This is a genomic window from Geobacter sp. (assembly GCF_030834625.1).
In the GTDB taxonomy this organism is placed as follows: Bacteria; Desulfobacterota; Desulfuromonadia; order Geobacterales; family Geobacteraceae; genus Geobacter.
The window spans coordinates 1-57,151 of record NZ_JAUQXO010000027.1 but is presented as its reverse complement, the minus strand read 5'-3'; the positions used below and the strand labels follow the sequence as shown (position 1 = coordinate 57,151).

At 61.2% G+C, this 57,151-nt stretch carries 51 protein-coding genes (1 of these 51 cut by a window edge); 20 read left to right on the top strand and 31 right to left on the bottom strand.

Annotated features, from left to right (window positions below; all coding sequences use genetic code 11):
• Positions 1-1,597 carry the 5' portion of a TonB-dependent receptor gene (locus tag RCH91_RS07145; protein ID WP_306533934.1) on the bottom strand. The gene continues 317 nt to the left of window position 1, outside the view, so the window shows 1,597 of its 1,914 coding nt (coding positions 1-1,597); the start codon lies at positions 1,595-1,597; its stop codon lies beyond the left edge, outside the window.
• Between the two features lie 642 nt (positions 1,598-2,239).
• Here RCH91_RS07145 and gptM point away from each other — a divergent pair.
• Complete coding sequence (gptM, locus tag RCH91_RS07140; protein WP_306533933.1) at positions 2,240-3,616, top strand: geopeptide radical SAM maturase; 1,377 nt, start codon at positions 2,240-2,242, stop codon at positions 3,614-3,616.
• A gap of 12 nt (positions 3,617-3,628) precedes the next feature.
• Here gptM and RCH91_RS07135 read toward each other — a convergent pair whose 3' ends face one another.
• Positions 3,629-4,723 (bottom strand): phosphotransacetylase family protein, encoded by a 1,095-nt coding sequence (locus tag RCH91_RS07135; RefSeq protein WP_306533932.1) that lies wholly within the window; start codon positions 4,721-4,723, stop codon positions 3,629-3,631.
• 142 nt (positions 4,724-4,865) lie between these two features.
• Here RCH91_RS07135 and RCH91_RS07130 point away from each other — a divergent pair, with 142 nt between their 5' ends.
• From RCH91_RS07130 to RCH91_RS07120, 3 genes are read left to right on the top strand one after another with little or no spacing between them, the layout of a single operon-like run.
• On the top strand, positions 4,866-5,420 hold the full coding sequence (locus tag RCH91_RS07130; RefSeq protein ID WP_306533931.1) for a chromate transporter: 555 nt from the start codon (positions 4,866-4,868) through the stop codon (positions 5,418-5,420).
• Complete coding sequence (locus tag RCH91_RS07125) at positions 5,420-5,944, top strand: chromate transporter (protein ID WP_306533930.1); 525 nt, start codon at positions 5,420-5,422, stop codon at positions 5,942-5,944. The genes RCH91_RS07130 and RCH91_RS07125 overlap by 1 nt, the downstream gene beginning before the upstream one ends.
• 49 nt (positions 5,945-5,993) lie before the next feature.
• Positions 5,994-7,319 (top strand): radical SAM protein, encoded by a 1,326-nt coding sequence (locus tag RCH91_RS07120; RefSeq protein WP_306533929.1) that lies wholly within the window; start codon positions 5,994-5,996, stop codon positions 7,317-7,319.
• 80 nt (positions 7,320-7,399) lie between these two features.
• On the opposite strand, the gene RCH91_RS07115 is transcribed toward RCH91_RS07120, so the two are convergent.
• From RCH91_RS07115 to ligA, 3 genes are all read right to left on the bottom strand, one after another.
• On the bottom strand, positions 7,400-8,131 hold the full coding sequence (locus RCH91_RS07115) for a PEP-CTERM sorting domain-containing protein (RefSeq protein WP_306533928.1): 732 nt from the start codon (positions 8,129-8,131) through the stop codon (positions 7,400-7,402).
• Positions 8,132-8,437: 306 nt separating this feature from the next.
• Positions 8,438-8,713 (bottom strand): acylphosphatase, encoded by a 276-nt coding sequence (locus RCH91_RS07110; protein WP_306533927.1) that lies wholly within the window; start codon positions 8,711-8,713, stop codon positions 8,438-8,440.
• A complete protein-coding gene (gene ligA, locus RCH91_RS07105; protein WP_306533926.1) occupies positions 8,713-10,725 on the bottom strand; it encodes an NAD-dependent DNA ligase LigA in 2,013 nt (670 codons plus the stop codon). Before ligA ends, RCH91_RS07110 begins: the two co-directional genes overlap by 1 nt.
• 236 nt (positions 10,726-10,961) lie before the next feature.
• On the opposite strand from ligA, the gene RCH91_RS07100 reads away from it, so the two are divergent.
• The 3 genes from RCH91_RS07100 (at position 10,962) to RCH91_RS07090 (ending at position 13,786) form a co-directional block, all read left to right on the top strand.
• The gene (locus tag RCH91_RS07100; protein WP_306533925.1) at positions 10,962-12,152 is read left to right on the top strand and encodes an OmpA family protein; all 1,191 of its coding nucleotides are present in this window, start codon (positions 10,962-10,964) and stop codon (positions 12,150-12,152) included.
• A gap of 84 nt (positions 12,153-12,236) precedes the next feature.
• A complete protein-coding gene (locus RCH91_RS07095) occupies positions 12,237-13,091 on the top strand; it encodes a neutral zinc metallopeptidase (protein ID WP_306533924.1) in 855 nt (284 codons plus the stop codon).
• A 164-nt stretch (positions 13,092-13,255) separates the two neighbouring features.
• Positions 13,256-13,786, top strand: a complete 531-nt coding sequence (locus RCH91_RS07090; protein ID WP_306533923.1) for a phospholipase D-like domain-containing protein — start codon at positions 13,256-13,258, stop codon at positions 13,784-13,786.
• A 226-nt stretch (positions 13,787-14,012) separates the two neighbouring features.
• Here the strand turns inward: RCH91_RS07090 and RCH91_RS07085 are convergent, their stop codons facing one another.
• A complete protein-coding gene (locus RCH91_RS07085) occupies positions 14,013-14,213 on the bottom strand; it encodes a dodecin family protein (RefSeq protein WP_306533922.1) in 201 nt (66 codons plus the stop codon).
• Between the two features lie 215 nt (positions 14,214-14,428).
• On the opposite strand from RCH91_RS07085, the gene RCH91_RS07080 reads away from it, so the two are divergent.
• The 3 genes from RCH91_RS07080 (at position 14,429) to RCH91_RS07070 (ending at position 18,876) form a co-directional block, all read left to right on the top strand.
• Positions 14,429-15,361: a hypothetical protein gene (locus RCH91_RS07080; RefSeq protein WP_306533920.1), complete on the top strand. Its 933-nt coding sequence runs from the start codon at positions 14,429-14,431 to the stop codon at positions 15,359-15,361.
• A 102-nt stretch (positions 15,362-15,463) separates the two neighbouring features.
• Positions 15,464-16,705 (top strand): SGNH/GDSL hydrolase family protein, encoded by a 1,242-nt coding sequence (locus tag RCH91_RS07075; RefSeq protein ID WP_306533919.1) that lies wholly within the window; start codon positions 15,464-15,466, stop codon positions 16,703-16,705.
• A 134-nt stretch (positions 16,706-16,839) separates the two neighbouring features.
• Positions 16,840-18,876 (top strand): ATP-dependent helicase, encoded by a 2,037-nt coding sequence (locus RCH91_RS07070; protein WP_306533917.1) that lies wholly within the window; start codon positions 16,840-16,842, stop codon positions 18,874-18,876.
• Positions 18,877-19,036: 160 nt separating this feature from the next.
• Here RCH91_RS07070 and RCH91_RS07065 read toward each other — a convergent pair whose 3' ends face one another.
• On the bottom strand, positions 19,037-19,708 hold the full coding sequence (locus RCH91_RS07065) for a peroxiredoxin (RefSeq protein ID WP_306533916.1): 672 nt from the start codon (positions 19,706-19,708) through the stop codon (positions 19,037-19,039).
• 162 nt (positions 19,709-19,870) lie between these two features.
• On the opposite strand from RCH91_RS07065, the gene RCH91_RS07060 reads away from it, so the two are divergent.
• Positions 19,871-20,386 carry a peptidylprolyl isomerase gene (locus tag RCH91_RS07060; RefSeq protein WP_306533915.1) on the top strand — a complete coding sequence of 172 codons (516 nt, stop codon included), beginning with the start codon at positions 19,871-19,873 and terminating at the stop codon, positions 20,384-20,386.
• Between the two features lie 62 nt (positions 20,387-20,448).
• Here RCH91_RS07060 and RCH91_RS07055 read toward each other — a convergent pair whose 3' ends face one another.
• Genes RCH91_RS07055 through RCH91_RS07045 form a run of 3 tightly spaced genes read right to left on the bottom strand, consistent with a single transcriptional unit; the run spans position 20,449 to position 24,150 of the window.
• Positions 20,449-22,509, bottom strand: a complete 2,061-nt coding sequence (locus RCH91_RS07055; RefSeq protein WP_306533914.1) for a diguanylate cyclase — start codon at positions 22,507-22,509, stop codon at positions 20,449-20,451.
• Positions 22,510-22,529: 20 nt separating this feature from the next.
• Positions 22,530-23,912 (bottom strand): TldD/PmbA family protein, encoded by a 1,383-nt coding sequence (locus RCH91_RS07050; protein WP_306533913.1) that lies wholly within the window; start codon positions 23,910-23,912, stop codon positions 22,530-22,532.
• Complete coding sequence (locus tag RCH91_RS07045) at positions 23,905-24,150, bottom strand: DUF4911 domain-containing protein (RefSeq protein WP_306533912.1); 246 nt, start codon at positions 24,148-24,150, stop codon at positions 23,905-23,907. The genes RCH91_RS07050 and RCH91_RS07045 overlap by 8 nt, the downstream gene beginning before the upstream one ends.
• Positions 24,151-24,399: 249 nt before the next feature.
• On the opposite strand from RCH91_RS07045, the gene RCH91_RS07040 reads away from it, so the two are divergent.
• From RCH91_RS07040 to RCH91_RS07025, 4 genes are all read left to right on the top strand, one after another.
• Positions 24,400-25,278: a formylglycine-generating enzyme family protein gene (locus RCH91_RS07040; RefSeq protein ID WP_306533911.1), complete on the top strand. Its 879-nt coding sequence runs from the start codon at positions 24,400-24,402 to the stop codon at positions 25,276-25,278.
• On the top strand, positions 25,275-27,080 hold the full coding sequence (recQ, locus tag RCH91_RS07035; protein ID WP_306533910.1) for a DNA helicase RecQ: 1,806 nt from the start codon (positions 25,275-25,277) through the stop codon (positions 27,078-27,080). Before RCH91_RS07040 ends, recQ begins: the two co-directional genes overlap by 4 nt.
• A gap of 178 nt (positions 27,081-27,258) precedes the next feature.
• Positions 27,259-28,857, top strand: coding sequence for a DUF445 family protein (locus RCH91_RS07030; RefSeq protein ID WP_306533909.1), 1,599 nt, complete (start codon positions 27,259-27,261; stop codon positions 28,855-28,857).
• 42 nt (positions 28,858-28,899) lie between these two features.
• Positions 28,900-29,457, top strand: coding sequence for a hypoxanthine-guanine phosphoribosyltransferase (locus RCH91_RS07025; RefSeq protein WP_306533908.1), 558 nt, complete (start codon positions 28,900-28,902; stop codon positions 29,455-29,457).
• A 32-nt stretch (positions 29,458-29,489) separates the two neighbouring features.
• Here RCH91_RS07025 and RCH91_RS07020 read toward each other — a convergent pair whose 3' ends face one another.
• Positions 29,490-30,449, bottom strand: coding sequence for an HD-GYP domain-containing protein (locus tag RCH91_RS07020; protein ID WP_306533907.1), 960 nt, complete (start codon positions 30,447-30,449; stop codon positions 29,490-29,492).
• 213 nt (positions 30,450-30,662) lie between these two features.
• Between RCH91_RS07020 and RCH91_RS07015 the strand changes: the two genes are divergently transcribed.
• A complete protein-coding gene (locus tag RCH91_RS07015; RefSeq protein ID WP_306533906.1) occupies positions 30,663-32,042 on the top strand; it encodes a S41 family peptidase in 1,380 nt (459 codons plus the stop codon).
• Between the two features lie 22 nt (positions 32,043-32,064).
• Here RCH91_RS07015 and RCH91_RS07010 read toward each other — a convergent pair whose 3' ends face one another.
• The 19 genes from RCH91_RS07010 to RCH91_RS06920 form a co-directional block, all read right to left on the bottom strand.
• Positions 32,065-33,321, bottom strand: coding sequence for a response regulator (locus tag RCH91_RS07010; protein ID WP_306533905.1), 1,257 nt, complete (start codon positions 33,319-33,321; stop codon positions 32,065-32,067).
• Positions 33,322-33,323: 2 nt separating this feature from the next.
• Entirely contained in the window at positions 33,324-34,367 is a 1,044-nt protein-coding gene (gene cheB, locus RCH91_RS07005) for a chemotaxis-specific protein-glutamate methyltransferase CheB (RefSeq protein ID WP_306533904.1), read from the bottom strand.
• Between the two features lie 21 nt (positions 34,368-34,388).
• Positions 34,389-36,650, bottom strand: coding sequence for a response regulator (locus RCH91_RS07000; protein ID WP_306533903.1), 2,262 nt, complete (start codon positions 36,648-36,650; stop codon positions 34,389-34,391).
• Between the two features lie 76 nt (positions 36,651-36,726).
• Complete coding sequence (locus tag RCH91_RS06995; RefSeq protein ID WP_306533902.1) at positions 36,727-38,340, bottom strand: methyl-accepting chemotaxis protein; 1,614 nt, start codon at positions 38,338-38,340, stop codon at positions 36,727-36,729.
• Between the two features lie 65 nt (positions 38,341-38,405).
• Entirely contained in the window at positions 38,406-39,023 is a 618-nt protein-coding gene (locus RCH91_RS06990) for a chemotaxis protein CheW (RefSeq protein ID WP_306533901.1), read from the bottom strand.
• A gap of 24 nt (positions 39,024-39,047) precedes the next feature.
• Positions 39,048-40,571, bottom strand: a complete 1,524-nt coding sequence (locus tag RCH91_RS06985; RefSeq protein WP_306533900.1) for a protein-glutamate O-methyltransferase CheR — start codon at positions 40,569-40,571, stop codon at positions 39,048-39,050.
• 33 nt (positions 40,572-40,604) lie between these two features.
• Positions 40,605-41,072 (bottom strand): chemotaxis protein CheW, encoded by a 468-nt coding sequence (locus RCH91_RS06980; RefSeq protein ID WP_306533899.1) that lies wholly within the window; start codon positions 41,070-41,072, stop codon positions 40,605-40,607.
• A 222-nt stretch (positions 41,073-41,294) separates the two neighbouring features.
• Entirely contained in the window at positions 41,295-41,450 is a 156-nt protein-coding gene (locus RCH91_RS06975; protein WP_306533898.1) for a hypothetical protein, read from the bottom strand.
• Positions 41,451-41,602: 152 nt separating this feature from the next.
• Positions 41,603-42,112, bottom strand: a complete 510-nt coding sequence (locus tag RCH91_RS06970) for a putative zinc-binding protein (protein ID WP_306533897.1) — start codon at positions 42,110-42,112, stop codon at positions 41,603-41,605.
• On the bottom strand, positions 42,048-42,401 hold the full coding sequence (locus RCH91_RS06965; protein ID WP_306533896.1) for an SHOCT domain-containing protein: 354 nt from the start codon (positions 42,399-42,401) through the stop codon (positions 42,048-42,050). The genes RCH91_RS06970 and RCH91_RS06965 overlap by 65 nt, the downstream gene beginning before the upstream one ends.
• A 195-nt stretch (positions 42,402-42,596) precedes the next feature.
• The gene (locus RCH91_RS06960) at positions 42,597-43,196 is read right to left on the bottom strand and encodes a sigma-70 family RNA polymerase sigma factor (protein WP_306533895.1); all 600 of its coding nucleotides are present in this window, start codon (positions 43,194-43,196) and stop codon (positions 42,597-42,599) included.
• 134 nt (positions 43,197-43,330) lie between these two features.
• Positions 43,331-44,020: a phosphate signaling complex protein PhoU gene (gene phoU / locus RCH91_RS06955; protein ID WP_306533894.1), complete on the bottom strand. Its 690-nt coding sequence runs from the start codon at positions 44,018-44,020 to the stop codon at positions 43,331-43,333.
• Between the two features lie 40 nt (positions 44,021-44,060).
• Positions 44,061-44,840 carry a phosphate ABC transporter ATP-binding protein PstB gene (gene pstB, locus RCH91_RS06950; protein WP_306533893.1) on the bottom strand — a complete coding sequence of 260 codons (780 nt, stop codon included), beginning with the start codon at positions 44,838-44,840 and terminating at the stop codon, positions 44,061-44,063.
• Positions 44,841-44,856: 16 nt separating this feature from the next.
• Positions 44,857-45,777: a phosphate ABC transporter permease PstA gene (pstA, locus tag RCH91_RS06945; RefSeq protein WP_306533892.1), complete on the bottom strand. Its 921-nt coding sequence runs from the start codon at positions 45,775-45,777 to the stop codon at positions 44,857-44,859.
• Positions 45,777-46,703 carry a phosphate ABC transporter permease subunit PstC gene (gene pstC / locus RCH91_RS06940; RefSeq protein ID WP_373694373.1) on the bottom strand — a complete coding sequence of 309 codons (927 nt, stop codon included), beginning with the start codon at positions 46,701-46,703 and terminating at the stop codon, positions 45,777-45,779. The genes pstA and pstC overlap by 1 nt, the downstream gene beginning before the upstream one ends.
• Before the next feature lie 169 nt (positions 46,704-46,872).
• On the bottom strand, positions 46,873-47,901 hold the full coding sequence (locus tag RCH91_RS06935) for a PstS family phosphate ABC transporter substrate-binding protein (RefSeq protein ID WP_373694372.1): 1,029 nt from the start codon (positions 47,899-47,901) through the stop codon (positions 46,873-46,875).
• 130 nt (positions 47,902-48,031) lie between these two features.
• The gene (locus RCH91_RS06930; RefSeq protein WP_306533889.1) at positions 48,032-48,469 is read right to left on the bottom strand and encodes a phosphate-starvation-inducible PsiE family protein; all 438 of its coding nucleotides are present in this window, start codon (positions 48,467-48,469) and stop codon (positions 48,032-48,034) included.
• 154 nt (positions 48,470-48,623) lie between these two features.
• Positions 48,624-50,393 (bottom strand): two-component system histidine kinase PnpS, encoded by a 1,770-nt coding sequence (pnpS, locus tag RCH91_RS06925; RefSeq protein WP_306533888.1) that lies wholly within the window; start codon positions 50,391-50,393, stop codon positions 48,624-48,626.
• A complete protein-coding gene (locus RCH91_RS06920; protein ID WP_306533887.1) occupies positions 50,390-51,070 on the bottom strand; it encodes a response regulator in 681 nt (226 codons plus the stop codon). The genes pnpS and RCH91_RS06920 overlap by 4 nt, the downstream gene beginning before the upstream one ends.
• A gap of 462 nt (positions 51,071-51,532) precedes the next feature.
• Between RCH91_RS06920 and RCH91_RS06915 the strand changes: the two genes are divergently transcribed.
• From RCH91_RS06915 to RCH91_RS06900, 4 genes are all read left to right on the top strand, one after another.
• Positions 51,533-53,191, top strand: coding sequence for an AMP-binding protein (locus RCH91_RS06915; protein ID WP_306533886.1), 1,659 nt, complete (start codon positions 51,533-51,535; stop codon positions 53,189-53,191).
• A 12-nt stretch (positions 53,192-53,203) separates the two neighbouring features.
• Entirely contained in the window at positions 53,204-53,356 is a 153-nt protein-coding gene (locus tag RCH91_RS06910) for a hypothetical protein (RefSeq protein WP_306533885.1), read from the top strand.
• A 34-nt stretch (positions 53,357-53,390) separates the two neighbouring features.
• Positions 53,391-54,584, top strand: a complete 1,194-nt coding sequence (locus RCH91_RS06905) for a Xaa-Pro peptidase family protein (protein WP_306533884.1) — start codon at positions 53,391-53,393, stop codon at positions 54,582-54,584.
• A gap of 391 nt (positions 54,585-54,975) precedes the next feature.
• A complete protein-coding gene (locus RCH91_RS06900) occupies positions 54,976-56,301 on the top strand; it encodes a citrate (Si)-synthase (protein WP_306533883.1) in 1,326 nt (441 codons plus the stop codon).
• A gap of 135 nt (positions 56,302-56,436) precedes the next feature.
• On the opposite strand, the gene amrA is transcribed toward RCH91_RS06900, so the two are convergent.
• On the bottom strand, positions 56,437-56,979 hold the full coding sequence (gene amrA / locus RCH91_RS06895; protein WP_306533882.1) for an AmmeMemoRadiSam system protein A: 543 nt from the start codon (positions 56,977-56,979) through the stop codon (positions 56,437-56,439).
• Positions 56,980-57,151: the final 172 nt, after the last annotated feature.

Here is a 57,151-nt window from a genome sequence, read left to right as displayed (position 1 = left end):
CCCCGTTGATAAAGACGTAGCCGGCGGTGAGCCAGGTGTTATAGATCGGCACGGTGCGGGTTTCGATCTCGAACCCTTCGCGCAGCTGTTTTTCGAGCGTGCCGCTGAAAGTGGGAATATTCGATGTTGCGTTGCGGAACCAGGTTCCCTTGATCCAAAGGCCTGGAATTTCTGTGGTTTCCAGCCCTGCCTGAACCGTCCATCCCTTTTCCTGGGCGAACCATTGAGGGGCGAGACAGGGGAGGCTGTAACCTCTGGCGATGTAGCTCCGCAGTAAAGTTTTGTTGGTGAGATTCAACGTTACCCCGAGGCTGGGGCTGAAATGGTCGCCGGTCCGACTGGTAAGGTCATACCTGAAGGCCGGGGTGATGGTTAAGCGTTCCCAAGCGATGGTGTCATTGAGGAAGAAACCCCAACGGTCATTGGTGGCAAAAATTTTCTGGTCAAAGTCGGGGAAGAGAGGGTAAAGGACGTCGGTGTCGGTCTTGCCATGGTCGAAATCTATCCCGCCGGTAACGGTATGAACCCCTTGGCGCCAGGTGAGTTGAAGCGCACCTCCTGTCGTATTCTCGTCGGTTTCGATTCGTTCCAGAGGGTCGCCCTTGCTGAACGTGGGATCAATACCCAGGAAATCCCTTCTCTTGTTATAGTCGTAACGGGTTGTCTTGAGGAGGGAGTTGAGAGTCAGACGGTCGGTCAGGCTGTAGTCCAGGGCAAGGGCTGCGTAGAAGTGGCTCGTTTTGAAGTTGTCGGAAGAATCAGTAAGATCAAGATCACCTTCACCAATGACTGAGTTCCGATAGTTGAGGGCCAGGCGGACATTGCCCCGCTCAGGGATATCCCAACGGAGTTTTGTGTAGAGGTTGTTGTTTTCGGTGGCGTTATTAGCCCTGAAACCATTGCTACGCTGGTTTGCTCCCGAGAAGTAGTAGCCAAGGTTGCCCACTGTGCCGGTCAATTCTCCACGGCTGTCTCGGGTCCCGTTCTCGCCGCCGCTGAAGGAAGCGCTGCCGCTGGGTGGTGACGCTTTGCGCGGTTCCTTGGTGATTACGCTGACTACTCCACCCAAGGCTGAACCCCAAGACGAGGAGGCGGGGCTTTTGACGATCTCAACCCGCTCGATGTTTTGAACCGGAATCTGCCCAACGAGGGGGTAGTTGTTGAGGAGATCATTGACCGGAACCCCGTCGATCATGACAAGGATATGGTTGGTAAGGGAGCCTTGCAGAGCAAAGACGGCACCTGAGCCGGGCGCGCCGCGGAGGTCCAGCTGGACACCGGGGACCGTGTTGAGAACGTCGGCCAGTGTGTGGGCGTTCATCGCCTCGATCTGCTCGGCGGTGACGACGGTAATGGACTCGGCGCTCCGGGAGAGGGGTTTGGGAGAGCGGGTGGCGGTGGAGACGTTCAGGTCCTGGGGGTCGTAGTAGAGTTCCAGCAGTTCACGATCGCTATCAGTATCGGCGTGAGCTGTGTATGGGGTTGTCAGGGTGGATAGAGCACTTAGGAAAAAGAGCCCCAGCAGCAACGACGAAAAGCGCCGGAATAAACTTCCGACGCGTGTTTCCGCAGTGATGAAGGGGTTCGGGGTTGGCATGTGGTTTGCTTTAATGAGAATGAAGGATTACGATAAGCGATATGGCTTATAGCAGATAAATTGTGTAGTTGTCTATTGTTTTAACCGCTCAGGGACCGAGCCGTATGGATGAAAAGGAGGTGAGGTTGATGAGCCATATAAAGGATGAGGTGACGGTTCTTGACGCCGGGAGCCCGACGCCCCCCGAGGGGCCGAACGCATGTTGCAAGGTAGGCCCTACGTCGCTAGCCGTTCAGCCCGAAGAGTAGCAGGGAGGACTGGGGAGGGGGGCTTTGCCCCCCGGCCCCCACGTACTTTCTTTGGGCGGCCAAAGAAAGTACGCAAAGAAAACCGCCCCCGATGCCTTGGCCGCTGGCGCGGCTTCCCTCGCTCCGTCGGACGCTGCGGCGGGAGCCGGAACTCGCTTCGCTCAGACAGCCGGCCCCCTTCTCCCGCTGCGTCCTTACTCACTCGGCTGCGGCAAAGGGGGGAAAGGCGCACGGCAACCCCCAACTTCCTTTCCCCCTCCCTTGACGGGAGGGGGCAGGGGGTGGGTGAAGCTGCCAGAATAGGTCAACTTCCCCCCCACCCTGACCCTCCCCCGCCAGGGGGGAGGGAACTCATTCCGGACTTATCTCACTGCTTCCCCACCCCGGAGCCCCCATGATCCTCTCCCGCTACGTCACCTCCTACCTCTGCCCGAATTCCCCCGACCATCTCCTCCTCTTCGCCTGCCGCACCGGCGCGGTGGTTCGGGTGCCGCAGAGCACCCTCGAAGCGGCGCGGAGCGGCACCCTTTCCCAGTCGGCGGCGGAGGTGCTGGAAAAGCACGGATTCCTCACCCTCGACCGCGCCACGGAGCGGGAAGAGATGCTCGGCTGGTTCGACCGGATCAATGCCCGACGCCGCCGCGCCGGGATCGTGGCGGTCATGACCCGCCGCTGCAACCTGGCCTGCCCCTACTGCTTCGAAGGTGGGCAGGTGCCGGGGGCGGACATGGGCGAGGAGACCGCCGGCCTCCTGGTGGCGATGATCGAGCGGGAATACCTTGCGAAGGGGTGGCGGGTGGACCTGGATTTCTACGGCGGCGAGCCGCTGCTCCGCCCGGACCTGATCCGGCGTATCGCCGCGCCGCTGAAGGCGGCCGGGGGCGATCTCTTCCACGGCCATCTCGTCAGCAATGGAACCCTCTTGAACCGGAAGGTGATGACGGAGTTGGCGGATCTGGGGATCGAATCGGTGAAGGTGACCCTGGACGGCCCGCCCCGCGTCCACGACCGCTACCGCCCCTACGGCGGCGGTGTCGGCAGCTTCTATGACATCCTGCGGGGGATGGGGGAGGTGGCGGATCTGGTGACGGTGCACGTGGGAGGGAACTTCACCCAAGAGACCTGGCGGGAGTACCCCGCGCTCCTGGATCTGCTTCTTGCCGAAGGGCTCACCCCCGACCGGCTCGGCACGGTGCGGTTCACCCCGGCTGTTGGCGGGAAGGGGGGAAAGGCGCTCTCCCATTTTGCCGAGGGGTGCGCCACCTGCGATGAGCCGTGGCTGGCCGAGGCGGAGCTGACACTGCGGGATGAGCTTGTGAAGCGGGGTTTCCGGGTGCCGAAGCCCGGCCCCTTTTCCTGTATGATCGAACTGGCAAGCGATCTGGCCGTGGACGCCGACGGCACCTGCTACAAATGTCCTGCGTTCATGGGGCACGAAGGGTATGCCGTGGGAGACCTGCGCGACGGCCTGACCGGCATTGCCCCCGCTTACGGGCGCGATGTCTGGAAGGAGGAATGCCTCGAATGCGCCTACCTCCCCTTGTGCTTCGGCGGCTGCCGCTACATGAAACTGGCTGAGGTGGGGGCTGTCGGTGCCGTGTCGTGCCAGCGGGAGTATCTGGACGCCACCCTTGAGGCGATGGTGCGCGGGAAGTTCGTTCTTCGGCAGGCGGCGCAGGTCAACTACCCCTCACCCGCCCTTCGGGCACCCTCTCCCCCGGGGAGAGGGGTTACGGTCTCCCCTCGCCCTGAGGGAGAGGGGCAGGGGTGAGGGGGATTCTCCCTACGAAAGCAACCTGTCCAGTTCGTCGAAGTCCAGCACCTCTTCCGCCTGGGCCTTGACGAGATCGATCTTCTGGGTGTCTTCGGCGCCGATCTTGGAGACGTGGTACCTCATGGCGGAGAAGACGTCGGCGGTGGTCTCGTGGATGCGGATGTAGGGGATCAAGCTGTCGTCGAGGATCTTCTGGGTGATGGCCGAGACCGGCGTGTGGCCGGGGATGACGAGGCCGGCGATCTTTTCCCGGTAGGCCGGTATGTTGTAGAGGGACGAGAGGGTGACGAGGAGTTCGTCCCGGGAGCTGGTGACCAGGAGAAGGGAGGACTCTTCGAGGCCGTCGATGACCTTCTGGGATGAGGCGGCCCCCAGCTGCATGTGGTGGACGATCCGGGTCCCCTGGCTCTGGTCGCCCCTGAGGGGGTGGGCCAGGAGCCGCGCAATGTGGTTGAGGGTGGGGTTGGCGAGAATCGGCGACCAGTTGAAGGCGCCAATGACGCGGATCTGGTGGGGCGTGAAGGCCCGCTGGAGGTAGGAGAGGGAGGTTTCCCGCTTTTCGGGGATGAGCTTGTTGACCAGAAGCATCCGCAGGTCGGCCCCCTCCATCCGGTACAGGGGGAGGTTCAGCTGGACCGAGTCGATGACGTTGCCGATGCCGCCGCCGGATACCATGATGACCGGTGCGTCGACCAGCTTGGCCACCTTGGCGTTGTTCATGCCGATGACCGACCCGACCCCGCCATGGCCCGCCCCTTCGATGATGAGAAAGTCGTTTTTCCGCTCCAGTTCCCGCACCGCCTCGCTGATCCGCTCCGCCGGCCAGAGGGGCGGGATCTCGCCGTCGATGAATTTCTTGGTGGAGCCGCGGCCCAGGACCACCGGCGACATCTGGGAGATGTCCTCCTCCAGCCCGAAGATGCGCGCCATGAGGGCCGCGTCCTTGTCGACGGTTATGCCGTTGAATACCTGGCACTTGGGGCCGATGGCCTTGATGAAGCCGACCCTGCCGTATTTCTTTCGGGCCAGGTGCATCAGCGAGAGGCTGATGGTGGTCTTGCCCGAGTTCATGCCCGTGGCTGCGATGAAGACTTTCCTGCTCATGGTGATTGCCTGTACCTCTGACCGCTGAGATTCCTCTCCAAACAACCAAGTATAATTTTACCAGATTATCAGATGCAAGCATGTATACCGTATGGACCTTTTCCCTTGCCCGCCCCGGATGCCCCTTGCTATAAGAACTTCCATGGAGACAACAAGAAAGCGGGTGTCACTCGGGGAGATTTTCCGCACGTTCCTTCTCATCGGCATTACCGGTTTCGGCGGGGGGATGGCGGTGGTGGCGCTGGTGGAGCGGGTCTGCGTCCGCGAGAAGGAGTGGGTGAACAACGAGGAGTTCATGCACGGCCTCGCCTTCGGCCAGTTCCTGGGCCCCTTCTCCCTCAACGCCTGCACCTTCGTGGGATGCACCCTCCGGGGCAGGATCGGGGGGATCGTGGCGGCGGCGGGCTTTATCCTCCCGTCGTTTCTCATTGTCTCGTTCCTCGCCTTCCTCTATTTCCGCTTCCACCAACTCCCCGAGCTCCAGGCGGCCCTGCGGGGGACCAACCCGGTCATCATTGCCCTGATCCTGGTGGCAGCTCTCGGCATGGGGCGGAAGATCCGGGGGGCGGAGCGGTGGGGTATCGCCCTCCTCGCCTTCGCGCTCGCAGCGTTCTTCAAGATGAATGCCCTCGTGCTCCTGGTCTTGACCGCCCTCTGGTCCCTGGGGCGGGCCCAGTTTCGGCGAGGGCACCGCTGATGGGGCCCCTCGTCACCATTGCCTGGACGTTTCTCAAGATCGGCCTGGTCTTCGTGGGGGGAGGGTACGTTCTCATACCGCTCCTGCACCGGATCATGGTGGACCAGTACCACTGGCTCACCATGAAGGAGTTCCTGGACGGCCTGGCTCTCTCCCAGCTCACCCCCGGCCCCCTGGCGATTCTCGCCACCTTCGTGGGCTACCGGGCAGGGGGTTTTGCCGGCGCCCTGGCGGGAACCGTATGTATCTTCCTGCCGTGCACCGCGCTCATGATCTTCCTCACGCGGCGCTACGAAAGGCTGCGGAATATCCGCCTCATCCGCGAGGTGCTGGACGGGGTCGTGCCGGCCGTGGTGGGGCTCGTGGCCGCCGCCGGCTGGAAGATGGGGAGCACCTCCCTCGTTTCGCTCCGGGATCTTGCCCTTTTCGCAGCCGGCTTCGGTATCCTCCAGTTCACAAAGGTGAGCCCCCTGTTTGTCATTCTCGGCGCCGGTGCCTTGGGGTATTTCCTTCATTTTTCATGAAATTTTTGGCTGGTTGGCAACGGTCAGCCGTCCGTGATAAGGTAACGCCATGAAACGCAAAACCCTTCCTAAACTCCTCTACGCCGACGCGCAGGGGAACATTTTTGACCATCCCACCCTCTGCATGGCCGGCATGAGCGGCCCCGAGGCGGTCCTCCCCGAGTCGGTGGAGCTGATCCCGCTCCCCGAGGGGAGCCGGCTCTTCACCATTCCCGATACCCCGCCGGTGGCCTGGGACGAGCAGCAGCGCAAATTCGTGACCGTGGCCACGGTCCGTGAGGGGCGGCGGACGGTGCCGGTGCAGGCGGTGTCGGCCTTCATGGCGCCGGGGTATGTGCGGACGCTGCTCCCGGCCTGCGATTACGGCAAAAAGAAGGTACACCTGCCGCTCTGGTCCTACACCGCCGTGGGGTGGGACGAGGAGCGGGACTGCTTCGTGGTGGCCGCCTCCCGGGTGGACACCAACGACAACTGGAACCCGAACAACTACGATGACCGCAAGCTGGACCCCCTGGTGCGGCAGCGGCTGGCGGAGATGCCCACGAACCGCCTCCTGGAGCAGCTTGCCCGCTGCGCCGTGGATTACCACTGCTTTGCCGCCAAGAACCTCTTCTTCCGCCGCTGGGAGGCGCCGCTCCCCACCTCACCGGCGTGCAACTCCCGGTGTCTCGGGTGCATCAGCCTTCAGCCCTCGGACTGCTGTCCCTCCAACCACGAGCGGATCGGCTTCGTCCCCACGCCGGAGGAGATCGTGGAACTGGCCCTGCCGCACCTGCTGGAGGCGCCGGAGCCCATTGTCTCCTACGGGCAGGGGTGCGAGGGGGACCCCATCATGCAGGCCGATACCGTGGCCGAGGCGACCCGGCGGCTGAAGAGTGCCACCAGCCGGGGGACGGTGAACTTCAACTCCAACGGTTCCTTCCCCGACCGGGTCGCCCTGCTCTGCGACGCCGGCATGGACTCCATGCGCTTTTCCATGAACTCGGTGCGGGAGGAGTTCTACGACAAATACTACCGGCCGATGGGGTACCGCTTCGCCGACGTGAAGGAGTCGGTGCGGTTGGCGAAGGAGCGGGGTCTCTTCGTGATGATCAACTACCTGGTGTCGCCGGGGCTCTCGGACAACGCCGACGAGGTGGAGGCGCTCGTCCGGTTCATCGCCGACACCGGCGTCGACATGATCCAGATGCGGAACCTCTCCATCGATCCTGACTTTTACAACAAGCGGATGGGGGTGGCGGGTCGGGGGATCGGCATGTATCGGATGCTGGAGAGGGTGAAGCGGGAGTTTCCGCGGATCCAGTACGGCTACTACAACCGGACCCGGGAGAATTTCTATCCCGAGGGGTTGGATAAGAGCTGGCCCATCCGCTGACGCTGTGTTCGGGCGCAACGAAAAAGAGGCTTCCCGGAACAGGAAGCCTCTTTTTTTTGTGTGTTGAATGGTGGTTCGGATCAGTTTTTCTTTCTGCGCCGGGCGGCGATACCCATGCCGGCGAGTCCCAGCCCCAGAAGGGCCATGGTGGAGGGCTCGGGGGTGGGGACCGGAGTCTGGTCTGCAGCTGCAGTGGCGGCCGGCTCGAACTCCGCAGTGAGGGTGCCGGATTTGTATATGAGATCCCCCTCGGTTCCCGTCAGAGAGAAGGCGATATTGGACAGATCCAGCAGGAGAGCTATGTCGAGGGTTTGGGAAAGTTCAAATTCCCCGCTGTAGCCCTTCTCCCCGCTCCTCTCGATCGTCGTGTACTTGACCTTGTTTTTGCCGTCGCCGACGAAATAGAACGAGCTGTCTTTGTCTTGAAGGGACTCGGAGTACGTGGTCTGGCCGGTGATGGCGGCTACGCCGATGGAAAGGGAGACCCCTTCCGCCGGATTGCTGGTCCAGGTGTCGATGTTGCGAACTTGGTTCCCGTTGCCATTGTCCTGGTTTTCCCACTCTCCCGTGATGGTCTGTTGGCTCAGGAGGTCGGCATTGTCCTGAAACAGGAATGTGGCAAGGGCGCTGGTGAGCACAAAATTTCCGCCTGACGGCAGCGTGGAGGCAAGATTGAACGACCCGTTCAGCGTGCTTCCGGCAGCGAGATAGGCGTTGTCGGCCAGGTTGTCGTTCACCGTGATGGTCAGTGCGGAAGCGTTGGATGCCGACAGGCAGGCGGCGAGTGCGAGCAGTGAAAGTGTCTTTTTCATGATTTTTCCCCAAGATGAATAGAAGCAATGCAGTGACGGCAGCGCATCGTTGTGAAACGGACTGTAGGCTTTGTAGCAAGCAACGTGCCGCCATTTGGCAGAATTGTCAATCGGGGGCCTGTGGGAGGGTAAGATCATAAAATCAGATGCAGTCGTAGAAAATTGGTTTTTCAGTTCAATGGGGCGGGTGAGAAGGTTCTGTGAAAAAACCGGACTTTTTTGTAAGAAATTCCGATGATTCTGTAGTTTTTTCCGACAGTCAAATGGCGATTCATCGTAACGGGCTGAATTTCTTGAAAATCATTGTCAGTAGCGCACGTCGAAACTGTCAAATTCTCCCCTGAAGGGCTCCCGTTCGACGATGACCCGGTCGACCCGGGCCCGGGAGGGGCCGTGATAGCACCACTCCACGAGGGCCTGTACGTTCGGCTCGTCCCCCTCGAAGCATCCCTGCACGTCACCGTCGGGGAGGTTTTTCACCCAGCCGGTCACCTTGAGCTGGTTCCCCTTGAGTACCGTGTGATGGCGGAATGCGACCCCCTGCACGAGCCCCTTGACGGTGACGATGGCGCGAATCTTCATTACTCTCCCTCCAGCATCTTCAGAAATTCATCCTCCGTAAGGACCGGAATCCCCAGGTCCCGCGCTTTGGCGAGCTTGCTCCCCGCCTCGGCCCCGGCCACCACGTAGTCGGTCTTCTTCGATACCGACCCTGCTGCGTGCCCCCCCTCGTTCTCCGCCATCTTCTGGGCCTCGCTCCGGCTGAAGCGGGTGAGCGCGCCGGTGAAAACGAAGGTCTTGCCGGTGAACCTCCCCCCCACCTTCTTCTCTTCCACCGTCGGTTTCACACCGGCCGCCACCATCCGCCGGATGGTCTCCCGGTTCCCCTCGTTGTGGAAAAAGGTGGTGATACTCCGGGCCACCTGGGGGCCGATCTCGCGGATGGAGAGGAGTTCCGCCTCCGTGGCCCGGGCAAGGTTGTCGATGCTCCCGAAGGCCGTGGCCAGGAGCTTTGCCGTGTGCTCCCCCACGTGGCGGATGCCCAGGGCGAAGATGAAGCGGGAGAGTTCCCGTTTCTTGCTGGCCTCGATGGCGTTCAGGAGGTTTTCCGCCAGCTTGTCCCCCATCCGGTCGAACCGCATGAAGTCGTCCCTGGTGAGGGTGTAGAGGTCGGCCACGTTCTGCACGAGCCCCAACCGCAGGAGCTGTTCGATATACTTCTCGCCGAGGCCGTCGATGTCCATGGCGTTGCGGGAGGCGAAGTGGATGATGGACTCCCGGATCTGGGCCGGGCAGGAGAGCCCCATGCAGCGGACGGCCACTTCGCCGGGGATCTTCACCACCTCGGAGCCGCATTCGGGGCAGGCGGAAGGGATCGGCAGGAACCGTTCATCCCCCGAGCGCTTTTCGGTGAGGACCCGCACCACCGCCGGGATCACGTCGCCGGCCCGCTCGATGATCACCGTGTCGCCGATCCGGATGTCTTTCCGCTCCATCTCTTCCCAGTTGTGGAGGGTTGCCCGGGAGACGGTGACGCCGGAGACCTCCACCGGCTGCAGGTGGGCCGTGGGGGTGATGACCCCGGTTCGCCCCACCGAGGGGATGATGTCTTCGATGACCGTTACAGCCTGGCGTGGCGGGAACTTAACCGCCACGGCCCACCGGGGGGAGCGGCTCTTCTCCCCCAGTTCCCGCTGGAGGGGGAAGGAGTCCACCTTCACCACTACACCGTCGATTTCGTAGGGGAGGGTGTCGCGCTGTTCGGTCATCTCCCGGTAGAAGGCGAGGATCCCCGCGACCCCCGTCACCCGTCGGGCCAGGGGAGTCACCGGCAGCCCCCATTGTCGGACGGTGTCGAGAAATTCCGTCTGGGTGGCGAAGTCGGTGCCCCGCACCTCGCCGGGGGCGTAGCAGAAGATGGCCAGGGGACGCCTGGCGGCAATTCGGGGGTCCAACTGGCGGATGGAGCCCGCCGCCGCGTTGCGCGGGTTGGCGAAGGGGAGCTCCCCCTCCTCCTCCCGCTGGGCGTTCAGCCGCTGGAACGCAGCCAGGGGGAGAAATACCTCCCCCCGCACCTCCAGAAGCTCCGGCGGGGTCTCCCCTTTCAGCCGGAGCGGAATGCTCTTCACGGTTTTCAGGTTCTGGGTGACGTTCTCCCCCACGAAGCCGTCACCCCGGGTGGATCCCACGGTCAGGATGCCGTTTTCGTAGACCAGTTCCACGGCCAGGCCGTCCATTTTCGGCTCGCAGACGTAGGCGATCTCCTCTGCGGCCGGGAGTCCCAGAAAGCGCTTCACCCGGTCGTCGAACTCGGCGATGTCGCTGTCGGTGAAGGCGTTCTCCAGCGAAAGCATGGGGATCCGGTGGGTCACCTGCTCGAATTTGTCCAGGGGCGCTCCTCCCACCCGCCGGGTGGGGGAATCCGAGGTGACCAGCTCGGGGAATTCCCTCTCGAGCTTAGCCAGTTCGCGATAAAGGGTATCATATTCCGCGTCGGTGATCTCGGGACGGTCGAGGACGTAGTAGAGGTGATCGTGGCGCCTGATCTCGGCGCGAAGCTCGGCAATGCGCCGCTCGGCGACTTGGTTGCTCATGAAAATCTCCGTGGTTCGGTGATAGGTGAGCTTATAGCATAGCAGGGGTGTCCTGGCAATTTGTCGGGGAGGTTTACAACAGGCACACAGGCACTTTTGGCCGCCGGAGGGTCGGGGCACAAGGGTGCGACGTTTTGCTAACTCAGCGAGGGGATTGAATGTTGCGTTAAATATGATTTAATTTGAGCTGTCGGATACGGCACGAATAGCGGATTACCACGTCAAAGGAGGCAGTCATGGCGACGAACCTGTTGGAGCAGCTTGGTAGGATGTTTACCGGTGATATTGTTGGGCAGATCGGTCAGTTCCTCGGGGAGGGAACGCCGGCCGTCCAGAAGGCGGTGCCGGCTGCCCTCTCGGCCCTTGTGGGAGCAGTGGCGTCAAAGGGGGCGTCCATGGGCGGGGCCACGCAGATTCTCGATCTCGTCCGCTCGGGCGGGTTCGGGGAGGAAACCCTCACGGGGATGGCTGCGTCGCTGGCGGGGGGTGCCGAAACCAAGGGGCTCCTGGAGCGGGGCACCAGTCTGGTTGGGTCGATCCTCGGCGACAAGGCCGGTGGTGTGGCGGACTGGCTCTCATCCCTGAGCGGTCTGGGGAAGGGGAATTCCCAGTCGCTGCTCGCTCTCCTGGCCCCCTTCGTCATGGGGATGATCGGCAAGCAGGTCAAGGAGAAGGGGCTGGGAGCAGGGGGGCTCATGGGGGTCCTGGCCGGCCAGGGGACGTTCCTGCAGCAGGCTGCCCCGGCGGGGCTGGCCGGCGTGCTCGGCCTCTCCAGCTTTTCCGGCATTGGCGGAGGCGCTGCTCCGAGCGCGCTCTTCACCGGTCCCCTGTCCAAGATCGTCTGGATTCTGGCGGGCCTCGCCGCCGCCTTCCTCCTCTACTTCCTGCCTCAGCAATGCTCCAAGAAAGTGGTAACAATGCCTTCGGCACCGGTGGAGATGCCAGCCGTCAAGATGGATCCGATCCTTGGGGCCTTCGGTGATTTCAAGCTTCCCAACGGCGTCACCCTGAACATCCCCGAGTTCGGCATCGAGCGAAAGCTCCTCGCCTTTATCCAGGATGCGGGCAGGCCTGTCGACAAGACCACCTGGTTCACCTTCGACCGGCTGCAGTTCGAGACCGGCAGCGCTGTGCTGAAGCCTTCTTCCCAGGAACAGCTCACCAATATCGCTGAGATACTCAAGGCGTTCCCCCAGGTTGCCATAAAGATCGGAGGCTATACCGACAACGTGGGAGATCCCCAGGCGAACCTGAAGCTCTCCCGGGACCGGGCAAACAACACCATGCAGGAACTGGTGAAGCTCGGTATCGATCCCTCCCGCCTCGAGTCCGAGGGGTATGGGGAGGAGCATCCGGTTGCCGATAACGCCACCGTGGAGGGGCGGCAGCAGAACAGAAGGATCGATGTTCGGGTGACCAAGAAATAGTGGAACGGGGCGCGGGTGGCTGATTCAGGGTTGCCTGCGCCCCTCCCCCATTCAACCGTAAATTTGTGACAGGAGTGGTTCACCATGCGCTGGAGTGACGGACGAAGAAGCGACAACGTTGAAGACCGCCGCGGCATGTCGACTGGCCGGAAGATGGTGGGAGGGGGGATCGGCACGATCATCCTTGCCTTGGTGGCCATGTACTTCGGCATCGACCCCTCGGTGATCCTGCAGCAGGGGGGCGCACCTCTCACGGCGCCGACGCAATCGGAGCAGGCCGGCAAGCCCCCTGCCGATGACGAGCTTGGCCAGTTCGTCTCGGTCGTCCTTGCCGACACCGAGGATACCTGGCACGAGATCTTTAAAAAGAACGGCAAGAGCTACCAGGAGCCGAAGCTGGTCCTTTTCTCCGGCGCAGTGGAGTCGGCCTGCGGTTATGCCCAGGCCGCCATGGGCCCCTTTTACTGCCCCATGGACCAGAAGGTCTACATCGACCTCAGCTTCTACCGTGACCTGAAGGAGCGCCACAATGCCCCCGGGGACTTTGCCCAGGCATACGTCATTGCCCACGAAGTCGGCCACCACGTCCAGTCGCTTCTCGGCATCTCCGAAAAGGTTCAAACTATGCAGAGACGGGCCGGAAAGGCCGAGGCGAACCAGCTTTCGGTGCGGCTCGAGCTTCAGGCCGACTGTCTGGCAGGCATCTGGGCCCACCACGCCAACCGGAGCCGGCAGGTCCTCGAAACCGGCGATGTGGAGGAAGCGCTCCAGGCGGCAACCAGCATCGGCGACGACCGCCTCCAGCAGCAGGCCCAGGGGTATGTCGTTCCCGAAAGCTTCACCCACGGCAGCTCCGATCAGCGGGTCAGCTGGTTCAAAACCGGCTTCGATAACGGCAGTTTCGGGGCGTGCAATACCTTCGGGGCGGGGGCGTTGTAGATCACCTTAGTTCCATGTTCGGCGGGATGGGCCTGCGGAGGGCGGTGGCGCTTCGCGGCAAGGTCTTTGGCCGCGCAAGCGTTGGGTGGTGAACGGAAAGCAGTCCGCTGTGGCCGGTCACCATGGTGCTGCAATAGATCTGGTGTAAGGGGAGGGGAATACGGTTGCCATACACGATCACATCCGAAGTCACTTGCTACCTAATCCCGGAAGAGCGGGAGGCTTCCACAAGGGAGTTCCTCAAGCATCTTCACAATCCGGAAGAGACATGGATCATCGCTTCCGAAATCAGCATCGTGTCTGTAATCATCGAGCTGATAGCAGCCCATACAAACGGGGTGCCTCTTCACCTCTATCTCGACCACTCACAGGCTTCGGGAAGGGCCGACAAGTACCAGATCAACCGTCTTTCGAACGCAGGCATAGAGGTGACCATAGGTACTTCACTGGTGGGACACGGTGATCTCTCCCACACGAAAGGTATGGTGGTTGACGGATGCCCCCCCTGGTGCTGGGCGGGTTCCTTGAATTTCACGGGGAGCGGTTGGCATGCGGTGGATATGGCCATGGTCTTCTGTTCCCGGGAATGGCACGGGCGTTTCGTGGAGGAGTTCAGGGCGTTGCGCCAGCATGCGTGGGAGCGAGAACGCAGCCTTCAGGTCATGAAAAGTCCGCCGGCAGGAGTGGTTGTGTGAGGGTGTTGTCCCTTGCCGCGAGCCGTGGCCACTCCCCCGTGAGGAGAGTGGGTTCGGTGAAGTCGTCGGGGAGGGGGGCGACTTCGAGCAGTTCGTGAGGCTCATGGCTTGGATCGGCTTGACCCTCCCCCCTTGTTCGAGCCAGTGGCAGGAAAAAGAAAGGCGGCACGCTGCCGCCTTTCTTGACATCTCTTCATTGTCCGGATGGGGGACGATCCATTTAGTGTCACGATTTGACGACAAAGGTTATCTTGGTTGTGGTCCGGTACATGGTGATCTTGTTGTTTTCCACGATTGCCTGGATGTCCTGGATGTAGATGTTCTTGATTTCGTCCACGCTCTTGGCGGCTTCGGTCAGTGCCGATTCGACCGCCGCCTCGATGGAGCTCCCCTCAGAGTGGATCTCGATGACTTTTGCAACTGACATGGTCTTTCCTCCTTCGTGGAGATTATGATGCAATACTAATTTTTTAACACAAAAAGAAGGGAACGCAAGGGATGGGGGGCGTTTCCACTCGGAGGGAAAGACCCATCCCTCTAAGCAAATGAGAGGGGTCTACACATTGACAATCTGCCTCAAAGTGTCAAGGTGTGGACCTGATACATTAAATCCACACGGATTATTCTTACAGGAGGTGAACTATGAAACGGCTCCTTACATCCGCAGTGCTGATTCTCTCCCTTATCTCCGTCGCTACCCCCGCCTTCCCCTGGGGCTCCGCCACCCACGCCCACATTGACGGCCAACTCGGCAAGCGGGTGCTCTTCGACAAGCAGGAGCGCTACGGCGGCATGGGGATGGATGTCTTCAACTTCCTTTTCACCAACCCCGCCGTCAGCGCCTACCTCTACGGTCAGACCCACACGCAGTTCATGAAGGTGTGGGATGCGGCGCGGCTGCCCGCTGGGAAGGCCCTTGCCTTCGGCTTTGTCAGTCACAACGACGTCTGGGGGGCGGATGTGACCGCCCACCACAACGGCCTTACCTTCGGCCAGGGCCAGGGGTACGTCATCGCCAAGGCCGAAATTCTGAAGGGGATCCTGGAGCAGAATCCGGAGTTTGCCGCACTCAACCTGCCCGATCCGGTGGTGCGGGAGATAGCCCACAATTTCATTGAGTACGGTACTGATATCCTGCTGAAACGCATCGACCCGCACATCGGGGAGAAGATCATCATCTCGGCCCTGGTCCGCAGCCCCGAGTTTCCCCTTCTCCTGGTCAAGGCCTATGGCGAGGGGCTTGCCTCGACCGCCGGCATGTCGCGGCTGGAGGCGTCACGGCTCATCATCGCCACCGAGATGGAATTCCGCAAGACCATGATCGCCTACGGCCAGGCCCTGACCAGGGACGAAGCCACGGCGCTCCAGCTCTTTGCGGAGCAGCTGGCCGCCCTCTCCACCGCGTTCCTGGCCGCGTACGGGATTGTTCTTCCCGACGGGGTCGATCTGGTCCCCCTGGCCAAGGGGGGAATCGAAGGGGCGATGCTCCTCTGCGCACCTGATTTTTCTGGCGAGCTGGCGGCGACGGTGGAGGAGGTGAAGCTGCAGCTCACGGCCCATGGGATACGGTATTGAAGTGAATTGTTCAAAGCTCAATGACGGCTGGTGGGACGCTTTCCTGAATGGAATGGCAGGGGGAACTTATTCAGGCAAATAATCGATCACGGAGGAATGCCCATGAAAACACAGTTCGTTCGGATTGTCGCGCTCATATGCTTTCTGCTGGCTCCCACGGTGGGAGTTGCCAAGCCGTACTCGGCCATGTACGTGATCGGCGACAGCCTCTCCGATCAGGGAAACCTCTTCCAGGCGACGCTCACCCTCATCGGTTCGGGCCGGCCGGCCGCTGACCATTACTTTATGGGGCGCTTTTCCGACGGGGAGATCTACGCGGGGCTGCTGGCGGAAAAGATCGATCTGACCCTTGCCGCTACAGCGGTCGGCGGGAACAACTTCGCCTATGGAGGGACACGGACCAACTACAACATTGTCGAGGATCCGCCGACGCCAGGCGGATTGCCCCCCGGCCTCTATCCGTGGACCCTGAACCTGCAGCGGCAGGCCTTCGCGGTCCAGGGGGTGAGCGACCCCCATGCGCTGTATGTGGTCTTTTCCGGTTCCAATGATATCGCCGACTTGATCGGTCGCTCCCTGGTCTTCGGTTTCGAGTCGACCAAGCCTGCCAGCGACCAGGTAGTCCAGGGGGTGAAGCAGGTCATTGAGGCCTTTGTGGCTGCTGGCGCGCGGGATATCGTCGTCCCCAACCTGCCGGACCTGGGGCTCGTCCCCCGGGTTTTCACCCGTGACCCCCTGCCGGGAATGCCGCCGGGGTCGACGCTGGTGGCCGATACCGCCACCGCCCTGGTGGTCCGCTACAATGCGGCACTGGAAGACATGCTCAAGGGGTTCGCCGGCGTGAACATCATCCGCTTCGATACCTTTTCCTTCTTCCGGGAGGTGGTGAAGAATCCGGCAACCTACGGGCTCACCAACGTGACGGCCCCCTGCTATACGGGGTTCGTTGACCCGGCCGGACCCCACGACACGGTCTGCGCCACGCCTGAGACCTATCTCTTCTGGGACTACGAGCATCCCACCACCGCCATGCACGGCCTCCTGGCCAAGCAGCTGCTTGCCACCCTCACCATTGGCCTGCTGGATGATCTTATCCAAGAGCTGAACGGCATGGGCCTCCAGAGGGGCATTGCCACTGCCCTGCATACGATGGCGATTAAGGCGAAAAGCATGGTTACGGATGGGAACCGGTTCAACGATGGTGCGGCCGCGGGGCTCCTCCACGCCTTTAGTGCCCTGGTTGGGGCGCAGCGGGGAATCATGATCCCGGCCGACGATGCCGATGCCCTCATGGAGCGGGCGAAGCAGATCACCGAGCTGCTGGAGGCCATGAAGGGGGCTTAGGGAAGCATCTCCCGTTGGCATGGTAATCGCTCCCTTGCGTTTTTCCTGAAACCTCTGCTATCACTAGAGACAGCCGGGCCGACAGCCCGGCTGTCGCGCGTCTGGAGCACCGATTCACCGTATAGAGGACTCCCATGCTTGATCTCTCCACCCTCAATCCCCCCCAGCGGGCCGCCGCGGAGCATACCGAAGGGCCGCTCCTGGTCCTTGCGGGCGCCGGCTCCGGCAAGACCCGGGTCATCACCTACCGGATCGGCCACCTCCTTCTCGACAAGAAGGTGAAGGCCGAGAGCATCCTGGCGGTCACCTTCACCAACAAGGCGGCCGGGGAGATGAAGGAGCGGGTGCGGGAGCTGGTGGGGCGCGGCAAGGCCAAGGGGATGGTCATCTCCACCTTTCACTCCCTGGGGGTCCGGATCCTGCGCCGGGACATCGAGCGGCTCGGCTACAAGAAGAACTTTTCCATCTACACCACCTCGGACCAGATCGGCCTCATCCGCCAGGCCATGCGGGAGGTGAACGCCGACGGGAAGAAGTTCGACGCCGAGACGCTCCTCTGGAAGATCTCCAGCTGGAAGAATGGGCTCATCACCCCCGACCGGGCCGTCCCCCGCTACCAGGACCCCGACGAGCTCCTGGCCTGCGACGTCTACCCCCGCTACCAGGCGCTCCTCCTTGCCTGCAATGCCATTGACTTCGACGACATCATCATGCTGACGGTGCGGCTCCTCCAGGACTACCCGGAGGTGCTGGACCACTGGCAGGAGCGGTTCCGCTACATCATGGTGGACGAGTACCAGGACACCAACGCCTCCCAGTACCTCTTCATTTCCCTTTTGGCGAAAAAGTACCGCAACCTCTGCGTGGTGGGGGACGACGACCAGTCCATCTACGGCTGGCGGGGGGCCGACGTGGGGAACATCCTGGACTTCGAGCGGGACTACCCCGGCTGCCGGGTGGTGAAGCTGGAGCAGAACTACCGCTCCACCGGGACGATCCTGGAGGCGGCGAACCAGGTCATCAAAAACAACGCGAAGCGGAAGGAAAAGCGCCTCTGGACCGACGTGGGGGAGGGGCGCCCCATCGACATGGTCATCGCCCAGGACGACGAGGAGGAGGCGACCCTGGTGGTGGAGCGGCTACAGATGGAGCGCTACCGGCACAACCTCTCCTTCGGCGACTTCGCCATCCTCTACCGCACCAACTCCCAGAGCCGGGCCTTCGAGGAGCAGCTTCGCTTCGAGGACATCCCCTACGTGCTGGTGGGGGGGATGCAGTTCTACGAGCGCAAGGAGGTGAAGGACGCCCTCTCGTACCTGAAGGTCATCGACAACCCCCTGGACGAGCAGGCGCTCCTGCGGGTGGTGAACTTCCCCCGCCGGGGGATCGGCGACGGGACCGTGGTGAAGATCAACCAGTGGTCCCTGGAGCACGAATGCCCGCTCCTGGAGGCCATGGGGCGGGTGGGGGAGATCGAGGGGATTGCCGAGGCCATGCGGGAGAAGGTGCTGGCCTTCCACCGGCTCATCACCGGCGCGGCCGGGGAGTTTCGCCGGCCCGGGGACCTGGCGGGGCGGGTGAAGGGGTTCTACGACCGGATCGGCCTTGAGGAGGAGCTCTACCGGACCATCGAGGAGCCGGCCACGGCCCGGCGCAAGGTGGAGAACGTGGAGCAGATCATCAACTCCATGGCGGGGTACGAGGAGCGGATTCCGGGGGCGACCCTCTCGGGGTTCCTGGAAAAGGTGTCGCTCATGGACGAGGACCGCTTCTCCGGCAAGGACAAGAAGGAGCACGGCAAGGACGCCGTCACCCTCATGTCGCTCCATTCCAGCAAGGGGCTGGAGTTTCCCTTCGTCTTTCTGGTGGGGTTCGAGGAGGAGATCCTCCCCCACAAGAAGTCGGTGGAGGAGGGGATGTCCATCGACGAGGAGCGGCGCCTCTGCTACGTGGGTATCACCCGGGCCCGGAAGCACCTGACCATCACCCGCTGCCTCTTCCGGAAGAAGTACGGCAAGCTCCTGGAGCGGCAGCCGAGCCGGTTCCTGGAAGAGATACCGGAGCGACTCGTGCAGACCCATGAGGGAGAGGTGAAGAAGGTCGCCACCGAGGAGGAGCAGGAGGCCATGGCCCAGGATTTCTTCGCCCGGATGCGGGCAAAACTTTCCTGAAGAAGACAATTTGAATAACACGGAGAGACGGAGAACACAGAGAAATCAAAAAATCTATTGATGTCTCGGCAGGTGGTGCCAATCAGATGGTTTTGAATGGCACTTGACTGATTGTAACTCCGTGTCCTCCGTTTCTCCGTGTTATTGAAGCTTATAGGGCTTACTTGATGGTCTTCTCCCCCGGCTTCCACCCAAGGGGGCAGAGTTCGCCGGTCTGGAGCGCCTCCAGCACCCGGATGGTTTCCTCAACGCTCCGACCCACCGAGAGGCTGTTCACCACCTGGTACTGGAGGATGCCATTGGGGTCGATGATGAAGAGGCCCCGCAGAGCTACCCCTTCCTTGTCGTCGAGGATGCCGTAGCGGGCAGTCGCCTCTTTCTTGCTGTCGGCCAGCAGCGGGAACTTCAGGTCACCCAGGTCCCCTCGTTTGATCCAGGCCAGATGGGAGTGCTTGCTGTCGACGGAACCGCCGAGGATCTGGGCGTTGAGCTCCGTGAACTGGTCGATGGCCTTGTTGAAGCCGGTGATCTCCGTGGGGCAGATATGGGTGAAGTCGGCGGGGTAGAAGAAGAGGACCACCCACTTACCCCGGTAGTCGCTGAGGCTCACTTTCTTGAATTCCTTGTCCACCACCGCATCGAGGGTGAAGGGGGGGGCCGGTTCGCCCACCTTGGCCACCTCGGGAGCAGTGCGGACCATTCCCTTGTGGTGCTGGACCATGAGCTCCGTGGCCTTCGTCATTTCTTCGGCCTTTTCGGGGGTGGCGCAGGCCGTGCCGGCCAGGAGCCCGGTGGCGAGGGTCGCTGCGAGTAGTGTCATTATGCGGTTCATGGAATCCTCCTTGATTTGGTTGGTGAAGCGGGGCAAAACCGTCTCAATAATATCCCAATCGCCGGAAGTTGCAAGTGGGCAGGGTGATTCACAAAAACGGTTCTCCTGCCACGACTTTTGTGGTACAAGAAAGCGATTTTTCCATCGAGAAAGGAGTACGCCATGGGCGAAGAAACCAATCCCCGCGTCGTCATCGAGACTTCCAAAGGGAGCATTACCATCGAGCTGTTCAAGGACAAGGCCCCCATTACCGTCCGCAATTTCCTCTCTTACGTGAACGAGGGGTTCTATGACGGGCTCATTTTCCATCGGGTCATCAAGAATTTCATGGTGCAGGGTGGCGGCCTAGACGAGAATATGCAGCCGAAGAAGAACAAGTTCGCCATCAAGAACGAGGCCGCCAACGGTCTCAAGAATACCCGGGGAACCCTGGCCATGGCCCGGACCGCCGTGGTGGACAGCGCCACTTCCCAATTCTTCATCAACCTGGTGGACAACGCTTTCCTCGACCACAAGGGGAAGACCCCGGACATGTTCGGCTATGCCGTCTTCGGCCAGGTCGTGGAGGGGATGGATGTGGTGGACGCCATTGCCCAGGTGAAGACCGGCAACAGGTCGGGACATTCCGACGTTCCGGTGGAGAACGTCTTCATTACCGCGACAAAAGTGGTTGAGTAGATTTTCAAGCCCTCGCTGGGCAGAAATGAAAAAGGCCGTCCGAGTCATCGGGCGGCCTTTTTTTATGGCGAATTCGTCGCGGTCTTGAGGCGGGTGCCGTGGTCCTCCTCGCCGGGCGGAGCGCCGGCGAGAACCACCCGGTTGCGCCCCTCGGACTTTGCCCGGTAGAGGGCCACGTCGGCGGCCTTGAGGAGCACTGCTTCGGTAGTGCCGTCCTCAGGGTAGGAGGCGACGCCGATGCTGGCAGTGAGGCGCCCTTGGGGGAGGTTCTCCTCGTGGGGGAACTCTTCCGCTTCGATCTCCCGCCGGATCCGCTCGGCCACGAAGATCGACTCCTTCTTGGAGGTGCCGGGAAGGATGATGCAGAACTCCTCGCCCCCATACCGGGTTACCACGTCCATTTGCCGGGCGCTTTCCGTGAGGATCCGGGCGGTCTTCTTCAGCGCCCGGTCGCCGGCCAGGTGGCCGCAGAGGTCGTTGTAGATCTTGAAGTTGTCCAGGTCGATGAGTATCACGGTGAGGGCAAGGTTCTGCCGGATGCTCCGGGCCAGTTCCTCCTCCATGCGACGCTTGAGGAAGCGGCGGTTGTAGAGGCCGGTCAGGTGGTCGGTGATGGAAAGCTGCTCCAGGAAATCGGCCCGCTCGATGGACAGTGCCCGCTCGATCATGATGGAGGCATGGTCGGCAAAGATGGTGAGAAGATTCAGGTCCGCCTCGGTGAAGATCCCCTGGTTCCGTTTGTCTGACAGGTTCAGGACGCCGGCGATGCTTTCCCGGAGCTTGATCGGAATGCTCACGAACGATTTTGTCTTGAAGCGGGGGCGGTTGGGGATGCCGATCCGCTTGTCCTTCTCGATGTCGTTCACGAGGAGCGGATGGCCGCTGGCCGCCACCTTGCCGGCAATGCCGCTCCCCACCTGAACCACCATGCTCTGGGCCAGCTGCATGTTCATGCCGAGGGCCGACTCGATTTTGAGGGTCTCGCCGTTTTCGTCGATGAACATGAGGGAACCGCAGGAGGCATCCACCAGGTCGGCCGCCATCGTAAGAATCCGCTCGTTGAGCTCCTCTTTGGTCACCGACCGGGAGAGGGAGGTGAACATGGCCATAAGCTTGGTGGCCTGGGCGTTGTCGGCAGAGTGTTTCTCTTCCTCCCGCAGACGCAGGAGCTTCGATGAGACCCTCTCGGTAATGATCTGTACCAGGAGTTTGTCACGGCGAGGAAAGTTAGTGTCGAAGAGGACCATGATGCCGAAAAGTTCTCCGCCGGCCGCAAAGCGGATACAGGTCGCCTGGTTGGCGTCGATCCCGGGGAAGAGAAGCCGGCACTCATCGTCGAGGGTGATGAGGTTTGCGGTCTGGTTGCGGGGAAGGAGCGACAGCGCCTTTAACGCAGACATGGTTCCCAGGTTGGGCTCCAGGCCCCAGAGTCCCTTCACGGCAAAGCTGTTGTTCCCTTCCGGAACCAGGACGGCGATCCGGCCGATGTCAAAGAGGATGCCGAGGGTTTCGCTCAATAGCCCCATCACGTCGTCGGTGCTGCGGGCCGTGTCGATGCCGTTGGCGACCCCGGCGATGGAGGCGAGCCGCCGCATGGTTTTTTCGAAGATGAGGCTGTGGAGGTTTTTGCCGAGAAGTGTCGGGAGGAGTTCCTGGACCTTGCGGGCCACTTCGGCCACCTCGTCCTCGCTGACGGCGGGGAGGTTCTCCAGCGCTTCCAGCAGGGCGAAGGCGTCCACATTGTCTGTCTGGGCGAGGGCCTCCATGTGGGCCAGGTCGAGGTCTTTCTCCCGGACCCCGCCGCCGATGAGGCAGGTGAAGGGGATGTCCCCGCCCCGAAGCGGCACGGCGAAATTGAGGAGCCCCGCATGGCAGCGGAAGACCACCGCCCTGTTGCCGCCAATGGCCCGTTGGACCGCCTCTTCCACGGCCCCTTGGCAGGCCCTGCTGCAGAGGGGGTTCTGCTCGATGGCACCGCAGATGGTGAAGAGAGACCGGTAGCGCGGCATTCCGCCATCGTGGTCGGTGCAGAAGGTCAGCTGGTACGGCGCGAGGAACGGGTACGACTTGAGGACCTCAAGCAGTTCCACCGGCTGGATTGTTGTCAGGTCAGCATGGGGCACAATATTTTCCCGGGTAAGGGTCAGGCAGCTCCGCCTACGGTTATTTCCGCGATGAGCAGCGTCGGCTGGGCGTCGGAAACCGGCACCCCCTGGCCGTCCTTGCCGCAGGTGCCGATGCCGAATCCCAGGTCGCTTCCCACCTTCGCGATTTTTTTCAGCACGTCGGGGCCGTTGCCGGTGAGGGTCGCACCCCGGACCGGTTCGCCCACCACGCCATTTTCGACGAGATATCCCTCGGACACCTCGAAGACGAAATCCCCGTTAACGGTGTTCACCTGTCCGCCCCCCATCTTCCTGACGAAGAGCCCCCGCTCGACCCCCTGGACAATCTCCTTCGGTGGGGTTTCCCCCGGCGCGATGAGGGTGTTGGTCATCCGGACGATGGGCTTTGCGTGGTACCCCTCCCTCCGGCCGTTGCCCGTGGAGGCACAGCCGTCCTTCAGGGCGGAGAGCCGGTCGTAGAGGTATCCCTTGAGGATGCCGTTCTCCACCAGCACGGTCCGCTGGGCCGGCGTCCCCTCGTCGTCGAAGGAGAAGGAGCCCCGGGCATTGGGGATCGTGGCGTCGTCGATGACCGTCACCAGCGGCGAGGCCACCTGCTCTCCCACCTTGCCGGTGTAGACCGACATGCCGCTCTGGGCCAGGTCGGCCTCAAGGCCGTGGCCGATGGCCTCGTGAACCATGGTACCCCCCGCTTCGGAGGAGAGGACCACCGGCATCAGCCCGGCAGGGGCCTTGCGGGCGCCGAGCATCATCACGGCGCGCCGGGCCGCCGCCAGGGAGACCTCCTCGGGGCTCCGCTCCCGGAAGATCTCGTGACCCATGAAGCGGCCGATGGGCTCGTAGCCGGTCTGGATCACGTCTCCTTCCGCGGCGACCACCTGGGTCAGGAAGAGGGTGCCGGTTCGGATGGCCTCCGTGAAGTCACCAAGCGAATTGGCGATTTGGGTTTTGACGGCGCCGTCGCGATAGACGACGGTAACCTGCCGAATTCTTTTGTCGAAACCGCGCGCAGCTACGTTGCCGCGGTTCACCAGGGCAACCTTGTCCTGAAGGGGTACGTCATCTGGCGGAATCACGATGGGAAAGCCGGAACCCACGAGCTTCGCCCGCATGTCGATGGCGCGGTCGAAGGACTTCCCCTTTACCGCCCTACTTACCGTCTCGGCCAGCGCCAGGAGGGCCGCTTCGGTCACCTCGTTGGTGAAGGCGTAGGCGGTTCGCAGGTCCGAGATGACCCTGATTCCTGCCCCCCGGTCGGTGCCGGCAAGGACTTTCTCGATCTTTCCGTCCTCGCAGACGATGGAGGTACTCGAACCCTCCTCGTAGTAAATGTCAGCGAATTCACCGCCTCCCGCAAGGGCGCGGCGAAGGATGGCACTGAGGTTCATTCCGTCAAGCATGGTTGGAAATCTCCGTACCCGACACCTCTTGCATAGCAATTTCGGTGCCGAGCGATTCAAGAAGTGAATTCATTTCTTCCGTGAAATAACTGCTATACGTGATGACGACGGTACTGGTTTCCCGGTCCGCAGTGCTGAGGGTGGCGAGCCCTTCATGGGCTTCCACGATGAACTTCAGGTAGGCGAGATCACGGCGCGCAACCTGGAAATAGCGGGTGATTTCGTTGGGCTGGTACACGGGCCTCCCCTGATTGATAATTTGTACTTTTTAACACGCAAGTGCTTAAAAAACAATACAAAAAAGTTTGCTATGCAAGTGCCGTGTTCCTCGATGGTTAGGGGGTGTCTGTCGTCTCGCGTTCCCCGGCGGTACCGGTGTGCCGCACGATGGGTTAATTTCGTTGCCTCGTTGGACTGTGCCGCGTAAAATGTGCTCGGCAGCGTCTCTGCAATCTTCCCCCGATCGATGTGCAAAGGAGTACCGGAAATGACGAAGCCCTACCGACTGGCCACGGGAGCGGCGCTCCTGGCGTGCCTTTTTGCCGTGCCTGCCCCGGCCGCGCCCGTGAAACCGACACAAAAAGCTCCGTCGTCGGCCCCCCAGCCCGGAGCCGTCTTTCGCGATCGCCTGAAAAACGGCTCTCCCGGCCCCGAGATGGTGGTCATCCCCGCCGGCCGTTTCCGCATGGGGGCCATCTTCGGCGGCGGCGACCCGGACGAGAAGCCTATTCACTGGGTTACCATACCCCGCCCCTTCGCCATGGGGAAGTACGAGGTGACCTTCGAGGAGTATGACCGTTTCTGCGAGGCCACCGGCCGGGAGAAGCCCAAGGACGGCCGGCGCTGGTTCGGTCCCCTTTCCCGCGACTGGGGCCGGGGACGGATGCCGGTCATGAACGTCAGCTGGGACGATGCCGAGGCCTACGCGAAGTGGCTTTCCGGGCAGACGGGGCAGACGTACCGGCTCCCCAGCGAAGCCGAGTGGGAGTTCGCGGCCCGTGGCGGCAAGGACACCCCCTTCTGGTGGGGGGGAACCGCCGGGGAAAACCGGGCCAACTGCAAGGGGTGCGGCAGCAAGTGGGACAAGAAGAAGGCGGCTCCGGTCGGTTCCTTCGCGGCGAATCCCTACGGCCTCTTCGACACGGCGGGGAACGTCTGGGAGTGGTGTCTCGACACCTGGCACGACAGCTACGACAACGCCCCTGCCGACGGCACCCCCTGGCTCGGCGGTGACGATACCCGCCGCATCCAGCGGGGGGGCTCCTTCGGGAGCAAGCCCCGCTACATCCGCTCCTCTGCCCGGGGACGGGGGGCCCCCGACGGGCAGTATGTCTACCTGGGGTTCCGGCTGCTGAGGGCTCTGTGAGCGAAACAACACCCCTTCACACCCTCCGGACCGTCTTTGGCTACCGCTCCTTTCGCCCTTCCCAGGAGGAGATCATCGACCGCCTGATCGGTGGCGGCGATGCATTTGTCCTCATGCCGACGGGCGGGGGGAAGTCCCTCTGCTACCAGATCCCGGCCATACACCGCCCCGGTGTCGGTATCGTCGTCTCCCCCCTCATCTCCCTCATGAAGGATCAGGTGGACACCTTGCGGGAGAACGGGGTTGCGGCCGCCGCCTACAATTCGGCCCTAGGGGAGCGGGAGGCCCGGCAGGTCCTGGCCCGGTTCCACGGCGGCGAGCTGGACCTTCTCTACGTGGCGCCGGAGCGGCTCATGACCGAGGCGTTCCTGGAGAGGCTCCGGGAGATTCCCGTGGCGCTTTTTGCCATCGACGAGGCCCACTGCGTCTCCCAGTGGGGGCACGACTTCCGCCCCGAGTACGTGGGGCTGGGGCGTCTGCGGGGGCTCTTCCCCGAAGTGCCGGTCATCGCCCTCACCGCCACCGCCGATGTCCAGACCCGCAACGACATCATCGACCGGCTGGGGCTTCGGGACGCTGAGGTCTACGTTACCGGCTTCGACCGCCCCAACATCCGGTACACCGTTGTCGAGAAGCAGAAGCCGTTCCACCAGCTCATGGCGTTTCTGGCGACCCGCCCCCAGGATGCCGGCATCGTCTACGCCCTTTCCCGCAAGCGGGTTGAGGAGGTGGCCGGCAAGCTGCGGGACGCCGGCATTGAGGCGGCGGCCTACCACGCTGGGCTGGCGGACGGCGAGCGGAGCCGGGTCCAGGAGGCGTTCCTGCGGGACGATATCCGTGTGGTGGTGGCCACCGTCGCCTTCGGCATGGGAATCGACAAGCCCAACGTCCGGTTCGTGGTCCACTACGACCTCCCCAAGAACATCGAGAGCTACTACCAGGAGACTGGCCGGGCCGGACGGGACGGGCTGCCTGCCGAGGCGCTGCTCCTCTTTGGCTATGGCGACATCGCCGTGAGCCGCTCCCTCATCGAGTCGGGCAACAACCCGGATCAGGTGCGGATAGAGCTCCACAAGCTGAACGCCATGGTGGGGTTTGCCGAGGCGGGGACCTGCCGACGGGGGGCCCTTCTCGGCTATTTCGGCGAGCGGCTTGCCGAGGGGTGCGGAAACTGCGACCTCTGCCTCGATCCCCCCGAGAGCTTCGACGCCACCGAGGATGCCCGCAAGGCCCTCTCCTGCGTCTACCGGGTGGGGCAGCGCTTCGGCGTGGGGCATGTGATCGATGTGCTGCGCGGCTCAAAGAGCGAGCGGATCCAGCAGCTGGGCCACGACCGCCTCTCCACCTACGGCATCGGCGCCGACCGCTCCGCCGAGGCCTGGGGAAGCATCATCCGCCAGCTGATTCACCGCGGCTACCTGGAACAGGACCTGGCCAACTATTCGGTGCTGAAGCTGACCCCGGCGGCCCGGCCCCTCCTGCGGGGGGAGGAGAGTCTCGTCCTGGCGAAGCCTCGGGTGAAGGTGGCACCGGTGAAGAAGGAGCCGAAGCGGAAAGCGGGAGCCGCGTCGCTGGCCGAGGGGGACGAGGGGCTATTCCAGTCGCTGCGGGTTCTCCGCAAGCGCCTGGCCGACGAGCAGCAGGTTCCCCCCTACGTCATTTTCAGCGACGCGACGTTGGTCGAGATGGCGTCACTGCGCCCGGCCACCCTGGATGAGCTCCTGCGGGTAAACGGCGTGGGGCAGCAGAAACTGGGGCGCTATGGCGCGGCGTTTCTTGAGGTAATTCGCAGCAATCCGTGAATATTTATAACGTCAACAAAGGCATCTGAAACACGGAGCAACGGAGCAACGGAGAAAGACATAATTCATTGTTTACCGGCAAATTTTTTAACCTGTTTGTCGCGTCTCGGTTTAAAGGTTTTCTCCGTGTGCTCCGTTGCTCCGTGTTATTCAAATGGTTTGAAAGGTTTTCCCCACTATGACCCTCCAGAGCATACTCCCCTACGTCACCCCGCCGGTGGTGGGTGCCGTCATCGGCTACGTGACCAACGACATCGCCATCCGGATGCTCTTCCGCCCCCTGAAGCCGTGGCGCGTCTTCGGCATCCGGGTCCCCCTGACGCCGGGGGTGATCCCGGCCGGCCGCCACGAGTTCGCCACCACCATCGGCAGGATGGTGGGCACCCACCTGGTGACCGGCGAGGATGTGGCCCGGGCCCTGGGGCGCGATGCCTTCCGCCGGGAGCTGCGGGAGACAGTGGGGGAGAAGCTGGACGGCATCCTCGACCGGGAACTGGGCACGGTCGGCGCCATCATCCCGGTCGGTCTCGACCGGTGGCTCCACGACCTGGCGGCGACCGTGAGCCGCGACGTGGCCGTCGGCATCCTCGCCCAGGTGGAGAGCGACGGGTTCCGGGGGGAGCTGGCGGCCATCATTGCCACCCTGGAGGAGCGGGTCCTTCCCCGTCAGCTGGAGCGACTCCTTGCCGGGGAGGACTATGAGGCATTCCGCAGCGGTGTCGGTCAGGCCCTGGCGGTGCTCCTCCAGTCCCGCGGCGTGAGCCGGGCCGTGGCCTCGGCCGTGGAGGAGGCCCTTGAAGAGTTCCTCTCCTCGGATCGTCCCCTGCGGGAGCTCCTTCCCCCCGATGCCGCGGAGTTTCTGGCGGAGCAGCTGGCGGCGGCGGTACCCCTTCTCCTCGACCAGGTGGGGGCGCTCCTGAGGACTCCGGAGTTCCGCGAGGGGCTCGAAGGGAAGCTCAGGGAGGGGTTCCAGGGGTACCTGCAAAACCTGAAAGGCGCGCTGGGCTTCATGGCGGGGCTCCTCAGCGCGGACAAGCTAAACTCCCTCTTTTCCGGGGTCATTGAAAACATCATGGAGGAAATCCTCCGCTGGCTCGGGGAGGAGAAGACCCGGCGGCTGGTGACGGGGTTTGCACGGCAGCGGCTCGACGGGTTCCTGGATCGTCCCCTTGCGGCAACCCTCGACGGGGTGCCGTACCAGCGGGTCGCCGCCGTCCGCAAGCTGATCCGCAAGGGGGTGCTCGGGTTCGTGCGGAGCCCCCGGACGGCGGAGATGCTCCTGGCCGTAGCGGAGCGGGAGGGGAGGCGCCTTCTGCTGGAGGGAAACGGCCGTACCCTCTTCGATCGCCTTGCCACGGCCGACGGCGCCGAGAGGCTGCGGGCCTCCCTGGTGGACGGTGTCGTGGCCCTCGTCCGCACCGCCGAAACCCGCGATACCCTGGAGCGCTTCGTTGCCGCCCGCATGGACGAGTGGCTCTTCCAGCGCCCCTTGGGCCGTCTTTCGGCCCGCATCCCCGCCGATGCCCGGCGGGACCTGGAGGGGGCGGTCTGCCGCCAGGTGGAGGAACTCCTCCAGAAGGAGGTTCCCCCCCTCATCGACGCCATTGACGTGGCCACCATGGTGGAGGAAAAGGTTAACTCCCTCGACATCCTCAAGGTGGAGGAACTGCTTCTTTCCATCATGGAGAAGCATTTCTTCTACATCAATCTCTTCGGAGCGCTTCTCGGCTTCATCATGGGGTTCATGAACGTTATTCTTGCGCGGCTGTTTTCCTGAGCAGTCTTTTTAATACCACCAATTCAATTACCGGAGGTTCCCATGTCCGTTACCCTCGACGAAGTGAAACAGGTGTATGCGGAGGCCGACTGCCTCTTTACCGCTGCCCAGATTGAAGAGAGCATCGAGCGGATGGCGCGGGAGATCACCGGGCGGCTGGCCGACACCAACCCCATCGTATTCTGCGTCATGAACGGGGGACTCATCGTCACCGGCAAGCTCCTGCCGAAGCTGGAATTTCCCCTGGAGGCCGAGTACCTCCACGCTACCCGCTACGGACACAAGCTCTACGGCACCGTCCTCGACTGGAAGGTTCGGCCCACCAAGGAGCTGAAGGGGCGGACCGTTCTCATCATTGACGATATCCTGGACGAGGGGGAGACTCTGGGGGCAATCTGTGACTGGTGCCGGGACATGGAGGCGAAGGAGGTGCTCACCGCTGTTCTGGTGGACAAGGAGCATGACCGCAAGGCCCGCCCCGATCTCGTCCCCGAGTTCGTGGGGTTCAGGACGCCGGACCGCTACCTCTTCGGGTTCGGCATGGACTACAAGGGGTACTGGCGGAATGCGCCGGGGATTTTTGCTTTAAAAGGGTATTGAAACGAAGGAATGCCACCGCCTCTTTCTTGCCGTCAGGCAGCTTCCGCTCTTCCTGTCACAATGGCCTCGAATCGCTTGAACAGCTCCGGGCTGAAGGTGCTTCCCACCTCTTCCCCCATGATCCGGAGGGCTTCCGATTTTGGGAGCGCATTGTGCTTGGGGCGTTCGGTGGTCATGGCGCAGTAGGTGTCGCAAAGGGCTGCCAGTTGGGCGCTGCGGGGGATGTCGTCTCCCTTGAGGCCGGAGGGGTAACCGCTGCCGTCGAATTTTTCGTGGTGGTGCCGCACGATGGTCAGCGAAACCTCGCCCAGGGTGCCGGCGCTTTTTAGGTGCTCGTACCCCTTCCGGGCGTGCTGCTTAACCTTGTGGTACTCGATGGCGGCGAGGGCGTCGGGCTTGTTAAGGAGGTCGCCGGACAGGAAGACCAGCCCGACGTCGTGGAGGAGGGAGCCGATCCCCACATCGATCATCTCGTCATGGTTTATTTCGAAGAGCCGGTCGTGGACCAGCATCATCAGGGCGGCCATCTGCACGCTGTGGGTGAAAATGTAGTAGTTCTGGGAAGTAATGGACTGGAGCGCTTTCAGGGCGTCCTCGTGCCCCGCCACGTATTTCATGAGGTGACGGATCAGGCTCCGGCAACGGATGATATCCGCTGTCTTGTCCGGTTCATCGAAGACGTCGGTGACGTAGTTGGCGGCGGTCTGGTAGAGGATGGTCCCCTTGGCACCGCTGTCGATGTCGGTTCGTGCCAGGAGGGTGTCCAGGTTCTGCTCAAGGTATTCGGTTACCACATCCATGTCGCCACTTCTCACGTAGAGAAATTCGGTGTTGGTCCGTTCGAGCCGGTGCCGGTCCGCCTCCGTGAACTTCCTATCGTGGTTCTTGTACAGGATGTAGTTGCCGTTGTTTTTGACAAAAAGACAGATGTCCGGGAAGTAGGCGGGGGAGATGCATGCAATGGAGAGTGGTCTGTAGAATCGGCTTTTCATGGTATGGGGCCCTGGTGTTTTCTCCTGTATATTGAAACTCACAGATCGTTGATTTGTCAAGGGTTTCATTAAAGGATCAGGTCGTTGCCTAACTAGTCGGATTCATTGCCGGATTGTGCACCATGGGGCTTCAGGAAGCCTTTTTTGACCGATTGACAAGAAGGGGGCTGGGGCACTACAGTAGGTGCGATTACGCCGACGGATGGAGATCCGATGCTGCAGACAAAAACGAAGATCACACTGGGACTGGTGGCCTCGATTGCGTGCCTTGCAATTGGTGGCGCCGCATTGTGGCGGATTTACTCGATGACCCCCGACCAAGAGGGGGCTGTTTCCCTTAAGCTGCTGGCCGATGTGCTCCACGTGGTGGAGGAGAACTACGTGGAGAAGGTGGACCGGAAAAAGCTCCTGGAGGGGGCCGTGAACGGGATGCTCGCCGCACTCGACCCCCACAGCGCCTACCTCCCCCCCGAGCCCTTCACCGAGATGAAGATGGAGATCGCTGGCTCCTTCGGCGGCCTCGGTATCGAGATTTCCCTGAAGGAGGGGCGGCTTACGGTTGTCTCCCCCATTGAGGACACCCCTGCCTGGCGGGCCGGCATCAAGGCGGGCGACCACATCTGGAAGATCGACGGCACTCCCACCCGTGACCTCACCATCGTCCAGGCGGTGAAGAAGATGCGCGGCGAACGGGGGACGAAGGTGACCCTCACCATCCTGCGCAATGGCGAGACGGAGCCCCGGGTATTCCCTCTCGTTCGGGACATCATCCGGACCAGGAGCCTCAAGTCCCGGACCCTGGAAGCGGGTTACGGCTATGTGCGGATCAGCCATTTCCAGGAACGGACCGGCGAGGATTTCGCCAATGCCCTGCGTAACCTGCGGGCCGGGAACGGTGGCACCCTCAAGGGGCTCGTGCTCGACCTGCGAAACAATCCCGGCGGGCTCCTGGAGGTGGCGGTGGCTGTGGCCGGCCGCTTCGTGGGTGAGCGGCTTGACAATGGCCTCATTGTCTACACCGAGGGGCGCGAGGCGTTAGCCAGGCGGCGCTTCAACGCCTCCATCGGCGAAAAGGAGCCCCGCTACCCCATCGTGGTGCTGATCAACAGCGGCAGCGCCAGTGCCTCGGAGATCGTGGCCGGGGCGCTCCAGGACCATGGCCGGGCTGTCATCATGGGAACACCCAGTTTCGGCAAGGGGTCGGTGCAGACTGTGGTCCCCATGAAGGACGGTGCCGGGCTCAAGCTCACCACGGCCCTCTACTACACCCCCAAGGGGCGCTCCATCCAGGCCAAGGGAATCATACCCGATGTCATCGTGGAGAATGGCGAATTGAAGACCGTGGCCGAGGACAAGCGGGAGGACTTCCACGAGCGGGATCTGGACAACCACCTGGGAAACGGGAAGGAAAAGCCGGCTCCGGAGAAGGGCGCAACTGAGGAGAAAGAGAACAGCGAAAAAAAGGCAAGGCCTGCGCAGCACGCAATGCCCGGGTTCGAGGGGGATGTGAAGAAGGATTTCCAGCTTGTCCGTGCGTTGGACCTCCTGAAGAGCTGGGAGGTGCTGCAGAAAATGGAGGGGGAGACGAAGTAGTCCGCCCGGTCTGTCCCGGGGGCTATGGTTCCGGCCCGAGCGAGAAGTAAAAAGTGGCCCCCTTCCCAATTTCTCCCTCTCCCCAGATGGTTCCTCCATGTCGCTGGATGATGCGCTGCACCGTGGCAAGACCGATTCCGGTTCCTTCGAATTCTAATTTGGTGTGCAACCGCTGAAAGGTGCCGAAAAGGCGGTGAGCCTCGGCCATGTCGAAGCCGGCACCGTTGTCGCGGACGAAGTAGACCTGCTTTCCCGCCGCTTCCATGACGCCGAACTCGATCTCGGCGCTCTCCTTCCTGCCCGTGTACTTCCAGGCGTTGCCCAACAGATTCACCAGTACCAGGTGCAGCAGCCTCGAGTCCCCATTACCGATAATTCCCTCGCCGATTTTGAAATCGACCCGACGCTGCTTATCCTTTGTTTGCAGTTCCGCTGCAATGATTCGTGCGATAGCGCTGAGATTCACTTCCTGGCGTTTCAGTTCCTGGTGATTCAGCCGGGAAAATTCCATCAGGTCGCCAATCAGATCGTTCATCCGGTGGGTTGCCTGAAATATCTCCTGGATGTAATCCACGCAATTAAGGTCAAGGGTATCGGCGTGGAGTTCCAGCAGTACCTGGCAGTAACCGCTGATGTTTGTCAGGGGGGATCGGAGGTCGTGGGATACCGTGTAGTTGAATGCCTCCAGTTCACGGTTTGCGGTTTCGAGCTGTTTGTTGAGACTGTTCAGCTCGTTTTGTGCTCTGATCAGCTCGTTGTTCTTCTGGATGGCGGTTTCGTAGGTACAGAGAAGGAGGTCGAGGATCTGCCGGCGGTCTGCGGTTATGCAATAGCGCTCTCCGGCAAAGTGGATTTCCAGCCCCGACCGCGCTTCAACCTGGCATGGATTACGGTTTTCCAGCAGGTGTCTGACGCGGGAGAGGAGGTGCTCCTCGTTGCAGGGCTTCGTGATGAAGTTGTCTGCCCCGCATTCGAGCCCCCTGATGACATCATGGGGGTCTGAAAGGGAGGTCAACAGAATGACGGGTATGTCTCTGCAATCTTCCCGCTCCTTGATTCTGCGGCACAGCTCGTAGCCGTCAAGCCCCGGCATGATGATATCGCTGATGATAAGTGAAGGTTTTTGCCCGGGGATAAGGGCCAGGGCCTCTTTGCCGTTGCCGGCCGAGATCACACGGTAGCCGTTCGTTTCCAGGATGTGGCGCAGCTGCGCGGACTGGGTGGGGCTGTCTTCGATGATGAGGATGTCCCCGGTGCTTTTTCCCGCGGTTGGTTCCATGGTCACTTCTCCATAGCCAGGTTGGTAAGGGCGGTCACGATCCGATCCGGTGGGAGTGTGTGGGTCGCTGCCTCAAGTTTCAGGGCCTCGCCCGGCATCCCGTGAATGACGGAGCTTTCCCGGTCCTGCACGATGGTGACGGCTCCTGCCTCCTTCAGACGCTTCAGTTCCCTGGCGCCGTCGCTTCCCATGCCGGTGAGGAGAACGCCGACCGCCTGTGCGCCAAAAGCCTGCGTCACAGACCGGAAGAGGGCGGAAACGGAGGGACGGAGGCCGTTTTCAGGGGGAGTGCCCTTCAGCTCGATGGTGGTGCCGTCATCTGTCACGAGCATGTGGAATCCGTCCGGCGCCACGTAGGCGTGACCGGGGAGGAGCCGCTCGCCGTTGCCGGCGATATGCACCGGCAGGGCTGAAGTGAGGCTGAGCCACTCCGCAAATCCCTTGATGAAGCCCATGGCCATGTGCTGGACGATGAGGATCGGCACCGGGAAATCCCCACTCAGCCCCGCAAGAATGGTCTGGATGACCAGGGGGCCGCCGGTTGAGGCGCCGATGGCCACCGCTTTGGGGCGCACCGGAACCATCGCCTGCCGTGGCGAGGGGGGGAAGGAACCCGGCTTGTCGCGCTGCGGCCACCGCTTCACAACCCTGACTTCAGCCATCAGCTTCACGGTCTGAACGAATGACCTGGCTTCCCGCTCGTGGTCCGGATGACCGGGCCCCTGGGGGCGCGGCAGGGCGGTAACGGCTCCCGCCTCCAGGGCGCGGAAGGTCGAAGCGACTTCTTCGGCATCCAGGTCCCCGCTCACGACGACGATGGGGACCGGGTGGGTCTCCATGATCCGGCGGGTGGCGATAAGGCCGTTCATCCGCGGCATGTAGATGTCCATGGTTATGACGTCGGGGTTCAGCCTCTCCACCGCCCCGACTGCCTCATCACCGTCCCCGGCGGTGCCGATCACCTCAATCCCCGGGTCGGCGGCGAGAAGTTCCTGAAGAAACATCCGCACGCTCGCCGAATCGTCCACAATCAAAACTTTCACCATCTCAACCCGTTACCCCCCAACTCAAATCAGCCTCCGTATTGCATCCAGCAGATTGCTCTGGTCGAAACTGCTCTTCACGATATAGGCGTTTGCCCCGGCATCGACCCCCCGCTCCCGGTCTTCGCGGGAATCGAGGGAGGTCACCAGCACCACCGGCAGGTCGGCCAGCTGCCGGGATGCGCGGATTCTGCCGGTCAGCTCGAAACCGTTCATGCGCGGCATGTCCACGTCGGAGACCACCAGGTCGAAGTCCTCGGTGCCGAGCAGCGTCAGGGCGTCGACGCCGTCCACGGCGGTTCTAACCCCATAGCCGGCCGATTCCAGGATATTTTTCAGAAGCGTCCGGGCGGTGATGGAATCCTCCACGACCAGGACCGACCGGGGGGCCGATTGCTCCGCAGGCGCTGCGTAGCCGAAGACGGTGCCCGCGGCGGCGACCCTGACCGCCGATTTCACCAGGTCGCGGCTGTTCAGGATCGGCACCACCTTGCCACTCCCCAGAACTGTAGCACCGGCAATGTTGCGCACGCGGCGAAGCTGCGTCCCGAGCCCCTTGACCATCACCTCCTGCTCGCCGACGATCTGGTCCACGCCGAAGGCGATCCCCCCCTGCTCGGTGGGGAGGACGAAGAAGGAGAGCTGGTCTCCGTCTTCATCGGTCCTTTCCGTGCGCGGAAGCTCCAGGACGTCGCCCAGCAGGATGTAGGAGAGTGTCCGGCCGTCCAGTTCGATGGTCTCCCGGTTTTCCACGGTGGCGATGGCGGCTCTTCCTTTCCGTGCCACGCGCTCCATGTCGGTGGTCGGCACCACGAAGAGGTGTCCGGCCGCCTGGACCAGCACACCTCTGAAGGTGGAGAGGGTCAGGGGGAGGGTGATACGGAAGGTGGTCCCGCGCCCCGCTTCGGTTTCCACGGCAATGGTTCCTCCAAGCCGTTCCACCTTCTCCCGCACGATGGCGAGGCCGAGCCCCCTCCCCGAGATGTCGTCAATGATGGGGCTCGTGGATATTCCCGAGGCGAAGATAAGGGAGAGGGGATCCTGTCCGTCCGCCTGTTCAGCCCCTTCCAGAGAGACGAGGCCCAGCTTCACGGCCGCCTCCTGCAGACGGATGACGTCGATGCCGGCCCCGTCGTCGGCGATGACGACCTCCACCCGGTTGCTCTCCGCCAGGGTGACGGTGACGCTAACCCTCCCGCGGCGGGGCTTGCCCTGCCGCTCCCGTTCGGCGGGCCGTTCAATGCCGTGGTCGACGCAGTTGCGCACCAGGTGAACGAGGGGGTCCTTTAGCTCCTCCAGGACCCGCCGGTCGATCTCGATGGCTTCTCCCTCCATGACCAGCTCAACCTCCTTGCCCCGGTCCCGGGAAAGGTCGCGGACGAGCTTCGGAATGAGCGATAGCAGCGACGAGAAGGGAAGCATCAGCGCCCCCCGCACATCTCCCAGGAGGCTCTCCACCATGTCCCCCAGGTGCAGGAGGTCGTGCTCCGCCCCCTTGACCAGCCGGGCCAGCCGGTATCTTGCCACCTTGACCACCGCGTGATTCCAGTCAAGAAACTCCACGAGTTTTTTGATGTGCGGATCGTTTCCTCCCGAAGGGAATTCACTGTTCGCTCCGGTTTTAAGCTCCCTGCGCACGGGCCGCAGTGCCGGCAGCAGCTTTTTCCACTCCTTTTCCCAGAGGGTCAGCTCCCGGAGTTCATCCCGCAGCTCCTCTACCCGTTGGGCTGCGGCCAGCTTTGCCGTCAGCATCCCTTCGGTCTGGTGGAGAAGGGTGTCGAGCTTCTCGGTGGATATTCTCACGGTCTGCGGCGTTGTCGCTTTCCCGGCGTGGGAAGGTTCCTCCTGCTCCGGGGGGGGAGCGGGTTTGGGAGGGAGAAGGGTGCCCCGCTGTGCCTGGTGCAGGCGGAAAACCAGATTCTTGAGACGCTCCTTTTCCGCGGTGGAGAGGCCGGTTTCGAGGGAAGAGAGAAGCACCCCTATCGTGTCGACCGCCGTGTGGATCAGGTCGAACAGTTCCGGCACCGGCGTGATCGACCGGTGTTTCAGGGCCGAGAAGAGACTCTCCAGAGCATGGCTCACCGCCTCGATGGACGCCGCATTGACTGAACGGGCGGCCCCCTTCAGGCTGTGGGTTTCCCTGAAAAGCGCCTCGACCAGTTCCAGTTCCCTCTCGGGGGATGTGCTCTGCTCCAGCTCTACAAGGCCGGCGGAGACGGCGTCGAGGCGCTCCTTTGTCTCGGCCGTGAAGGTTGCCAGGAGCTTATTCAGAAAGTCTTTATCCATGGGTGTTCCATGTAGGGGCGATCCTTGTGATCGCCCAAGGAGCGGGCGAATACAAGATTCGCCCCTACGGTATCCGTTACAGTCTGAACTGCTCCACCAGCCGCTTCAGCTTCTGGCCCAGTTCGTGAAGATTCTGGGCGGAGCTCTCGGACTGTTTCGTGCTGGTGACGCTCAGGGTGCTCGCCTCGCTGATGTTCTCCATGGCCAGGGCCACCTGGTCCATGCCGATCATCTGCTGCTGGCTGGTGGCGGTGATCTGGGCCGAGGCGTTGGCCGATTCGGCGATGCTTTCCGTCAGGAGCCGGATCGCTTCACCCGCCTCCGCCGCCTGCTTCTCGCCGGCTTCCACGGCCTTGCTCCCCTGCTCCGTCGCCATCACCGCCGCGTTGGTCCCCTTCTGGATATCGTTCAGCAGTGCCCGCACCTGGGCGGTCGCCTGCTTCGACTGGTCGGCCAGACTCTTGACTTCATGGGCCACCACGGCGAACCCCTTGCCGTGTTCGCCCGCCTTCGCCGCCTCGATGGAGGCGTTGACGGCCAGGAGATTCGATTGCTCGGCCATGTCGTTGACCGTGGCGATGATCTCGCCGATGGCGTGGCTCTGCTCGCTGAGGTTCACGATGCTCTCCGCGATGGTCGCCATCTGCTCCCGGATGCGGTTCATCCCCTCGACGGAGTCCTCCACCGCTTTTCTTCCTCCCTGGGATACCTGCAGCGACCGCTGGGCTGTTTCGGCCACATTCCGGGCTTTCTGGGCGGCCAGTTGCGTCGTCTGCTTCACCTCTTCGACGGTGGCGGTCGTTTCGTTCAGGGCACTCGCCGTCTCGGCGGCGCTGGAGGCAACCTGGGTGGTGGAGGCCAGGATCTCTCCCGCCGAGGCCGCAAGGACGTTTACCCCTTCTTGGATATCCATGGTCTGCCGACGGAGATTTTCCACCATCCTGCCGAACGTCTGGAGGAGGAGGTTCACCTCGTCCTGGCCTCTGGAGGGGGGAACCGTCACGGTCAGGTCGCCGTCGGCCACCCGCGCCGCCACTCCCATTGCCGTGTCGAGGGGACGGATGATGCTGCGGGTAAGGGTAACGGCAACCAGAACGATGATGCCGGCGGCAGCGACGATAGCGAGGGTGGTAAGGATAAGCGACATCCTGGCCGTATTCTGTGCGCCTTGGAAAAACTCGGCCGCCTTGCGGTCGGCAAAGGTGAGGATGTCACTCGACTCCTTGTCCAGAGCGGTGAAGAGCTTCGCATCGACGCCGGTGAGCATTTCCTTTGCCTTCCCCTTCTGGTTGGCGACCACCAGGGCGATAACCCGGTCGCGGAGCGGCTTCCACTCTTCATAGGCCTTGATGACGTCGTCCACGTCGCCCTGCTTTCCGAGAAAACGCTCCCTGACCATCCCCATGTTCTTCATGAACTCTTTTTCCGACTCGTTGACCGTCTGCAGGTCGGCGCTGATTGTCACGTTGTCCGGCGCAGTTACCATCCTGTTCAGGGAGCGGTTCATCTGCATCAGGTTGAGATAGGCGTCGCGGATCGACTTCCTGACGGTGAAAGGGTGTTCGTACAGATCGTTGGTGAGGTCCGCCAGGAGGTTCATCCGGTTCAGGGAATATCCCCCGACTCCCACCAGGAGCGCCAAGACGATCGCGAAACTCACAAGCAGCCGTGTCCGGATTCGCATGTCCATGATCATGTTCCCGTTCTTCCTTTCTCTTTGCGCGTAGATTTATTGATTCAATACGGTATGGTCTGTCACTCTTCGTCGTCCACGATGATGCGCCTGTCGTTGAGGATCCTGTTCCCGTCCAGGATTACGGTCCGCTCTCCGGTGATTCCCTTCAGGTACTCGTCCCGGATGCCGGTGAGGGTGGGGAGGGAGGGCTGGATCGCGTCGCCGGGGATCAGCCGCACGCCGAGGATTTCGTCCGCCAGGATGCCGAAGGTCATTTCATCGTCATGCACGATGACCACCTTGTTGAGGTCCGTCAACCCCTTTTCCGGAAGGTCGAAAAATTTCTTCAGGTCGATGACGGAAACGATCTCCCCCCGCACGTTGATGAGGCCGAGGACGAAGGTTGGCGTGCAGGGGAGGGGGGTGAGATCCTTCAACGGGCAGGTTTCCCGCACCCAGGACATCTCGATGCCGTACCGTTCGTAGGCCAGGAGAAATTCCAGGATTTCGAGGTGTCCTTCGGCTGTCTCCTCGTGGAGGGAGTCTTGGGCAAGGGCGGCCGCCCGTGCCTTCAGGATACGTTTCTCCTCCTCGGGAGTGACTTCCTGGCTGAGGGCCTCGCGGGCCGCTTCAAGCCGCCGGTGGATTTCGTCCCAGTCGAGGCCTTTCGCCGACGGTGCGGAAGGGGTTTTTGTCATGGTGCGGTCCTCACTTCATGATCATTACGGTCTGCGGGCAGCCGCCCGAGTCGACCCGATGATCTCGGCAAGCCTGCCGGCGGTCATTCCGTCGCCGCCCGGCACCGGATCATCGTCACGGTATGCACGCAGGAACTCCAGAGCATTGTCGAAATGTTTGTCCGATTCCTTTTTCTTTCCCTGCCCCAGGGTGAGATTTCCCAGGGTGAAGTGGGCGAGCACGAACGCATGGTCGAGATAAATCGCCCGCTTCAGCGATGCCACCGCGTCGTCGATGGCCCCCTGCTCCTGGAAGATGGTTGCACGGAGGTAGTGGATCTCCGCATTGAGCTTGTCGGCGGCGATTGCCTCCCCGGACCACCGGAGCGCATCCTCCAGGTTGCCCAGATCGGCGCAGAGCTGCGCCAGGAGGGAGGCAGCCTTTCCGAACATGGGGAGAGGGACACCCGTCGACTGCGCCGCAGAGAGGAAACCGCACAGCTTTTCCGCCGCCAGTCCATAGTCTCCCTGCCGGTGGAGTGCCAGCGCCTCTTCATACGCCGATGGCTCCGCCTGGGGGGGCGGAGCCATCTCCTTCCCGGTTTCCGACGGGAGAGGCTCCCGGGAGATGGGAGGAAAAACCGATGACGGCAGCTCCGGTTGGTGAAGCCGGGCCTCCTCAAACGAGAGCGGACATGAAAACGCGGCGGCCCGTTTCCCGGTGCCGTCCTTCCGGTAGAAGACCGCTCCCGGGAACGTGACCGTGTCAAAGTGTGCAAAGATTGCGGACGATGTCTCGCAGGGGCTGACAAGCAGCCAGCCGCCATCGAGGAGGGACCGGTGGAAATTCCCGGTGACCTTGCTTGCCTGTTCCGTTCCGAAATACATCAGCACGTTGCGGCAGAGGATGATGTCCATCGCATTGGTGTTGTTCACGAGGGACGGAAACGTGTCCTCCACCAGGTTAAGATTGGCGAAGGTCACCATTTTCCTGATGCCGTAGGGGACTTCGAGGCGCCCATCGCCGCAGCGGGAGAAATACCGTTCTTTCATCCAGTCCGGCACGCCCCGGAACGACCAGTCGCTGTAGATGCCCGCTGCCGCCTTGCCGAGGGCACGGGGATTGATGTCGGTGGCAAGGATGGTGACATTCCACTCCTCCAGATCGGGGATCATCTTCTTGAGCAGGATCGCGATGGAATACGGTTCCTCGCCCGATGAGCAGCCGGCGCTCCAGATCCGCAGCCGCTGCTCCTTTCCCCGGCGGGAGCTGATCAGTTCCGGGAGGATGCGGGATTCAAGGGCGTCAAACCCCCCCCTTTCGCGGAAGAAATAGGTTTCGCCGATGGTCAGGTGGCTGGCCAGAACCTCGATCTCGGCCCGCGACACCCGCGACGATAGCAGCCATTGGACACACGCTTTAGCATTCTTGAAACCGAAGTCGCGGGCTGCGTGGATCGTTCTGCGTTCGAGGTCGTGCCAGCGCTTTTCCGGAAAATGGAGGCCGAGCTGGCAGGAAACGAATTCACTGAGCCGTGACAGAAGGTGATCGGAAATATGGTGGGTCATCGCTCTGCCTGCGAGCAGCCCGGTAAGAAAGGATCAGGCATGGTTCTCCTGCTCGATGGCCGCTTCCAGCGCCTGTTCTTCCTCCAGGGAGAGAAAACCGTCGAGATCGTGGATGAAGACCATCCCGTCCTCAAGTTTCACTACTCCACCCACATGCTCCATGCCGGGAAGGATCGCATCCGGAGGGATGATCTCTCCTGCCGGCCGTTCGATGACGTCATTTGCCCCGTCCACCACAAGGGCCACGGTCCGTTTCGCCGTTCGGGCAATGATCAGGTGGTCGCTCAGCCCTGTTCGCCGCTCCGCAAGGCCGAAGCGGCGGCGGATATCGAGGACCGGCACAATATTTCCAATCACGGTGATGACGCCGAGGACGATCTCAGGCGCTTTCGGCAAGGGGGTGATCTCGACCATGCGGACGGTCCGGTCGACGGCTGAAAGATGAAGCGCATAGCGCTGATTGTCGAGGGTGAAGACAACGAGGTGACAGGATTCGCTCACGGAACGCTCGCCTTAAGGTGGTGACAGCTTTGGGGCTGCTGGAGTCTATCAGCGGAAAGGAAGACGAGTTTTGTGGTGCCTTCGCTGCGGCCCATGCAAAACGAGCGAAATCATAGCAGAAATGCATCCGTAAGACAAGGCATTGGAGGGCGAAGCGGGGAAATGCTCTGCTCGCATGTGATGCGGCAAAGAGGGAAGGGGCTTATGGCGAGACAAAACCGGTTACGACTCCGTGGCGGGCGGGGGAAAATCGAGTGAATCTTTCGGAAGATATGACCGGCTTTCATTCGCGGCGCGGAACGAATCCCGCAGTTCCCTGAGTTTTGCAATCTGTCGGTCGAGCTCCGTAAAGCCCGGCATGGTGATGCGTTTGAGCATGACAATGTGCCTCCTTCAGTGAGTGGATACGGCGTGTTAAGTGTAGGATGCTTGTGTTAACGAAGGGTTACGGTGGGGTGAAAGGTGGGTAGGAAAGAGAGAGGAACGCACGGAGGGCGACAACTGTCGCCCTCCGTCAAATGGGACACTCCCTAAAGACGTGCCGCAATCTGTCGGGCAGCTCCCCTTCCGTGGGCTTTGATCTCCTCGTCGAGCATTTCATCGGTGCCGAAGAGTTTTCGGTCGAAGTCGTAGAGCTGGTCGACATTAATCACCTCCGGCTCGAGACCTTCGATCACCCCGCCCATCATGCGGGAAGCACAGTTGATGTAGCACCCTTCAAGGGAGATCAACCTCGGGGCGTTCCGCACGAGTTGTCTCTGGCTCGTTTCCTTGGTGAAAGCGGCTCCCAGGCAGATACGCACCGTCTTTTCCGGCGCCAGCGAGTAGCAGAGCTCATTGGCTGCCTGCCGTGCCACCTCTCCGCGCAGGCAGGCCCCGTCGCAGCTCAGGACCACCACCGGCTTGGTTTGGTGCTTTTCTGCGTATTGGTCGCACAAGGCACAGTATTTGTCGGTCTTTTCCAGCCGCACGATTTCATAGCCTGAGTCGCTCTTCGTTTGCGTTTCGCTGGTCGTTCCGCAGCAGGTTTTTGTTGTCATGGCCTGTCCTTTCCTGGAGCAGATCATTGTAATCGAGTTTTTTCTTCATCTCGTCGTACGTTTTTTCATCGATATCCCCGAGGGCAAACCGTTTTTTCAGGATTTCCCGGGCCGAGTCCCTCGATGACCAACGGAACCTGCTCCCTTCCGGGGGGATTCGCCACCCCGTCCACGCGGTCATGCAGGAGCATCCCCGCATCGTGAAAAAGCAGCCGATGAACATGGCGACAGCAACTAGCACGAAAACCCACCAGAAACTCACTCCCCAGTGTTCCCATCCGAACATCACGCCTCACCTCCTTTCCGAAACTATAGACGGGGGATGGGAGGGGAAAGATACACCTTCGGATCACTTTTTTTGTCGATGGTGAAATACTGAAGGATTAAAGAGGGGGTAAGGGTATAGCGCGGCGTGTGATGGGGGGCCGGTCAAAGGAAATGGAAAGGTTCGCTAGCGACGTCTGAAAAGATACGTGCAGCCTTCTCACTCGCTATGCGAGCATTCCTTCCGGGTGCAGGCAAACTCGCTTCGTTCGTCGAGATAAAAGTTGCAGTGATTTTCCAGTTCCTGCTTCAGCCTTGCCCTGGCGCGGTGCAACCTGATCTTGACTATATCGAGGGTAACATCCAGGATTTCGGCGATGTCGCGGTTGTTGAAACCTTCGAGTTCGCTCAAGACGATGACCGTTCGATACGATTCGGGGAGTCTGTTTACGATGTCGCGGATGCATGCTGCCATCTCTCCACGGATGAGATGTTGCTCAACGGTGGGTGAACTGTCCGGAATAGTGTTCGTATCATCCTCTCCCTTTTCCGGGATAACCTGCGACAGATTCTCGTCAGTGGAGGTGGGTAACGAAGAGGTGCGAAGACTGTCCTTGGCAGCATTGGTTGCAATGCGGTAAATCCAGGTGGAGAGCGACGATTCACCCCGGAAATTCATCAGTCCTTGATTTACCTTGAAGAAGACGGACTGAGTCAGGTCTTCCGCCTCATGTTCCCCTACCAACCGGGCCAGATAACGGAGGATTTTCGGTTGGAAGGTTTTGTAAGCTTCCTCAAAAATCGCTTCATTGTTGCCCATAAGCTTTTCTCCGAGCGATAGCGTGTGGTGACTTTTCCCCATGGAATCCTGGAGCGGCTCATTCTGATGGTCAGGTAAATAATAACCCAAGGGAGGGTAAAAAAAAGGGGCGCCTGACGCGCCCTCGGGATGTTCTATGCTATTTCGCCGCTGGGCGGCGCCGTGTGCCGGATGTCCTTCCCCTTAACCATGAAGATCACCATCTCGGCCACGTTGGTGGCGTGGTCCGCGATCCGCTCCATATACTTGGAGATGTAGAGCAGCTTCAGGGCCCGGCTGATGCTTGAGGGGTCCTCCATCATAAAGGTGAGGAGCTCCCGCTGGATCTGGTCATTAAGGCCGTCCACGAAGGCGTCCTCCTTGCAGACCGTGATGGCCAGTTCGGCGTCGCCCCGCACAAAGGCGTCGAGGGCTTCTTTCACCATGGTCCCTGCCGCCGCGGCCATGCGGGGGAGGTCGATGTAAGGCTTCAGGGGGGGCTCATTGTTCAGTTCCACGACCCGCTTGGCCACGCTGGTGCACTGGTCGCCGATCCGCTCGAGATCCGTGACGATCTTCAGGGCCAGGGTGATAAAGCGCAGATCCCGGGCCGCCGGCTGCCGCCGGGCCAGCACCTGGAGGCACTTCTCGTCGATCTCCAGTTCCAGGTGGTTTACCTGATGGTCCAGGGCGATGAGGCGCCGGGCCAGGTCGGAATCGCGCTCCACCAGTGACTTCATGGCGTCGGCGATCATCTGCTCCACCTTGCCCCCCATTTCCAGGAGGAGGCTCCGGATCTCGTTCAGCTCTGCGTCGTACTGCTTGAATATATGCTCTCGTTCCATACTTCTCCCCGTTATCGAATTCATTTCAGCACATTCCACCCTACCCGAACCGCCCCGTGATGTAATCCTCGGTCTGCTGCTTGTCCGGGTTGGTGAAGATTTTTTTCGTGTCATTGTATTCCACCACCTCTCCCATGTAAAGGAACGCGGTGTAGTCCGACACCCGGGCCGCCTGCTGCATGTTGTGGGTGACGATGAGGATGGTGAACCGGTCCTTCAACTCGTCCATCAGTTCCTCGATGCTGGCGGTGGCGATGGGGTCCAGGGCCGAGGTGGGCTCGTCGAAGAGCATGATCTCCGGGTCGATGGCCAGGGCCCGGGCGATGCAGAGCCGCTGCTGCTGCCCGCCGGAGAGGTTGAAGGCCAGGTCGTGGAGGCGGTCCTTCACCTCGTTCCAGAGGGCGGCGTTCTGGAGGGCCACTTCCACCTTCTCTTCGAGGATGCTCCGCTTGTTGATCCCCCGCACCCGCAGGCCGTAGGCCACGTTCTCGTAGATGGACTTGGGGAACGGGTTCGGCTTCTGGAAGACCATGCTGATCCGCATCCGCACCTCAATGGGGTCCACCTTGGGGGAGAGGATGTTCACGTTGTCCGGGTTGAGGGTAATCTCCCCCTCGTAGCGGTTGCCCGGGTAGAGGTCGTGCATCCGGTTGAAGCAGCGCAGGAACGTGGACTTGCCGCACCCGGAGGGGCCGATGAGGGCGGTGATTTTCTTCTCATGGACCGGGAGGCTGATACCCTTCAGGGCCTTGAAATCGCCGTAGTAGAAGTTGAGATCCTTCGCCTCGGCCTTGAGCGTAGACTGAACGGAAGCTGACATTATTCACGTACTCCTTTTACCACTTGATCTTCTTGCGGATCGAATAACGGAGGTAGATGGCTATGGCGTTCATGGCCAGGGTCATGGCCAGGAGCACCACGCCGGCCGCCGCCGCGTTGAGTTGAAATTCCTCCTCGGGGCGCGAGGTCCAGTTGAACATCTGGATCGGCATGACCGTGAAGGGGTCCATGAGCCACTTGGCGTTCACGAAGGGGAACTCGGGGGTGATCGGCGAGTTGGGGAGGAAGGCGATGAAAGTGAGGGCCCCGATGGTGATGATGGGGGCAGTCTCGCCGATGGCCCGCGACAGCCCCATGATGACGCCGGTCATGATCCCTGCCAGGGAGTAGGGGAGGACGTGGTCCGACACCATCTGCCAGCGGGTGGCGCCCAGGGCGTAGGCCGCCTCGCGGATGCTGCCGGGGACAGCCCGGAGCGACTCCCGGGTGGCCACGATCACCACCGGCAGGATCAGGAGCGCCAGGGTGAGCCCCGCCGAGAGGATGCTCTGGCCAAGGTCCAGGGTGTAGACGAAGAGCCCCAGGGCCAGGAGTCCGTAGACGATGGATGGCACCCCGGCCAGGTTGGTGACGTTGATCTCGATGATGGCGGTCATCCAGTTCTTCGGTGCGTACTCCTCAAGGTAGATGGCCGCGGCCACCCCCAGGGGGACGGCGGCGCAGGCGGTCACGAGCATGACCAGCACCGAGCCGACCCAGGCCGAGAGGATCCCCGCCTCCTCCGCCATCCGGGAGGGGAACGAGGTGAAGAACCCGGTGGTGAGGCGCGGCGCGCCGGTCTTCACTAGGTCGGCGAAGAGGGCAAGGAGCACCAGAATCCCCGCCATGAGGCAGATCATCCCCACGATGGCGAAGGCGTAGTCCCAGAACTTGTGGCGGGCGATGAGCCGCCGGATCTCGCTAACGCTCTGCTGCATCAGTACACCTCCCTGAACCGCTTCTTGAGCCAGTAGCCGACGATGTTGAAGATCAGGGTGATCAGCATGAGGGTGAGCCCCGCGGCGAAGATGGACTGGTAGCCGACGCTGCCGTGGGGGAGGTCGCCCAGGGCCACCTGCACGATGAAGGCGCTGATGGTGGCGGCCGACTCGGTGGCCTTCCAGGTGAGGTTCGGCTGCATCCCGGCGGCGATGGCCACGATCATGGTCTCGCCCACGGCCCGGGAGATGCCGAGGGTGAATGCGGCGGCGATGCCCGAGAAGGCGCTCGGCACCACCACCCGCACCGCGGTCTGGAAGCGGGTCGCCCCCATGGCGTAGGACCCTTCGCGCAGGTGCATCGGCACCGCCCGCATGGCGTCCTCGCTCACGGAGCTCACGTAGGGGATGATCATGATCCCCATCACAAGGCCGGCGGAGAGCATGTTGAAGCCGGGGAGGTCCGGGTAGATCTTCTGCAGGAGCGGAGTCACCACCACCAGGGCGAAGTAGCCGAAGACCACCGTCGGCACGGCCCCCAGCAACTCCAGGAACGGCTTCACTATCTCCCTGACCCGGTGGGGGGCGAACTCGCTGAGATAAATGGCGATGATCGTCCCCATGGGGATGGCGACGGTGAGGGCCACTCCCGTCGTCACCAGGGTCCCCGACACCAGCGGCATGATGCCGTAGCGGGCGTCATCGAACAGGGGGGTCCACTCGGTGTCGGTCAGGAAGTTCAGTACCGTCGTGTGCTGGAAGAAGGGGATCGACTCGTAGACCAGGATGAAGACGATGGCGAAGGTGGTGGCCACCGACGACAGGGCCGCCAGGAAGAGGAGGGTCTCGATGACCCGCTCCTTGATGATGCGCCCCTGCTTGTGGGAAAGACGGCTGTTTGTTTCGCTCACGGTCGGGCACTCCATGATGCCGAGGGTTGTGTCGTTCGTTGTGCGGTTCATGCGGTTCGTATCCATGATTGGTTGTGTACATGGCGCCGTAACGGGATCTTTGCGTCGTTGTCACGGTTTGTTCGGCGCAAAAAGGGGAGAGGCGCGTTGGCGCCCCTCCCGGGGAGTTCAGTCATGGGATGGATCAGTGCTTCCCTTCACGCTGGAGGAGTTCCTCCACCGATACGCCCACCTCGGGCTCGCCGCCGAAGCCGGTGCCGGTCTTCTTCTTGGCGAAGTTGGTCTTGGCGAGGGAATAGGCCTTGTCGGGGAGCGGCACGTACTTCACGGCCTTGGTCAGCTTCGGGGCCTGGTTCAGGTAGAAATCCACGAATTCCTTGACCTCGGGCTTGGCCACCGAACTGGCGTTCACGTAGATGAAGACGGGGCGGGCCAGGGGCTGGTAGGTGCCGTTCTTTACCGTCTCCAGGGAGGGGAGCACCGGCTTCTTGCCGGCCTTCTCCACGATGGGTACCGCCTTCAGCTTCTTGCTGTTTTCCACATAGTAGGCGAAGCCGAAGTAGCCCAAGGCCCCCTTGTCGCGGGAAACCCCCTGGACGAGCACGTTGTCGTCCTCGCTGGCGGTGTAGTCGCCGCGGCTCGACTTGGCCTTCCCCACAACCGCCTCGGTGAAGTAGTCGAAGGTCCCCGAGTCGGCGCCCGGTCCGAAGAGCTTGATGGGGGTGTTGGGCCATGCGGGGTTAACCTGGTTCCAGGTCTTGATCTTCCCCTGGGCGGCCGGCTCCCAGATCTTCTTGAGCTCATCCACGGTGATCTGCTTGAGCCAGGTGTTCTGGGGGTTCACCACCACGGTCAGGGCGTCGTAGGCCACCGGCAACTCGATGTACTGGATGCCGGCCTGCTTGCAGGCGTCCATCTCCTTCTTGAGGATCGGGCGGGAAGCTCCGGAGATGTCGGTTTCGCCGCGGCAGAACTTCTTGAAGCCGCCGCCGGTGCCCGAGATGCCGACGGTTACCCTGACGGCACCCTTCTTCGCCTTCTGGAAATCCTCCGCTACCGCCTCGGTGATGGGGTAGACGGTGCTGGAGCCGTCGATCTTGACGATCTTGTCGGCGGCGCCGGCCACGCCGGCCAGAAGCGATACGCCGAGGGCGACCGCGACGACCGGCGAAACTGCGCGTCTGATTCTGCTGCTGAGGGTCATATGTTTCATCTGTTCGATCTCCTCTTGGTTGATGGTGATGGTTGAATGGTAGGCGATGATCGTTACAGCCATGTTACAGCTACGCAAAGATCCTCTTAAGACTCTGAAAACCGACGTGGAAACGAGATCCATCCCGTTGTCACAACTCATCCCTGAGCCGGCGGGGGGAGTAACGCACGGCGATGATCCGCACCGCCGCCAACGACAGGACTAGGGCGATCACCATGGTGACCTTTTCCCAATTCATCTCCCGGTACCAGAAGGCCATCACCTCGGTCAACACGGTGACCAGCACCGTGTCGATGATGTAGGTCACCTTCACCCGCCCCTCAGTAAAGTAGGCAAGGGCCGTACGGAGGACCTCCACGATGGCGAGCACCGTCAGCACATCCACCAGGATGGTCCTGAAGGCTCCGTGGACATCGTGCCCCATGACCAGCCGCAGGTCGTGAAAGGTGCCAATGATCGCCGCCAGGATGGCCAGCAGAATGGCAAAGATAAGAAGGCTCAGGAGCGCCCGGGCCGAGATCTCGAAAAACCGCGTGAGCTTCAGGTCGATGACGTTTTCTTTCCACATGCTCTCTCCTTTTCTCTCGTTTGATGTGAAGACAGGGTAGCCGGCGCGTGTTACAGCGGCGTGAACGCCTGGTGAGGAGTTGGAAACTGTTGGAAATGAAAAGGGGCACCGACGAATCGGTGCCCCTTGAGTGATGGGTGACGGCCTATCTAATCTATGCCTTTTTCAGGGTGAACCAGAATTCCGATCCCTTCCCCGGCTCGCTCTCCACCCCCACGGTGCCACCGTGGAGCTGGATGATATGCTTCACGATCGATAGCCCCAGACCGGTCCCCCCCTCGTCGCGGCTGCGGGCCGTGTCCACCCGGTAGAACCGCTCGAAGATGCGCGGCAGGTCCTTCGGAGGGATGCCGACGCCGGTGTCCTTCACGCCGATCCGCACCATGGCCTCCTCGCCGGCGACGGTGAACGAAATGGAGCCGCTCTCGGGGGTGTACTTGATGGCGTTGTCCAGGAGGTTGACCATCACCTGCTCGAGCCTCCCCGGATCGGCCAGGACTGGCGGCGCTCCGGCCATCCCCGAGCAGTCGATGGCAATTCCCTTCCGGGCCGCCTTCGGCTCCAGGAGCTCCAGGGCGTGCTTCGCCACCTGGTCCGGGCGGACCGTCGTTTTTTCAAGATTCATGCTCCCCGCCTCCAGCTGGGAAAGGGTGAGGAGATCGCCGATCAGGGCGGCGAGCCGTTCCGAATGGCTGAGGATGATTTCGACGAACTTCCGCGCCCGCTCCGGGTCGCTTTCCATGGTGCCGTCGATCAGCGCCTCGGCATACCCCTTGATGACGGTAACCGGCGTTCTCAGTTCGTGGGAAACGTTGGCCACGAAGTCCTGCCGGATGTTCTCCAGCTTGGTCAGGTCGGTGATGTCGTGGAAAACCGCCACGACTCCCTGCAGTTCCCCGCTGTCCACAAGCGGCACCCAGTGGGTCAGGACGTGTTTCTCCTCCCCCAGGACCAGGGTCATCTTCTCGATCCGTTCGTCCCGGGAGGCGACGATGGCCTTGAACGCATCGTTGAGGGCCGGGTGGCGGGCGATCTCGATGATGTGCCTCCCCTCCACGCTCTCTTTCAGGGAGAAGAGGTCGAGAAATGCCGGATTGACCATGGTGATCAGGCCGTTGGCATCGGATACCATGAGCCCTTCGCCCATCCCCCGCAGGATGGTGTCGAGGCGGTTGCGCTCCGCCGAGGTCCGCTCCATCTGCTGCTCTATCCGGGCAGCCATGTCGTTCATGACCCGGGCCAGCTCCCCCACCTCGTCGCGGGTGGGGACCGGTATCCGCCGGCTGAAGTCACCTCTGCCGATCTGTTTGGCCAGGATGGTGATGGTCCGCAGGGACCGGGATGTCACCCGCGAGAGGATGTAGCTCAGAACGAGGGCCACCAGGAGGGAAACCGCCAGGGACGCCGCCAGGAGCGTCCTGATGCTACCCTTTGCCTGCTCAAGGGCGGTGAGGGGAAGGGCGAGCCGGACAACTCCCTCTTCGCCGCCGGCGGTCTTCAGGGGAACCGCCACGTAGAGCATGGGGGTCTTGATGGTTGCCGAGTAGCGGATCGATTCGCCGCTGCCGCTTTTCAGGGCCTGCTGGACCTCGGGCCGGTTCAGGTGATTCTCGAGCCCCTTCAGCTGGTCGGGAGCGATCTCGGAATCTCCCGCCACCTTGCCACTGGCGAGAATGATGGTCACCCGCGCCCGGGCCTCCCGGGAGATTGCGGCAGCCACGGCGGGCGCATCGGCCCGCATCTGGCCGATGTCGCGGCGGGCGATCATCTGGGTGAGCCGGGCCTCGGTGGCGAGGTTCTGCCGGATCTCCGCCGTCAGGTGATGGTTGAGGGTATGGCTCAGGTAGGCGAAGAAGACCCCGCCGATAAAGAGCACGAGAAACAGGTAGGAAGCCATGAGCTTCCACTGGATCGTGAATCTCACGCGTCCTCCATCTTGTAGCCGAAGCCCCGGACGGTCCGGATCAGGTCGCCCCCTCTGCCGAGCTTGGTGCGGAGCCGCGTGATGTGGGTATCCACCGTGCGGGTGTCCCCCACGTAGTTGTACCCCCAGACGTTTTTCAGGAGGAGGTCGCGGCTCTGGACCCGCCCCAGGCGTTCGGCCAGGTTCAGGAGCAGCTTGAATTCGGTGGTGGTGAGGACGATCTCCTCCCCGTCCACGGCCACCGTGTGGCGGTCGGGATCAATGGTGACCGGTCCGATGGTGAGGATCTTTCCCTCGGACCGGTCGGGGAGCGAGCGGCGGAGCACCGCCTTGATCCTCAGGAGCAGCTCCCGGGTGGAGAAGGGCTTTACCACGTAGTCGTCGGCTCCCACCTCGAAACCGACGACCCGGTCGATCTCCTCCCCCTTTGCCGTCAGCATGATGACCGGGACGCGGGCCGTCTTCTCCGATTTTTTCAGGATCTTGCAGACCTCCATCCCCATCATGCCGGGAAGCATCAGGTCCAGGAGGATCAGGTCCGGCGGGTGGCTGCGGGCCGCCTCCAGGCCGCTGGCGCCGTCGAAGGCCGTGATGGTCCGGTATCCCTCCTTTTCCAGATTGAAGGACACGAGTTCCGCCAGGTCTTTTTCGTCTTCGATGATCAGGACAGTTTGCATGGTCTTGGTATCTCCTTGCCGGAGATGGTACGGATGAAATGTTGCAACCGGGTTACAGGTGTGTGAAAAAAGCCGTAAAAACGGCCTTTAAGCGGGCTTTCCACACAAAATGTGGATACCCTTGTGGAAAAAAACGTATACAAAGTGTAAAGGGTCATTAAAACAACCATAAGTAGCAATTTGCATAAAAAATGTGCAGGCAAAGAATGCGGGACAATGCTGAATAATTCAACAATATCAGGTGTTTATTATAACATATTGAAAAGCCGGGCTTACTTTCTGTCAAGCTTTTTTTCCAGAAACGTGTAGCACGGAAATGTTGAGATAACGAAGTAAATAATACTCCGTTCTAATTTCTTGACTTGCCGTCTGTGGCGTGATAATTCATCAAAACTCCATTAAATCAAATGGTTGTGGTTTGTAAGAGGAGAGTTAGACAGAATGAAACAATGGAGGGGTTCCATGGTGCAACATCTTGATTTTACGATAGGCGGGCTGCTCGACCATATCGCTGTAACCTATCCTGACAACGACGCCCTTGTCTATCCTGAGCGGGGCATCCGGTACTCCTATCGCCAGTTCAACGACATCTGCCGTCAGGTGGCCAAGGGTCTGCTGAAGCTTGGCATCAGGAAGGGGGACAATGTCGCCATCTGGGCTTACAATGTCCCCGAGTGGGTGATTCTTCAGTTTGCCACCGCCAAGATCGGCGTAGTGCTGGTGACGGTCAACACCGCTTACAAGTCGGCGGAACTGGAATACCTCCTCAACCAGTCCGACTCCACCACCCTGTTCATGGTCAGGTCCTGGAAGGACACGGACTATGTAGCGACCCTGAACGAGGTGGTGCCGGAGCTTGCAACTGCCCAACCCGGCGCCCTCACTAACCCCAAGCTCCCTTTCCTCAAAAGTGTTGTCTTTATCGGTGAGGATACGCCGGCCGGCATGCTCAATTTCGAGAGGATCGTGGATCTGGGGAAGGAGGTGTCCGACAGCGAGCTGGCCGCCGTTGAGGCTACTCTGGACCGTCACGATGTCATAAACATGCAGTACACCTCCGGCACCACCGGTTTCCCCAAGGGGGTCATGCTGACCCACCACAACCTCGTCAACAACGGCTTCCAGATCGGCGAGTGCATGAAGTTCACCGAGAAGGACCGACTCTGCATCCCGGTCCCTTTCTTCCACTGCTTTGGCTCTGTCCTGGCTGTCATGGCCAGCGTTACCCACGGTACGACCATGGTGCCGGTGGAAATTTTCGATCCCCTCAAGGTGCTGCAGACGGTCGAGGAAGAGCGTTGCACCGCCCTCCATGGTGTTCCCACCATGTTCATCGCCGAGCTGGAGCACCCGGAGTTCAGCACATTCGATCTTTCCACCCTGCGCACCGGCATCATGGCCGGCTCGGTCTGCCCCGTGGAGGTGATGAAGCGGGTCGTCAAAGACATGAACCTGACCGAGATCACCATCGTCTTCGGTCAGACCGAGTCTTCCCCCGGCATTACCCAGAGCCGGACCGATGATCCGCTGGAACTGCGGGTGGCCACGGTGGGTCGTGCGCTCCCCGGCGCAGAAGTGAAGATCGTCGATATCGAAACCGGCACCACGCTGCCGCCGGGGAAGCAGGGTGAGCTCTGTGCCCGGGGCTACATGGTCATGAAGGGGTACTACAAGATGCCGGAGGAGACCGCCAAGGTCATCGACGCCGACGGCTGGCTCCATACCGGCGACCTGGCGGTGATGGACGAAAACGGCTATTGCAAGATCACCGGCCGCATCAAGCAGATGATCATCCGCGGCGGCGAGAATATCTATCCGAAGGAGATCGAGGAGTTCCTCTACACACACCCGAAGATATCCGATGTGCAAATCTATGGCGTACCGGACCGCAAATACGGCGAGCAGGTCATGGCGGCCATCATCCTGAAAAAAGGGGTGGAGATGGACGAGGAGGAGGTCAAGGAGTTCTGTCGGGACAAGATTGCCAACTACAAGATCCCCAAATACGTGAAGTTCGTGGATGGCTATCCCATGACCGCCAGCGGCAAGATCCAGAAGTTCAAGCTGCGGGAAATGGCCATCAAGGAGCTGGGCCTGGAAGGGTCGGGCGATGCCGCCTAGGGGGTGCCGGTCATGAGAGAAAAGATCCTGGGCATATTATTGGTCCTCTTCGTCGTCTGCTTTGTGGTGATCATCGTGGAAGAGGCCTTTCTCGGCGGCCGGAAGCGTCGCCAACTCCAGCGCAAGGCGCGGGCCGCCGCTGCCTCAGAGCCGGAGCAGCAGTAATCTACTTCACGATCCAATCCGGGAGAACCGAACCATGCGCATCACCCCGAGGGAAGAACTCGATAATCGCATCAAAAAGCTCCAGGCATACATGGTCGAAGCGGAGCTCGATGCCGTCGTAGTAGTCCAGAACGCGGACCTTTTCTATTTCACCGGGACCATCCAGAGCGGTGCACTCTATGTGCCGGCAGCGGGTGAGCCCATCTACATGGTCCGCAAGGAGTTCTCCCGGGCCCGTATGGAGTCCGGGCTCAAGGAGATCGTCCCTTTTGCCACCATGAAGGCCATCCCCGAGATTCTGGCAAGCTACGGCTATAGTGTCCCCGCCCGCATCGGCATGGAGCTCGACGTCCTGCCGGTCAACTTCTTCGCCCGCTACCGCGCGATCTTCCCCTCTGCCGAGTATGTCGACGCTTCTCCCCTCATCCGGCGTGTCCGGATGATCAAAAGCAAATATGAGATCCACTTGCTCCAGGATGCGGCCAATCAGGTCGACAAGGTCTACCGCCGTGCCCGAGAGGTGATCCGCGAGGGGATGACCGACTTGGAGCTGGCAGCGGAGCTGGAGTTCGTCGCCCGCAAGGAAGGTCATCAGGGGCTCGTCCGGATGAGGGCTTTCAATGCCGAACTCTTCTATGCCCAAGTCTTCTCGGGAACCGATACCGCCGTTCCCGCCTATCTGGACACTCCCCTTGGAGGCCTCGGTCTCAATCCTTCCTTTGGACAGGGGGCGGGCTTGAAGCGCATTGAACGGAATGAGCCGATCATTGTTGACTTCTCCGGCTGCGTCGACGGCTACCTTGTGGACCAGACCCGTGTCTTCGCCCTCGGTGATCTCTCCGATCGTATGAAAAGGGCCTATGACGACATGCTCCGAGTCCAGGAGCGGATGACCGAAGTGGCCGTGCCCGGCACTCCCTGGGGTCACGTTTACGATGTCTGTCTCGCCCTGGCCGTTGAGCTCGGCCATGCCGACAACTTCATGGGCGCGAAGGGAGCGCAGGTTTCCTTCATCGGTCATGGGGTTGGCATCGAAATAGACGAATACCCCTTTCTGGCCAAGGGGTTCAATGACATGCTCCTAGAGCCCGGAATGGTCTTCGCTTTCGAGCCGAAGGTTGTCTTCCCCGGCGAGGGAGCCATCGGTATCGAGAACACCTTCTATATCTCCCATTATGAAGGACTGAAGCAACTCACGTTTTCAGATCAGCGGTTGGTTATTCTCTGATTTGTTCCTGCCTTTTTGACGCTGTTCCATCCGCTCCGTTGCCCCGAGCCAGTAGCCACGGAGCGGTAGTTCAACGTCATGTTTCGGGCAAGGGTTGCGCGTCCCCCCTCCTCTCATTTTCCCCTCAAAAATTATGTTGAGTTTAATCAAATTGAGTGGTATAAATTCTTATAGAAAATTGTATACAGTATACTAGAAAAATATTTCTGCTCATCGGTGATCCTTTATTGCATCAATTCAATGCACGATTTAATGCGGTTAGCAGCGCCAAGTTCAGCGTTTTACGGTACTTGCATATCGCCAGTGGAAAGGAGGGGGATAAAAGGTAGTCGAGGATCATGGTTTGTTTTTGTTTATTAAGACATCATAACGTGAAAGGAGAGTACGTAACATGGCACTCAAGGAAACCCTGAAGAAACAAATTGAGGAGTTCCGTCCCCGTACCACCAGGCTTGTGAAAGAGTTCGGGAAAGTGGTAATCGATCAGGTAACCATCGACCAGGCTATTGGCGGTGCCCGTGACATCCGCTGCCTGGTAACCGATATCTCCTACCTCGACCCGCAGGAAGGTATCCGGTTCCGCGGCAAGACCATCCCCGAGACCTTTGAGGCGCTCCCCAAGGCCGCCGGCTCCGACTACCCGACCGTTGAGTCTTTCTGGTACTTCCTCCTTACCGGCGAAATCCCGACCGCAGCACAGGTAGACGAAGTCGTTGCCGAGTGGAAGGTCCGTCAAGCAGTACCCCAGTATGTATTCGACTCCATTCGCGCCCTGCCGCGGGACAGCCACCCCATGGTGATGCTCTCCGTCGGTATCCTTGCCCTGCAGAAAGACTCCAAGTTTGCCGGCTTCTACAACTCGGGCAAGTTCAACAAGATGACTGCCTGGGAATATGTCTACGAAGATGCGTATGACCTCGTAGCCCGTATCCCCATCATTGCCGCCTTCATCTACAACCTCAAGTACAGGGGCGACAAGCAGGCTGCCATCGATCCGAGTGCCGACTGTGGCGCCAACTTCGCCCGCATGATCGGTCAGAGCAAGGAGTACGAGGATGTTGCCCGGATGTACTTCATTCTCCACTCCGACCATGAGTCCGGCAACGTGTCGGCCCACACCACCCACCTGGTGCACTCTGCCCTGTCCGACCCCTACTATGCATACTCTGCCGGCCTGAACGGCCTCGCTGGCCCGCTGCACGGCCTCGCCAACCAGGAAGTTCTCGACTGGACCATCAAGTTCCAGGAGAAGTATTGCAAGGATGTGGAGCCCACCAAGGAGCTGGTTACCAAGGCTCTCTGGGATACCCTCAACGCCGGCCAGGTTGTTCCGGGTTACGGCCACGCCGTTCTCCGCAAGACCGACCCGCGCTACATGTCGCAGCGTGAGTTCTGCCTCAAGACTCCTGGCCTGAAGGACGATCCGCTCTTCAAGCTGGTTGCCATGATCTTCGAAACCGCACCGGGCGTCCTCATGGAGCACGGCAAGGCCAAGAACCCCTGGCCGAACGTTGACGCTCAGTCCGGCGTCATTCAGTGGTACTACGGTCTCCGCGAGTGGGACTTCTACACCGTCCTCTTCGGCGTCGGCCGCGCACTCGGCTGCATGGCCAACATTACGTGGGACCGTGGTCTCGGCTATGCGATCGAGCGGCCCAAGTCGGTTACCACTGCCATGCTCGAGAAGTGGGCTGAACAAGGCACTGGCCTGAAGTAATAAGTTTCTCCTTCATGCGGGGGTGCCCACCTAGGGCACCCCCGCATATTATCGGGAAAGCACAAAAAATGGGGAGATGTTTGCGCATCTCCCCATTTTTTGTACAAATTTCCATTGATTGTGTTTTTTGGCAGTTCAGGCGACAATCTGGGCGCTGAATATATAGAGATCAGCGCCTTCCTTCCAGTCATCAGGCCGAAGTCCCGCCTTGAGGCATGTCTGGGACAGAAAAGTATCCCGGTCCCAGCCGTGCTCCACTGCCACCTGCGGAAGGAGCACGCCGCGGCAGGAGTTCTTCTCGATGTAGATGCCGTGGGTGCCCACCTTGATCTCGTCGGGTGACGATATTTTATCAAGAGGACTCAGAACTGAAATCTCGAGAGCGAAGTCGGTGAGGTCGGCCGGTTTCATGGGGTAGAACCGCGGGTCGCGGGTCGCGGCTGATATGGCCATCTCCTGAACAAGTTTGTAGAGTGGCTTGTCTGAAATGAAGCTGCCGATACAGCCACGGAGAGCGCCGTTCATCTTGATACTGACGAAACAACCCTGGTGACCTTGGAGGTTCGGTTCCGGCGCATCACGATTAGGAATTGTTCCCTCCCGGACGTACCAGATAATTGCTTCCCTGGCAAGGGTGAGGAGTTTATTCTGCTCATTGCGGGTCAGGTTCTGTGCCACGTTACACCCCTTGCTGGATAATTTTTTCTTACATGAGCCTCTTGCAAAAGTGCATGCGACAAGCTGAATATAGTTGATTTTGTTGCATAAAAGTCGAGCTTCAAGGGTAACCATCTGATATTATTGGTTTGCGAGACAAACAATAACAGAAGGAGTACCCATGAAGCTCAAG

Coding starts and splice junctions, on each gene's coding strand:
- RCH91_RS07110 (WP_306533927.1), bottom strand. CDS start 8,713: ATGAAGATTCGCGCCATCGTCACCGTCAAGGGGCTCGTGCAGGGGGTC.
- pstA (WP_306533892.1), bottom strand. CDS start 45,777: ATGCAGCAGAGCGTTAGCGAGATCCGGCGGCTCATCGCCCGCCACAAG.
- pstC (WP_373694373.1), bottom strand. CDS start 46,703: ATGGAGTGCCCGACCGTGAGCGAAACAAACAGCCGTCTTTCCCACAAG.
- gptM (WP_306533933.1), top strand. CDS start 2,240: ATGATCCTCTCCCGCTACGTCACCTCCTACCTCTGCCCGAATTCCCCC.
- RCH91_RS07030 (WP_306533909.1), top strand. CDS start 27,259: ATGACCCTCCAGAGCATACTCCCCTACGTCACCCCGCCGGTGGTGGGT.
- RCH91_RS07000 (WP_306533903.1), bottom strand. CDS start 36,650: ATGGATAAAGACTTTCTGAATAAGCTCCTGGCAACCTTCACGGCCGAG.
- pstB (WP_306533893.1), bottom strand. CDS start 44,840: ATGTCAGCTTCCGTTCAGTCTACGCTCAAGGCCGAGGCGAAGGATCTC.
- RCH91_RS07010 (WP_306533905.1), bottom strand. CDS start 33,321: ATGGAACCAACCGCGGGAAAAAGCACCGGGGACATCCTCATCATCGAA.
- RCH91_RS06960 (WP_306533895.1), bottom strand. CDS start 43,196: ATGGGCAACAATGAAGCGATTTTTGAGGAAGCTTACAAAACCTTCCAA.
- RCH91_RS06985 (WP_306533900.1), bottom strand. CDS start 40,571: ATGACCCACCATATTTCCGATCACCTTCTGTCACGGCTCAGTGAATTC.
- RCH91_RS07120 (WP_306533929.1), top strand. CDS start 5,994: ATGAAACGCAAAACCCTTCCTAAACTCCTCTACGCCGACGCGCAGGGG.
- RCH91_RS07125 (WP_306533930.1), top strand. CDS start 5,420: ATGGGGCCCCTCGTCACCATTGCCTGGACGTTTCTCAAGATCGGCCTG.
- RCH91_RS07015 (WP_306533906.1), top strand. CDS start 30,663: ATGCTGCAGACAAAAACGAAGATCACACTGGGACTGGTGGCCTCGATT.
- RCH91_RS07115 (WP_306533928.1), bottom strand. CDS start 8,131: ATGAAAAAGACACTTTCACTGCTCGCACTCGCCGCCTGCCTGTCGGCA.
- RCH91_RS07065 (WP_306533916.1), bottom strand. CDS start 19,708: ATGAACCGCATAATGACACTACTCGCAGCGACCCTCGCCACCGGGCTC.
- RCH91_RS07135 (WP_306533932.1), bottom strand. CDS start 4,723: ATGAGCAGGAAAGTCTTCATCGCAGCCACGGGCATGAACTCGGGCAAG.
- RCH91_RS07050 (WP_306533913.1), bottom strand. CDS start 23,912: ATGCTTGACGGAATGAACCTCAGTGCCATCCTTCGCCGCGCCCTTGCG.
- phoU (WP_306533894.1), bottom strand. CDS start 44,020: ATGGAACGAGAGCATATATTCAAGCAGTACGACGCAGAGCTGAACGAG.
- RCH91_RS07080 (WP_306533920.1), top strand. CDS start 14,429: ATGAAACGGCTCCTTACATCCGCAGTGCTGATTCTCTCCCTTATCTCC.
- RCH91_RS07070 (WP_306533917.1), top strand. CDS start 16,840: ATGCTTGATCTCTCCACCCTCAATCCCCCCCAGCGGGCCGCCGCGGAG.
- RCH91_RS07100 (WP_306533925.1), top strand. CDS start 10,962: ATGGCGACGAACCTGTTGGAGCAGCTTGGTAGGATGTTTACCGGTGAT.
- RCH91_RS06995 (WP_306533902.1), bottom strand. CDS start 38,340: ATGGACATGCGAATCCGGACACGGCTGCTTGTGAGTTTCGCGATCGTC.
- RCH91_RS06935 (WP_373694372.1), bottom strand. CDS start 47,901: ATGAAACATATGACCCTCAGCAGCAGAATCAGACGCGCAGTTTCGCCG.
- RCH91_RS07040 (WP_306533911.1), top strand. CDS start 24,400: ATGACGAAGCCCTACCGACTGGCCACGGGAGCGGCGCTCCTGGCGTGC.
- RCH91_RS06905 (WP_306533884.1), top strand. CDS start 53,391: ATGCGCATCACCCCGAGGGAAGAACTCGATAATCGCATCAAAAAGCTC.
- RCH91_RS07085 (WP_306533922.1), bottom strand. CDS start 14,213: ATGTCAGTTGCAAAAGTCATCGAGATCCACTCTGAGGGGAGCTCCATC.
- RCH91_RS07095 (WP_306533924.1), top strand. CDS start 12,237: ATGCGCTGGAGTGACGGACGAAGAAGCGACAACGTTGAAGACCGCCGC.
- RCH91_RS06970 (WP_306533897.1), bottom strand. CDS start 42,112: ATGACAACAAAAACCTGCTGCGGAACGACCAGCGAAACGCAAACGAAG.
- RCH91_RS06975 (WP_306533898.1), bottom strand. CDS start 41,450: ATGCTCAAACGCATCACCATGCCGGGCTTTACGGAGCTCGACCGACAG.
- RCH91_RS06990 (WP_306533901.1), bottom strand. CDS start 39,023: ATGACAAAAACCCCTTCCGCACCGTCGGCGAAAGGCCTCGACTGGGAC.
- RCH91_RS06900 (WP_306533883.1), top strand. CDS start 54,976: ATGGCACTCAAGGAAACCCTGAAGAAACAAATTGAGGAGTTCCGTCCC.
- RCH91_RS07130 (WP_306533931.1), top strand. CDS start 4,866: ATGGAGACAACAAGAAAGCGGGTGTCACTCGGGGAGATTTTCCGCACG.
- RCH91_RS07075 (WP_306533919.1), top strand. CDS start 15,464: ATGAAAACACAGTTCGTTCGGATTGTCGCGCTCATATGCTTTCTGCTG.
- ligA (WP_306533926.1), bottom strand. CDS start 10,725: ATGAGCAACCAAGTCGCCGAGCGGCGCATTGCCGAGCTTCGCGCCGAG.
- RCH91_RS06920 (WP_306533887.1), bottom strand. CDS start 51,070: ATGCAAACTGTCCTGATCATCGAAGACGAAAAAGACCTGGCGGAACTC.
- cheB (WP_306533904.1), bottom strand. CDS start 34,367: ATGGTGAAAGTTTTGATTGTGGACGATTCGGCGAGCGTGCGGATGTTT.
- RCH91_RS07060 (WP_306533915.1), top strand. CDS start 19,871: ATGGGCGAAGAAACCAATCCCCGCGTCGTCATCGAGACTTCCAAAGGG.
- RCH91_RS06910 (WP_306533885.1), top strand. CDS start 53,204: ATGAGAGAAAAGATCCTGGGCATATTATTGGTCCTCTTCGTCGTCTGC.
- RCH91_RS07025 (WP_306533908.1), top strand. CDS start 28,900: ATGTCCGTTACCCTCGACGAAGTGAAACAGGTGTATGCGGAGGCCGAC.
- RCH91_RS06930 (WP_306533889.1), bottom strand. CDS start 48,469: ATGTGGAAAGAAAACGTCATCGACCTGAAGCTCACGCGGTTTTTCGAG.
- RCH91_RS07020 (WP_306533907.1), bottom strand. CDS start 30,449: ATGAAAAGCCGATTCTACAGACCACTCTCCATTGCATGCATCTCCCCC.
- RCH91_RS06915 (WP_306533886.1), top strand. CDS start 51,533: ATGGTGCAACATCTTGATTTTACGATAGGCGGGCTGCTCGACCATATC.